Genomic DNA, 57,671 nt, shown 5'->3' on the forward strand with positions numbered 1-57,671 from the left:
CTCCGGCTTCCTTCAGATTCCACCTCACGGTGGACACCCTTGCCCTTGGCTAACGGTAGGCGCTCGCCAGCCCCCGTTCGGGACTTTCACCCTAAAGATGACGCCCATGCTGGGCGTACCATAAAAAAAGAGCCTCCGAAATTTCGGATGGCTCTTCCATACCTAGCCCATTAAACGCAGAATTCACGCCATTTAAGGAGTTTCTAACGTAAAACGTCCAAGCTTACCTGCCCGTAGCTCATGCAACAAGGCCCGCGAGGCTTTTTCCAGATCTACGCGTCCACCGCTAATCAGACAACCGCGTTTACGACCCACGGCTTCCATAACAGCTACGATCTCATCTGGATTCTCCAGATCCTCAGGAAGCTTCTCAATGCCAAAGCGTTCTTGAAATCTAGATCCGTAGTCCTTCACCAAATATTTCACTGCATAAAAGCCGATGTCCTCAACATTCAGGATTTCTTCCTTTATTGCACCCGTTACCGCTAGGCGATAACCAACTTCTTGGTCCTCAAACTTCGGCCATAGAATACCTGGAGTATCCAGAAGCTCCAAATTACCGGCTGTCTTAATCCACTGTTGACCCTTGGTTACCCCTGGGCGGTCACCAGTAGCAGCGATACTCTTACCAGCCATCCGGTTAATAAGTGTTGATTTACCGACGTTAGGAATACCAACGATCAATGCACGCATCGCTCGCGGATTCATTCCTCTTGCAATCTGCCGGTCAATCTTCTCTTTTAGCAGCAGCTTGACTTGCTCTGGAATATCCTTTACACCTGTTCCAGTAGATGCATCAACAGGATAAGCAACATGCCCTTGTGCCTTGAAGTACGCCAGCCACTTCCGTGTAATTTCCGGATCTGCCAGATCCGCTTTGTTCAAAATAATCAATCTTGGCTTGTCCCGCAAAATATCGTCAATCATCGGATTGCGGCTGGAAAGCGGCAGACGGGAATCGAGCAATTCTATTGCAACATCAATCAGCTTCAGCTTATCCTCGATTTGCCGCCTAGCCTTCGTCATATGACCAGGAAACCATTGAATGGCCATTGCCGTCACCTCCTTTGACTTCTGTCAACTTAATGGTTAATCAGTGAAATATCCTTTATCGGCCAGAAGATTAAATCTGCACGGCCCACAATATCCCCCAGAGGTACATAACCGATCATTCGGCTATCCGTACTATCCGAGCGATTATCCCCCATAGCGAACACATGTCCTTCAGGTACAGTACCATCCGGGAACTCTTCATTAGGGAAATCTTTATTATTATACAGAGCGTTGATACTATGCTTTGCATCAATTGCATCTTGGATATAAGTCTCATTAACAACTTCACCGTTAACTGTAACTACATCCCCTTCTACTTTCACAGTATCTCCAGCCACACCGATTACACGTTTAATAAAATCTCTACCCTCAGATGGCACGTGGAATACTATAACCTCGCCCCGCTGCGGAGATCTAATATCGTACAAAATCTCATTTACGATAACACGTTCACCAGTATGGAAATTAGGCTTCATGGAAGGTCCATCTACAATAAAAGGCTTGAATAAAAGCCAGCGAATCAGAAAAACCAACACTAAAGCAATCGCAATGGCCTTGACCCATTCCAAGACTTCATTTTTAGGTTTACGTGGGTTCTGCGCGCTTGATTCCAAAGTTTCACTTTGTTCCTGCTGCATAGTTTCACCGTCCTCTCTTAATACTACTCTTACTATACAACACAAAAAAGCTCCTGCCAAAAACCCCTCCACAGATACTCCTTCAGGAGGCCTTTTCGGAGAAGCTGATCCCCAAGCGTATATGTCGCACGCATTGTATGCAAGCTAAAACGCCCTCAGCGTCCTTTAAGGCGGGTAAGCGTTTATATGAGAAATATAAGAATAATGTATAACGTGAAACTTATGCTTTCTTATATTTTCAAAAAATAATAAAATGAAAGGGGCTTGAATTCAAGCCCCTTTCCTTTGTCACTATTCTAGCGACGAATTTCTTTAATTCTCGCTGCTTTACCACGTAGTTCACGAAGGTAATAAAGTTTAGCACGACGCACTTTACCACGACGAGCCACTTCGATTTTCTCGATTTTAGGCGAGTTGATTGGGAATGTTCTTTCCACACCAACACCGTAAGAAATTTTACGAACCGTAAAAGTCTCACTGATTCCACCGCCACGACGTTTGATTACAACGCCTTCGAACAACTGGATACGCTCACGAGTTCCCTCGATAACTTTTACATGCACCTTCAAAGTGTCACCCGGGCGAAAACTTGGGATATCTTTACGAAGTTGCTCTTGCGTAATAGCTTGTAGGATATTCATTAAGGACTTCCTCCTTCCGTACAGGTGTTCTTGCCTCTTCCGGAGAGAACTATGCTCTCCCTCATTATCCGCAGCGGACCACCGTATTCCACACAACAGAGATAATAATACCATAAAGGACGGGCTAATACAACTTATTTTTTCTATTTAAAGCGGTAGCATATCTCTTTTTTTCGCCTTCGACTGGCAATCCTTACACAGACCAACTACAGTTCCATTGTCTTGTGCATAGAAGATTAGCTTTCCATTCTTCTTCTTACAAGAAGAGCAAGGCTGCTCCCCTGGACTCTGTTTTGCTTTACGATGACTATCCATTGAGATTACATTACTCCGAGTGGTACGTGGATAATTTCTTGTGATATTTATTTTCCGTTTCCAGACTAAAAAATATACGCCTGTCAAAACTACTAAGGCAAGCAAAATGGCTACATATTTCATTTGGCTCCCTCCACCCTTCAGGTTTTATTAAAGAAAGAAAGTAAAAAGACCGCCCTGTTCTGCAAGTGAGGTAACGGTCTATATCTGTATACAATGTAGCCTTAGCACATCTATGCACTTCTATCCGAAAAAAGCAATTTCCAGTAGCTGCTGAAGGTTCAATATGAGGATTTCCGCGCCCTTTTAAATATGTACCCATACCGTATTTATACAATGAGTGATCTTTCATTTATTTTAGCACAATTAAAAATCGAAGTGTAGTGAACACTTTTGTGACCTAGTCTTTGGTCCAGTATAATAACCCGCCTCCAGCCGTTTTTACAGATAAATTCCATAAGCTATACTTACAGAAGTACATAACGAAGTCACATATGTAAGATCACATACACCCATATATGAGGAGGAGTTCGTTCAATGAGGAAAAGGAATAATAATAGTGTATTAGCAGCAGTAGCCGTATTATCTATCGTACTTTTGGCAGGTTGCACTGAATTACCAGGCAGACAATCTGCCAAAAATGAGGTTGAAAAGAGTATTTCTGAGGATGTGCACCAGAACATTGGTGAAGTTGTCAAGCAAGAGCTAGGAAAAGCAGCTGCAACTGTACAGCAAGCCGTTGAGGAAACAGCTACCAAGGTAGTTGACGAAGTTAAAGCAGACAGCATTAGCAAAGAACTCTCCGTATCGCAAGCGATCGGTTCAGCATCCGTACTCAGCATGGACAATGCAGTAGGAGAAATAGAAGTTACAGCTGTTACAGGAGATCTGATCCACGTAAATGCAACGATCTCATCCCACAACAGCTCTCTCCATGCGTCTGACCGTCAAAAGATTATGGATGATGCTGAAGTTTTAGTAGAGGTCAGTGGTGATACTTTAAAGGTGTCCACGCATTCCAAATCAAGTCCTAAGAAGGACTTATGGACATGGGCGCAAGACAAATATGGATATTCAGATTTTAGCATAAGCTATAATATAGAACTCCCCGCCAGCATGAATAAATATAAAATTACAAATAACGTAGGTCAGATTCATCTTCGTAATCTAAAGGGCAATTATCATATCGTCAGCAACGTCGGAGCGATCAATATTGAAGGGGCTAAAATCACTGGAAAATCCACTGTAGAATCCGATACTGGTAGTATACGTATGGATATAGCAGGGATGAAGGATGATAGCAACCTAAAAGCCAAAACAGAGGTTGGCAGCCTCAGTGCTGTCCTAGCCGATGGTATGAATTGCAGCTTGGAAGCCAATAGTGATCTCGGGCAAATCAAAGGTGTAGAAGGTGGAAAAACCGATATTAACGGAGGCGGACCCTTGTTGTCCCTAAACTCAAATATTGGTGCAATTACAGTGCAGTAATCAGCAATAAACAGACCGTCCGGGATAATCGGGCGGTCTGTTTTTGATTCCTAGAGATTAAATTAATGCGATAGCCAGCAAGGTGAACAGACTCAAAGTTAAAATCTGATTTGAGGCAAAAGAATTTCCCCAAAAAGCAGAAGTATGCGCAGAACCATTGTCAGTTCTTAAGTAAACATTGTATCTGTCTACATCTGTTATAACGCCTTCGTGCTGTCTACCGTCTCTAGTCAGAATCCGCACCCTTCTATCCTTACAGCGCAAACAGTTATAATAAGCTTCCACTAGTGTACTCCTCCTTGTTCGTAATGATATAATCTATGTGTAGGAGTACAGGTCGGTAACGGCGAACTTACATAGGTCGGACTTTGGGTCAATATTTACTTTTTTCGATCCTTGTATCTTTCGTATTCCTCAAGGCTATAGATAATGTAAGACCTATCTTCGGCTTGCGGTCCGCAATATCCCATCCATTCGAGGAGGCCAATCTCATGAATGTAGAAAGAAAACAGTTCATTAAAGAAGGCGTACTGCGTATCACCATTTTCGTTATTTTAGCTTCACTTACTTACACCGTTCGCAACTATGCATGGGCTGTTACTGTTCTCGTATGTGTTGCGCTGTACTCACTCCTTACAGGAGTACACAAAATCTTACGCAAAGAATAACATGTGCCTCCACGAACTTTTATAGCAAGCTAAAACGCCTTAGGCGTCCTTTTAAGGACGGTAAGCGTTTGTGCGAGAATTATAAGGATAAAGTATATCGTGAATCGTATACTTTCTTATAATTTCAAAAAATAACCACTTTTCGCTGAGATGCTAGATCTCATTGAAAAGTGGTTATTTACCTTCCAAAAGAATAAAACCATTAGCGACAGCGAACACAAAATTCACTGTATCTAATGGTTTTATTCAGCCCAACAATCAATCCCTAACATTCAATCTTATATGTTCACTCTTTAAATGGCGAATGGGAATTGCGATTTGTATAAAAATCGATAATATCATTCACGGTGCGGAGCGGCTCCGCTTCCTTGTGGATTGTGTCCACGTTAGGCTTGAATTCTTCATGCGTCTTCGTAGTCACTTCAGTTCATTCCCTTCAATAGTTAAACTTGCTGCGTTATCAGCTGCATATATTTAGTACGGCACCTCTATTCATTACCCTAAAAAGAAGCTTTTAACGCATCAACTCATATTATTTTGAAAACTATTATTTTATTTGTTCTCAGGTACACATAACAAAAACGCCTCCTCAACGTAAGATACGTTAAAAAGACGTCGAATATACCTGTTTCATTAAATTATCACTCCGGTTTGTCCACATTTCTTAGACGTTCCAGTGTCTTCTTGTCTTTCAACGTAAGTTCTGCAGTCTCAAATAGGTCCGGTCTGCGTTCCAATGTGCGCAGCAGTGCCTGTTCTCTCCGCCATATGTCGATGTTAGCATGATGACCACTCAGCAAAATATCTGGTACCTTCCAGCCGCGAAACTCGGCGGGACGTGTGTAGTGTGGATATTCTAGTAGTCCCGTGCTGAACGAGTCAGTAATCGCAGAGGTTTCATTTCCAAGTGCTCCCGGCTGAAGCCGGACTATGGAATCTATAACCGTCAACGCAGGCAACTCTCCACCTGTTAGCACGTAATCACCCATTGAAAGTTCATCTGTTACCAGATGCTCACGAATCCGCTCATCATATCCCTCATAATGCCCACATATGAAGATAAGGTGCTGCTCTTGCGCCAGTTCCTCTGCAATCTTCTGATTGTAAGTTTTCCCTTGCGGGCACATAAGGATGATACGTGGTTTCACAGAAACCTCTTCATCAGATCGATTGTGTTCTTCCTCGTTCGCTGTAATACCAAGCACATGCTCGACTGCATTAAAAATCGGATCAGGCTTGAGCACCATGCCCCCGCCACCGCCATACGGTGTATCATCCACACTATTATGCTTATTTCCCGAGAAATCACGGAAGTTCACAGCATTTAAGGAGACGATTCCTTTTTCACGTGCTTTACCAAGAATACTTGTGCTGAATACGCCTTCGCACATTTCTGGAAAGAGCGTAAGCACATCAATTCTCATCATGGCAATAACCCTTCCATCAAATGAACAGTAATTCGTTTGGTTTCTATGTCCACATTCAGGACTACATCGTTGATTACAGGAATTAGGATGTCTTGTCCTTTTGCAGGCTTAACAACCCATACGTCATTTGCACCAGGCTGTAAGATTTCTGTAATCGTACCGAGTGGTTTGTTTTCATCTTCATCCGTGTAAACCTCACAACCGACGATTTGGTGGAAGTAGTATTCATTCTCAGGAAGATCAACCAGATCATTACTCGGAACCTTCAGGAGGCTACCTTTATATTTTTCCACTTCATTGATGTTCGTATACCCTTTGAGCTTAACGATGAACATACCCTTGTGCTCACGAGCGGATTCTACAGTTACTTCGAATTTAGCACTGCCATCTGCAGGGATCACCTGCAGCTTCTTACCTGCAGCAAAACGAACATCAGGGAAATCGGTATGGGATAGCACTTTAATCTCCCCGCGAATACCATGCGTATTCACAAGTCTGCCTACGGTTAACTCTTCTGACATACAACCCTCTCCTTTACAAGCTTCATCTAATCTATTTTTGAACAAAAAGGAGCCGGGATATACTATCCCTAGCCCCTCATTGTACGCATCATTTAAGATAAAATATCTACAGTTACGCGTTTATCGCTCTTGACTGCTGCAGATGTGACTACTGTACGGAGCGCCTTAGCGATCCTTCCTTGTTTGCCAATGACCTTTCCTACATCATCAGGATGTACGGACAGTTCATAGACAATTAGGTGATCCTTCTCCACCGCTCGTACCGTCACATCTTCTGGATGATCCACTAAAGCCTTAGCAATTACTCCAACTAATTCTTCCATAGAGGACCCTCGCAATCAGTCATTATTTCTGTTGCTTAAGCTCATGAAACTTCTTCATTACGCCTGCTTTGGAAAGCAAGTTGCGTACTGTATCAGATGCTTGCGCACCTGTTTGAAGCCATTTAAGAGCTTTTTCCTCATCGATCTTAACTACTGCCGGTTGTTCAATCGGATTATAATAACCGATTTCCTCGATAAAACGACCGTCACGAGGGGACCGGGAATCGGAAACCACTACACGATAGAAAGGCGCTTTATGCGCTCCCATTCTTTTCAGACGAATACGTACTGCCACGAAAAATCACCTCCTTATAATAGTTTCGAGATATTAGAACAGCAAGATCATTTAAAAGGGAACTTCATACCTTTTCCACCTAGACCTTTAAGCTGCTTCATAGCATTCTTCTTGGAGGCCTTACCGCCTCCGCCCATCATGCCTGAGAATTGCTTCATCATCTTACGCATCTCATCAAATTGCTTAATGAGGCGGTTGACCTCGGCAACCGAAGTTCCGCTACCAGCAGCAATACGCTTGCGGCGGTTATGGTTGATGATCTCGGGCTGACGCTTTTCCGTCTTAGTCATAGAATGAACTATGGCTTCAACGCGGCCCATTTGCTTGTCGTCAACCTTCAAATCCTTAATGCCCTTGGCTTTGTTCATACCAGGCAGCATATCAAGAATTTGATCGATCGGGCCAAGCTTCTTCACCTGATCCATTTGCTCAAGGAAATCATCAAACGTAAATTCTGCATTACGCATCTTACGTTCCATTTCCTTTGCTTTATCAGTGTCGATATTCGCTTGAGCTTTCTCAATCAGCGACAACATGTCGCCCATACCCAAAATCCGCGAAGCCATACGTTCCGGATGGAACGGCTCCAATGCGTCGATCTTCTCACCTAGCGCAGCGAACTTGATCGGGCAACCAGTAACGGCCTTGACGGATAGTGCAGCACCACCGCGGCTATCGCCGTCGAGCTTCGTCAATACAACCCCTGTAAGCTCAAGCTGCTTATTAAAGCTCTCGGCTACATTCACGGCGTCTTGACCGGTCATTGCATCTACTACTAACAGAACTTCATCAGGATTTACAACGTTGTGAATCTGCTTCAGTTCTTCCATCAATTCTTCATCAATGTGCAGGCGGCCTGCAGTATCGATAATTACATAGTCGAGTCCGTTATCCTTCGCATGTTGTACAGCTTGTCTGGCAATCTCTACCGGACTAGTCTGATCGCCTAGCGAGAATACTGGAACTTTAATTTGTTCTCCAAGTACTTGAAGCTGTTTGATCGCAGCAGGGCGATAAATATCTGCCGCAACGAGCAATGGACGATGATTGCCCTTCTGTAACAGCTTGGCCAGCTTACCCGAAGTGGTTGTCTTACCCGCCCCTTGTAAACCCGCCATCATAATGACAGTTGGCGGTTTATTCGACTTGGCCAGCTTCGCTTGGCTTCCGCCCATCAGCTCCGTTAGTTCCTTGTTAACGATGTCGATAATGACCATCCCAGGTGTAAAGCTGTCCATCACTTCTGTACCAATAGACTTTTCTTTCACCTTAGCCACGAATTCTTTAACTACCTTGAAGTTAACGTCGGCTTCCAGAAGGGCCAGCCGTACTTCGCGCATAGCTTCGTTTACGTCATCTTCGGATACTTTACCTTTACCGCGTAGCTTGCTGAACACATTCTGCAATCTTCCGGTTAAACCTTCAAACGCCATATGCAGTTTCTCCCTTCATGCTACTCTAACCTCTGCAAGCGATCCACGATCTCCGCGAACCGAAGTTTATATTGCTCAGGCAGCATCCCATTCTCCGGCAGTCTGCGCAGTTCTTCTAAATATTTGGTACGACTCTCATGCTTCACTAATAATCCAAGTTTTTCTTCATAATTTTCTAGGACTTGCTCCGCCCGTTTAATATGTTCATAAACGGCTTGGCGGCTGATTCCAAATTCAGCGGCAATCTCTCCCAAGGAAAAATCATCGTGAAAATAATATTTAAGAAACGTTTGCTGCTTATCTGTAAGCAGTCGTTCATAGAAGGCAAAAAGCAGATTGATACGATTCGTTTTCTCGAGCCTATTCTCCTGACTCATTAAGGGCACTCCCTTCGTCAAGGAAAAACACTTTACACCTTCACAACGTCCCTTATGATACCTAAAAGAAAGAGAGATGTCAAGCATTTTTGCTTGTCATCTCTTTTTCTATTGAAAATCCCTTATTCCCGTAAAAAATCCGCTTGAAATTATTGGATCGGCAGTACATAAATCAATACGGCGAAGAAGTGTGTGACACTACCCGCAAGGACAAATACATGCCAAATCGCATGATGGTATGGGAACCCTCTCCATACATAAAAAACAGTACCTAATGTATAGAGTATACCACCGGCCATCAGCAGGATCATTCCACCGTCTGCTACAACAGCCGAAAGAGGATTCCAAGCGACTACAATCAGCCAGCCCATTGCAATGTAGAATATGGTGGACATGAACAGAAACTTTTTAACAAAAAACGCCTTGAAGAAAACGCCGAACACTGCGATTCCCCAAATAACGCCGAACAAACTCCATCCAAGCGTTCCCCGAATGGCGACTAACAAAAAGGGGGTATACGTGCCGGCAATAAACAGATAAATAGCGGAATGATCGAAAAATTCGAACAAATCCTTCGCCTTACCCTCTTTGAGACTATGCACTAGTGTTGAATTTAGATACAGAAGCAGCATTGTCGTTCCATAGATGGAGAAGCTGACCACATGCCATGTCGTTCCTTTCAGACTTGCAAAAACAACAAGCAGAACAAGTGCAGCCACGCTTAATACCGTTCCAATCCCGTGCGTAATCGCATTCGCGACTTCTTCTCTCCGGCTGTAGGTGTGAGTATTTGCCATATCCATATCCTTCCGTCTAAACTTTCTTTCTATTATACCACGCGTACCCTACTTGATTACAGTTTGTAGATCTCCGTATACTTCGCTTCTAAATAATCAGCTAAATAATCTGGACTCAGTGGTTCCCCCGTTACTTGTTCAATAATTTGTGAAGGCGTTAAGCTATTGCCGAAACGATAGATCTTATCGGTAAGCCACTCTTTAATAGGTAGCAGGTTCCCTGCAGCAATTAACTCATCAAACTCCGGTAACTCTTTACGTAGTGTATTCAAAATTTGTGCAGCGTACATATTGCCTAAGGAGTAGGAAGCAAAATATCCGAAATCCCCGCCAGACCAATGGACATCTTGCAGCACACCAAGTGCGTTAGAAGGCGGAGTAATACCCAGATACTCTTGATACTTAGTATTCCATACTTGAGGCAAGTCTTTTACAGAAAGTCCTTCATTAAAAATAAGCTTTTCGATCTCATAACGCACAATAATGTGCAGATTGTATGTAAGCTCATCTGCTTCGATCCGGATAAATGAGTTCTCCACGCTGTTGATCGCCCGGTAGAAATCTTCCAACTCCACATTTGCAAGCTGCTCCGGGAATTGCTGCTCCAGATCGCCGTAATAACGTTGCCAGAAAGCCCGGCTGCGTCCGATCATGTTCTCCCATAGTCTCGACTGAGACTCATGAATCCCCATCGATGCACCTTGTGCCAATGGTGTTCCAACAAAGTCCTTGCTGATATTTTGCTCATAAAGCGCATGTCCACCTTCATGTAGTGAGCTGAATATGGCACTAGTCACATTATCAAGCAGGTAAGCGGTCGTAATACGAACGTCGCCTGGATTTAATCCTGTAGCAAAAGGATGCACACTCTCATCTAAACGACCTGCGTCAAAATCGTAGCCCATTTGCTCTAAAATAAAGTTGCCGAACTTTTCCTGCTGTTCTTTAGGGAAGATCTGCTGTAAGAAGCTTGTGTCCGGTTTATTGGGCGAAGCAGCGATAGCTTCTACTAATGGTACCAAACGGCTGCGCAGGCGGCTGAATACTTCATCCACTTTCTCTACCGTAAGATCAGGCTCATACATATCAAGAAGCGTATCGTAACGCGTTCCTTTTACACCCCAATAATCGATAAATTCTTGCTTTAGAGCAACTATCTTGCTTAAGTAAGGCTCAAAAGTGGCAAAATCATTGTTCTCCTTGGCTTCTTCCCAAATGGTTTGGGAATGTGCGGACAGGACAGCGTACTCCTCAAATCTTTTGGAAGGGATGCTCTTGCTGCGCTCATATTCTTTACGGCAATCGGTAACAATCTTCTTCTGATCATGTGATAGCTGGGTAATCACTTCAGGACGGGTAAAAAATTCTGTAAAATCTCCCATCTCCTCCGAAATCCCGAGTCTGAACAGTTCTCCACTAAGCATCCCTATCGTACCCGAACGAACCTCTACTCCCTTACGTGGCGCACCGGTGCGTAAATCCCAGTGAAGTAATTCTATGGCCTCTGAATATCCACTTATTTTTGATAATAACTCGCTAAATTTCCCCCACTGTTCCTTCACTTGCTGTTCCATTTTATTACACCTGCTTTCTCTGTTTTCCCGACTCCTCTTGATGATACTTTTTTGAATGAGTATAATCAACTTCAGAGATTACATCTCTAATTTAAAATATTCAATGGGTTACATAAGAAGCAGACCTTGCTTCGCACAAAATTCAAAGGAGCGTGAACAGGCTATGATGATTCAAGTTACACCTCTCGCAGAAAGGAAGTTGAAGGAAAGGCTTGAAGATCGGCCAGGATTTTTCAAGCTCTTTTATGATACGGAAGGCTGCGGGTGTGACGGAATTAATGTATTACTGATTGTTTCAGAAGTAGAGGACGGCGATTCCAGGATTGAAAGTAATTCCCTTCCCTTTATCGTAAGCCGCCAGCAGGAAATCTTTTATGAGGACAAGATGCGTCTGGATGCCGAGGAAAGATTCTCTTCCTTTAAGCTAGACAGTGATTCACAGATTTATGGAAAAAATATCCTGGTAAGAGATATGCGTAATGTAAGTACATTTTAGTGATTTTAGGGAGGAAGAACAGCCATGAGCCATGTATCCGATATTATTAACTTCAATAAGAGTTTTGTAGAGAATAAAGAGTATGAAACGTATTTAACAAGCCGCTATCCAGATAAGAAAATGTTGATTATCACCTGTATGGATACCCGTCTGGTTGAACTATTACCAAAAGCTATGAACTTTAAGAACGGTGATGTTAAAATCATCAAAAATGCCGGAGCGGTTATTTCTCAGCCTTTTGGTAGTGTTATGCGTAGTGTCATGGTTGCGTTATATGAACTTGACGCGGAGGAAGTTATCGTTGTTGGGCACTATGAATGCGGTATGGCTTCCCTCAACGCAGAACATATGATCAATTCCATTAAAGAACGTGGAGTATCCGAAGAGGTGCTGAATACGCTTGAGAATTCCGGGATTAAGCTTACCAAATGGCTACGTGGGTTTGACAATATCCAAGAAGGGGTATCTCAAACTGTGAATCTAATCAATAAGCATCCATTACTACCCCCAAATGTACCTGTGCATGGCATGATCATCGATCCGGCTACCGGAGCGCTTGAGCTTGTCGTTGATGGGTATAAATGATTTAAGTAACTAACTTCTGTCTGCTAATTGCGTGGATCCTAGATCCATGCTTTTTTTGTGAATAAAACAGTATAAATTATGACAAGCATAAACACCTTCAGCGTCCTTAAAAGGACGATAAGTGTTTAAGCGAGAAATATAAGGATAGTATAGTTACACAGCCAAATACTTTCTTATATTTTAAATAAAAATTGAAACCTAGTGGGACTTGCTGCGTATTAACGAACATGCACACAAATTCATACTCACAGGAGGGTTTTCGTACTAAATGAAACCAATGAAACGCGTAATGATGATTGTAATGGCCTTCACTCTATTTTTCGCCGTAGCTACCCCGAACTTTGTGGATGCGAAGCGAGGTGGTGGCGGATTTAAATCCGGCACTCGTAGTTACTCAACAACTCCAAAAAAATCAACAACCGATAACGTTAGGAAAAGCGATAGCACTAAAAGCTCCACAGCAGGATCTACTGCGAATACGAAACGAGGATTCTTCAGCGGTGGCGGCTTAATGAAAGGTATGATGATCGGTGGTTTGGCTGGGTTACTGTTCGGTGGAATGTTCGCCGGTATGGGTGCCTTCGGTAACATTCTAGGATTCGCCATTAATATGCTTGCTATCTATGTGCTCGTAATGCTCGTGATGTCCTTCTTCCGTCGCAGAAAAGAACGTCGTCGCTTAGAAGATCAAGGTGGGCGTTACTAATGTCAACAATGGTTCTAAGCATGGATGAGATCATCAATGCCCTATGTCTACACATGGCTGAACGTAAAGCGGTTCGCCCTGAAGATGTTCAGGTAGAACTGAGCTGGGAAGAAGACACCGGATACTCTGCTGAGGTTTGGGTACAGGGACGTAGTCAATATTTAGTTGAGTCCAACATGATCGAGGCGATCCTACGTTACATGCTTAGCGAATATGGCATTCGTGCATATCGCGAAGATGTAAGGCTAGACCTGGATGAGGAAATTACCGCAATTGTGACTACACAGAACTAAGCGTTTAAGCAAGAAGCATAAGACATGAAGTATAGTGTGAAACATTTTATAGAAAAGGGACAACCCAAATGGTTGTCCCTTTTCTGTATGCATTTATTCATAGAAAAATTGCTTTACCGTTCCTACTCCGTCCGTCACATCAACTTCAGCGTACGCACCGTTAATCAGCGTAATTTGCGGTGGAATATGGCCACAATCGATATCATACACAATAGGTACCTGGAGTTCCTCAGAAAGCTCTGCGTAGATGTCTTCGGCCGTGTAGTTCTCTACTGGTCGATTAGCAGGACTTCTGCCAAACATAATGCCAGAACAATTCTCAAACCAACCTGCAAGCTTCATCTGAACTAATGACCTGCGTACATCAACCGTATTCAGTTCGCAGTTTTCCAAATACCATAGGATCGGTTCATTGTTAATCATTTGTTCTTGGAAATGCCGCAGATTGCCAAATGGTGTGCCAATCAGATGCCTAATTACATCTATGCAGCCCCCTAGCAGACGCCCTTTCATAGTTACAGGACCAGAGGATACTGTCTTCCAACGGGTATCTTCTGTCAAGTGAAATACATAAGGCGTAGGAGGAGCATCATGTTGCCATTCCCCCTGATATTTACGTGATGAATGTTGGACGATAGAATCCTCTGCTTTCGTCTCTAGAACCGCTTCCCACATGGCTGTGGTATCATCTGAATACTCTCCTCTTAAATCAACAAGGTTAGTCCCGTGGGCCGTGGCAATCCCCGTTCTTAACGTAACTGCAAGCAACAGCACGCTAATATCTGAATAGCCTAAGATCCACTTGTCCTTCATAGTATCAAAATCAATAAATTCAAGAACCTCAATTAACAACTCTCCGCCCCAAGGCGGAATAAGGATATCAATATGTTCACTGCCCATCATCTCGTTAAACTCCTGAGCACGAACTTTGGCCGGTGCGGATTTAGCTTTCTCTTGCGTCCATACCGTATCCCCACAAATCATATTAAATCCTTTAGACTCCAAACGGCTTGAAGTAAGCTTAATTAACTCTGCATTTTGAGCCCCTACTCCAGATGAAGGTGCAGTTACCCCAACTGTCGCATTTTTGTTCAAAATCGGATATCTAATCATATGACACCTCCCAGTTTACAGCCATTATATCAAGAGCAACCTTCATTTACACACAAAAAAAAGAACATGGCTAGACGCGTCATCGTACGACCGCGAATTCAGCACATGTCCTTATTCAATAGAATGCAAGCTTTAGAGTAAAGAAATAGCAAGTAGCTCGAACAACACAAGCGGCAAGATCACATTATTATTAGGAGGACCTGGGTAAGGACCTGGATATGGACCAGGACCCGGATGCGGATGATAAGGTTGATATGGATTATAATATCCGCGTGACATTTGCCCATTTACCGCAACGTTCAAATATAAATGTTTATTATCTACTCCGGCAATAGTGCCTTCATGCACTAAGCCATCTAAAGTCTGTACATTCACCCTATGGTTTAGGTAGGGCTTGCAAGATTGATGCAAGGAATCACGGACACCGTGCAGGTGCCGGATCACCGCAGGATCGGCCTGATAAATCACATTCTGCTCTTGCCCAGTGTAATATGTCGACATGGATGCTCTGACCTCCGTAAATAGATTTGCTCCATTCTATGCAGAAGCCTATAAGACGGTGCCTATTTGAGAGATATCCTTATACTGGAAGGGCTACCTTCTCAACTTTCACATTTACTGAAACAAGGGACAAGCCCATCATATTCTCCACAGCATTACGTACATTTTTTTGCAGCATATAACAGACCTCTTGAATCACACATCCGTAATTAACAATAACCCGCAGGTCTATGGCAACGTCTTCTTCCTTCACTTCTACAGACAATCCTTTTTTCACATTTTTACCGCCCAAACGTTTGGCCCAGTTGTCCGAAATATTACTTCCTGACATCCCAGCAATACCTGGCGTTTCCAGAACCACCTGTCCAACGATCGATGTGACTACATCATCTGAGATATGAATTAATCCTTGCTCCGTTCCTTCATTCATAAAACAACCTCCATATTTGATAATTTAAGAGATATTAAAGGCTCTCCTCTACCTCTACCCTGTGGTTCTTAACAAACAAATTAAACACTTTGGTCAGGAGGATTTTCACAATCATATACAGTGGAATAATGAGCAATATCGCAATAATCCCACCTATATCTCCACCGACCAACACTAAGATGATCGTTGTCAGCGGATGAATATCAAGCTTTTTCCCAAAAATGTAGGGAGCGATCAGATTATCCTGAATTTGCTGAGCTACAAGAACGATGATGATGGACCATACTGCAATGGACGGCGATTGGATGAATCCGATAATAAAAATTGGGATACTGGAGAGAATTGCACCAATAAATGGTACAAAATTCATCACAACAGCAATCACTGTCAACAACAATGCATACTGTAGCCCAATAATAAGGAAACCAATATACATCAGAACACCAAGCGCCAGATTGACTAATACCCGACCAACAATGAATCCACTTAATGCACTGTCAATTTCACTCATCATTGTAGTCCCTTCTCCACGATACTTCTTTGGAAAGAAACTTACAATCTTACGACCAAATTTCCCACCTTCCTTAAGCATGTAAAACAACATAATAGGAAAGGTAAATAAAATAATCGCGAAATTTGAAACAAAGGAGAATAGACCCGTTACGTAATTCGAAATCAGATTAAATCCTTTATTCAAATATTCAGTCAATTGGGAAGCAAGATCCATATCCGCCGGGATAACAGAAGCCAAAAATCCACTGTCCTCGAGCCTCAATAGCTGCTGATTCACGGCTGCGATCAGATTTGGCATATTATCGACAAAATTAATTAGCTGTGTTCGAAGTGAAGGCCATACTCCAATGCTAAAACCAAACAAGAGCAATGCAATGACCACATATACGATGATGATCGCAACAGAGCGATTTAGTTTATATCTCTCCAAAGTATTGATTAGAGGTCGGAGTAAATAATAGAAAAATCCGGCCAACATTAAGGGCACGATAATAACATTGAACAAAGACAAGATTGGACTGAAAATAAAATTAACTTGTGAGCCTAAATATACGATGCCTAACACCAAAAGGATTGCTATACAAACTCGAATGAATGTGTTCAGTTTAGCCATAGTTCTCTCCCATCTTCTATTTTCGGGTGTCTTTCATCTCGCTATTTGGGAATACGTATGGTGAATACCGTTGGTTCCTTCTTTCCGCGACTGAGATGAAGCGTGCCACCCATTTTCTCTGTATTTTTCATAGCAATGGATAAACCAAGACCCGTTCCACCTGTAGTTGACCGCGCTTTATCTCCTCGAACAAACGGATCAAAAAGCGTTGACCAAAGCTCTTCAGGAATGCCTACTCCGGTATCTGCAATTTCAATAGTAACCTCGCTCTCCGAGGGTATAACCTCCACTCGCAGATGTGTGCCTAGCGGATTATAGGTCAAAGCATTGGAGATCAAATTATGAACTACACTCGAGAGTAGCTCCGCATCGAAGTTTGCGAACACTTCCTGTTCAGGAACATTCAACTGCAGGATGAAGTTCTTTTGTTCAATCTCACCATAGGAGTCTGCAACGATTTCACGAATAAACTCGCCCAATTCATGACGCTCCATTCGTAGTAAAAAATCTGGGGAATCTATTTTAAGTAGCTCCACCATATTTTGAATCAGCTTGGTCACTTGCGAGGATTTATTATAGATATAGGTTAAATACCGTTTCTGGCGTTCTTCGTCCTCACCACGACCTTCAACCAACGCCTGTGCAAACCCCTGTATACTCGTAATGGGTGTCTTCAGATCATGAGAAAGATCAACCATCATGCGTTTCTTACTTTCTTCTGCTTGACGTTTTTCTTTCGTTGTCTTCTCAATTACGTCCGCCATATAATTAAAAGTCTCCCCAATTTGCGAAAATTCTTTCTCTGCATATAGCGAGATACGAGTATCATAATTCCCTTCAATCATCTGCTTCAAACCAAGCGTAATAATACGCAGCGGCTTCCTGATTCTTCGTGCTACCCAATAGCTGTACACGATAATAAGTAAGAGAACCATTCCAACTCCTAAAAAAACATAGTATGAAAGCGAGTGGTTGAAGTATTCAACTAATGGATCACTATTAATTGAAATGTCGATGACTTCTCTAGGGATTTTCAAAAGCAGCCACTCTGATTCATTCTCATTATTGCGTGTAGCCAACGAGTAGAAGTACGCCTGATCTTCTCCGTTTTCCAGATTACTTAAGAGCTGGTTGTCGGTATATTGTGTTGCATCGTCTTTTTTCTCTCCAACAACCTCGATGACCTTCTTGTCTTGACCCAAGATCTCAATCCACCCACCGCTACGCAGAAGCCGTTTGGTTTCTATCCCATGCTCCGGATTATCTCGATAGGCACTCGCTTCAACCTTCAAATCAGGATCAGCGATTTTATTTTTTTCGAACATATGGGTCACATCAAGATTAATAAACAAATAATAAACAATCACAAGAAAAAACAAAATGCAGATGAATAACAAAAAATCCAGCGTCAGCGATGATTGTAAAGGTCGTTGATCTCTATTGCTCCATAGGCGCTTCAATTTTGTATCCCAGCCCTCTAATAGTCTTTAAATAAACCGGCTTTTTGGAATCTTCCTCGATCTTTTCCCGGATATTACTGATATGTACCATGATACTATTATCTTCGTACACATAGAAATCTTCCCATACCGCCTCATATATTTTTTTTCGTGTAAAGACCCGACCCGGTTGTTTCATCATTAATTCCAGAATTTTGTACTCAGTAGAGGTAAGGATGACGGCTTCACCTGAACGATAGAGCAGACACTGGCTTTGATCCAGCCTCAATTCTCCCAACACAATCTGTTCATCTGCTTTTTCTTCAATTATCTGTGCGTCAAAATGATGTACCCGCCGCAGCAAAGCTCCCGCACGCGCTACAATTTCTAATGGATTAAACGGTTTGGAAATATAATCGTCGGCACCGAGTTCAAGCCCCAAGATTTTGTCATAATGTTCACTTTTTGCAGATAAAAACAACACCGGAAAATGATGAGACTCACGAATCTTCTTCAATAATTGCAGTCCATCTAGACCAGGCATCATAATATCAAGAATCGCTAAATCAATTTTATGGTTCTGCACTTGCAATAACGCTTCAGTCCCACTGTTCGCCTCCACAATATTGTACTCTTTCTCTAAATATAATCTCAATAATTCCACAATTTCTGCTTCATCATCTGCGATTAGAATTGTATACACAGTAATCACCCCATCTAACTATAATCTTCGATTATTAAACTCACCTAAACCCAATCTAAAGAATAGCTAAATTATTACATCCTTCAAATTCTTATATTTAAATAAAAATCGCACACAGGAACTCGTCCCATGTACGATCGTAAAATTCCAGAAATCTGAACACCAGCTGGCAAGTATAAACGCCCTCGGAATCCTATTAAAAAGCAACCCCAATTCCACCTTCACCCGCATAGGTTCCCATTACAGGTCCCATACTTGAGAGTAAAACTTCTTTGAATGGGTGCTTTTGTAAGATGCGTTCTTTAATCTCAAGTGCAAGCTTCTCACAATTACTGTGTACTATAGCGATAACAGCCTTCTCGTAGTCATGCTGCTTCTCATCCAAATGCGCAAGCAGCCGGTTTAATGCCTTAGGAAGACCCCGGGTCTTCTCCACTACCTCAACAGTACCCTCTTCGCTGATTTTGAGCAGTAGTTTGATATTTAGCACGGAAGCAACCGCTCCTGATATCCGGCTTAGACGTCCGCCCTTCATCACATTCTCAAGCGTATCCAGTGTAAAATATGCGCGAACTTCATCCATTTGCTGAAGCACCTTGTCCTTCAGTTCTTGCAGACTTGAACAAGTCTGTGACCACTTCGCCGCAAGGCCCACAATCAGCGACAACCCGCCAGAAAAGGTCTTGGAATCTATAACCTCTATCGCATTGGTGTGTCCTTCTTCTTGGTACATTTCCATAGCGATCATAGCCGTCTGATAGGTGCTACTAATATTAGAGGACATACAAATGACCATAATGTCAGTACCTTCCTCTACTTGCCTGAATGTCTCAAGGAATTGGTTTGGACTTGGACTTGCTGTAGTAGGTAGCTCCTTGGATTCACTCATTTTAGCATAAAAGGTTTTCGTATCCGTATCCGCAGGCATTAACTCATGCCCAAAATGAACCGGTAGATGGACTACGGAAACATTATACTTCTCCATGTAGTCAAGGGGTAGGTCAGAACCGCTGTCTGTTATGATCTTGATTGCCATAATATAAGTACTCTCCTTTCAATATCAGTACTATTATAGCTATCGCCAAATGAAATCTCCAGTAACCAATATAACTTGAAAAATCCTTTGATTTGTGCTTATGTCTTTCTTCCTTAACTTGTCCTAATATGATATGGTTTATGAATAAGCGTATAGAAATGGAGTGTATGTATGAGTAAGGGAAGAGTATGGAACCGAGGCAAGCATGATGGAACAGGACTATCAAGGAAAAAAAGCGTGGATCAAGAAGTAACAACATCTACTGAAACGGAAGCCACTGCTGCTTCAAATGAACCGTCAAATGCCAGAATTGATACAGTTAAACCGATGAATCGTACGAACTGGGTAACTCGTCCTGCACGGGTTATCAATAAAGATTCCAAAAACAAACAATAACGATGACAAATAGGGTTTCAGAACTTGTTCCTGAGTTCTGAAACCCTATTTTTATATGTTCTTAAACGAAGGCAGTTTACATGTTTACATCCGGACGCTTATTCAAAACAAGTATGGCCGCTGTTATAAGGATCATCCCCATAAATGCGGGTGCGGCATGGCCTAATGATACATAAATCTGACCTCCAATAATAGGACCAATCATTCTAGCTAAAGCCTGAATAGATTGGCTGCCTCCTTGAATCCTACCTTGTTCACTAGAATCGACAGACTTGGAAAGCATCCCATTGAATGAAGGTCCAAAGATCGAATCCCCAAAGCCAAATATAAACATTCCAGCGATAAAAAGAGGATAGAATGAGAACAAAGCAGATAACGCAATAAAACTGTAACCGATAATTTCCGAAGCCATTCCAAGAATTGCTATACGTTTATCACTAAGTTTCTTTAAAAGCTTTGGCATGATCAAACCTTGTGAAATGATGTCTTGGAGACCCATAATCGAAAACATAAGTCCGATTAGTGCAGGCTTCCAGCTGAAAGTATCCATCGTAAATTGAGAAAATACTGCCTGTAAAGATCCGTTAGGAATCCAGAGTAAAAACGCTGAGACTAGCAGCCTATTTAAGTTTTTCATGGAAAGTAAGTTTGCAAGCTGTGAAAATGGATTCAGTCTTACAAAGGTAATCTCCTTCAGTCTATTCTTCTTGGCAAGGCTCTCTGGCATAAAAAAGAATCCATAAACAACATTCAATAAAGTTATGATTGCTCCAAAATACAAGGGAACAGAATAACCAAACCTAGCAAGTAATCCGCCTATCGTTGGGCCAATGACGGTGCCTACACCTACAACCGCACTCACCCATCCGAAGTATTTGGTCCTCTGCTGCGAAGGAATGATGTCTGCAAAATATGCAAAGATCGTGCTTATGCTCCCGCCTGTTATACCTTCGATTATACGTCCAGCAAATAGTACCCATAGAGCCCCTCCTATGCCAAAAACCAAGTACCCGATAGCGGAACCCAACAGGCATATTAAGAGTAATGGACGCCGGCCATATTTGTCGCTCAAAGCTCCAAGTATGGGGGCTGCAAAAAATACACAGACTGCATAAACCGAGGTAAGCATCGTAACAACTATTGCTTGTTCTCCCGAACTGCTTGTATAAGGCTGCACTAAGAATGGGACGACAGGCATTATGATACTAAAGCCTATTCCGCAAAGAAACACTGAGATAAGACCGAATATTAATGCGTGTTTATCCACGAATTGTCCTGAGTTCTGTTCATTGTGTGATTTAAATTTGGACAATTATGTTGACTCCTTAAGGTTAAAATTTGATTCCTAGGAAACATGTTTATCGTACGATTATTTTGTTTCCTTGTCAACAAAAAAATAACAATGAAAATGCAGCCGTTCTCCATAGAGCCCGACTGCATGTGGTTTCATTTTCATTATTCAAATTTTATTCCGATTTAATATCTTTACCCTGTTTCTTTATTTCCGCATCCAAATGACTACTATACTTTTCCACGAAACTAAGCATACTATCAAATTGTTCCTCAGTTATCTGCGCAAAGACGGCTTTATCCCGATCTTGAAACTCTTTGTGAAGGTTCTCATGGATTTTATAAATTACTTTTCCTTGCTCAGTAAGCCTAAAATAGATTTCTTTTCTGTTATCCGACTTCTGGTAGCTTTCGATCAGGCCTTTTTCTATGAGTTTCTTAGTTAATTTACTTATAGCACCGCGAGTCATAAAAAAGGACTCCGCAAGTTTTGTAACGTTGGAATCTACATTTTTTTCAATGTATTCAATACAATGTACTTCGGAAGATGTATAACCCTTAAGACTGGCTTCCATCTTATCTTTGTTAAGCCAAACCATCTTATTATATAGGTCCCTGACACCCGTTAGGATCTGATCTTCTTTGTTCATGACCTGTCCTCCCACCCACTCTTGCAATAACAATAGTATATCACATTATTTTTTGATTCTATTTCAACAATATTTAAATAATTAATTCAGGATTTGAGCGAACAGCAAATAGGGTTTCGAAACGGAAATCATTCGTTTCAAAACCCTATTGGTCTATAGTCTGAAGCTACCTACAAAAGCAGCCTTTGCTAATCCTAACATTATGCACGAGTGGAGAGAATGAATCTCTCTAGCGCTGCTGTATCCGTAATCCTATGATTACATTCTTGGCTCTCTATGCAAATATATTGGCCAATGGAGGAATAATCATCCGGCGAAGATTTTGCAAGCCTGGTCTTAACCGTAAAGAAGGCAAGCTGTTGCTGCCGATTACAGAACAGGCAATACCCATTCTTGTTCATTGGTGTCACTCTACCCTCAATACCGATAAACTGCCCTTCAAACGGATATACAATAAATAATTTATTGGTAGCAATATCTATCCAGCTCAAATATGTCATATATCGAAAGTCGATCGCTGATAAATCAGGTACCTTCAGCTTCTTATTCTTAGGGAACAGCTTCTGAATCTGTTTCGGTGTAATCTGTGGAAAAGGTTCTAAATAAGGCTCTAATCCACTAAGATACTTCTGAAAATCGTATGCAGTCTCAAAGGCAGATATTTGTTGCAGCAACTGCTGTTGATTCTCACCGAGTGTTGGGAATGCTTCGATAACATTCAACGATGAACGATATCTTACTGTCTCCAAGACTCTTCTATCCGCAACAGCTCGCAGTGTATTTAGAAGGAAATCCGTTTGTTTCTTAATATAATTATATTGATGGTTTCTAATAAATGGTGTATTCATTGCTCTTCAGCCCCTTATTTGTTTTGAACAATCCATAAGGTGCAAAGCCCACTATTAGAAACGATAATATTTAGTTTGGGCGATCATCCATCCTATCGCACCTCACGCAAAGTATCGCCCTAATTTAGGCTTTGCGTGAGGAACTTCTAGCTAATGGGCAAACCAGCATTAGCACAGTACCACCTCCGATTACATTCACGAAAAAAGTATAACAGGAATGTTTGGAATCGGCTAGACCATGTTGCCAACCTCTGCTTCATCTCTGGAAGGTGCTTCACCAATGAGCTGCTTCAAAAGCAACGCGTGGTCTATATGACGGATCAGGAAATGGCAGATGAACTTCTATTAAGCATCTCCTCCGTCTCGCGGTTCTGGAAAGCAGCTGGATTCAAACATGCCAAAGATTTCAAAAACCGGCTTCGTTTCCGCTGCTGGACAATTGCATACGTCATCTGCAAGAAACACGCCGCTATTTGAGCAACGAGGCGCTGCAACATGCGGTAGAAGCACTATCTACAGCTCAAATTGTCTATGTATATAGCCCCATGTGCTGGACTGGCGGAGTTGATGATTTATCGTATGGCGCGTTTTGGACTACAGATGAAAAAAATGGCCCCCAGCCGACACGAGCTGTTAGAGACCTTAATGCATGCTGATCAACAAGCTGTATTACTTGTCTTTGGATTTGTTCAACTGTTACCTGAAATCGAAGTGATTTTGGACCATGCACGTGAAGCTAATTACCAGGTGATCCTGATCACTGACAGACTTGTCTATCCTCGATCCCAAGATGCAGATATTGTACTCTATGCTGGTAGAGGTGAGGTTTGGGAGTTTCACTCCATGGTCGGTCCCACGTATATTATCGAGAATCTGATTCTTGGTAATTAGCAAATAGAGATAGTAGTCTGAACAAGCTAGACAAATTGCAGCAGCTAAGAGCGCAGTATGGAGGGAAGCTTCCGAGGAGCTAGGTTACGCCATGGAGAAACGGAGTGATCGCTAAAATAAGCGCCTACTGAAAAAAATGTGAATGAATGACCATGGAACTCATGAATAATTTACCTCCTTTTACAAACACTACGAAACAAAAGGAGGCTGATGTTTCATGTGTCAACGTTTTTCTCTGGCGGCCGAACTACAGGACATTAGGGAGCATTTTGAAATCAAACGGGTGATGTACTACTATAAAGACCGCTATAATATTAGTCCCACACAGGATATGCCGGTCGTATTACAGCAGGATGGTGAGCGAATCCTAGATGAGTTCCGCTGGGGATTCGTCCCTTATTGGGGAAAAGATGCGGTCAATGCAGATCTCCGAAATGTGCATCAGAATCCAACCTACCGCAAGATGGTGGACAAGCATCGTTGTATTATCCCGTGCAATGGATTTTATTATTGGAAAAAAGAAGGTAAGAAGACTTATCCAGTTCGGGTAGTCATGAATAATCGCAGTATGTTTGGAGTGGCTGGTCTATACGAAATTTGGCGTGATACGCGCGGAGAGCCTCTTCGCACCTGCTCTTTGGTTATGACAGAAGCTAACCCACTAATTAGTGAATTTGAGAGCCGGATGCCGGCTATTTTGTCCCCAGAGGATATCACTCGATGGCTAGATGAGGAGACAAATGATCTGGAAGCACTGAATCCGATTCTCCGGCCTTATTCAGCAGATGAAATGCAGGTGTACCCGGTTACACCAATGATTAACGACAACAGGAACGACTCGGCCGATTGTATTCGGGAAATGGATCTGAAGGGCTCCTGGGTAAAACCTTGAGATAATAGAAGAATTGGACTAAGCACCCTTAAAAATAAGCAGCGGTACTAGGGCTGGCGACTAAAGCCTTAGTACCGCTGCTTTTTATTATTAACGGTTGAATGCCGAAAAAAATAGCTTTTCAAAAACACCATCCACCCATTCTTCGTCATCCCATAACTTAAGGATTATTAAACTTTCTCCTTTTGTAAAACTAAAGATTTATGCGTGAACAGTAAAAAGCCCATTAGCGCAATATGCGTTAATGGGTCATCCCGCTCTTGATTTATCCAAGCATTGCGGCTTGGCGTTTGTACTGATCCTCCAGCACTAAACAGGCCATAGCCTCTACAACAGGGACGATTCTCGGACAAATACATGGATCATGTCTGCCTTCGGTGCGTATCTCTTGTTCTTCCCCTTTGATGTTAGTCGTTTGCTGTGGCACAGAGATGGACGAAGTAGGCTTTACACTGATCCGAAATACGATTTCTTGTCCTGTGCTAATCCCCCCGATGATTCCTCCGGAATGATTAGTAAGAAAACCATCGCTATTCATCGCGTCATTATGCTCACTCCCCAGCATCGTTGCCGCTTCGAAGCCAGCTCCAAATTCTATCCCTTTAACAGCGCCAATGGACAGCATAGCTTTCGCCAGTTCTGCATCCAATTTATCAAACACCGGTTCTCCAAGACCCGGAATCACGCCACGAATACGGCATTCCACAATGCCACCACAGCTATCCCCAATCTCGGCTAACCCCTCAATTTTTTTAATCATTTTGTCAGCTGCAATTGGATCACAGGCGCGGACAGCATTTTGTTCAATCACACCCTCATCGAAGGATTCACACTTTATGCCTCCGATTTCTTGTGTGTATGCTACTACCTGTACACCTCTTCTCTCTAACAACTTACGGGCTATCGCACCTCCAGCCACTCTTGCCGCAGTTTCTCTACCTGAAGCACGTCCACTACCACGATGATCCCGAATACCGTATTTCTCTAAATAAGTAAAATCGGCATGCCCCGGCCGAAAAGCGTCCTGGATCTCGCTGTACGCTTCTGGTCTCATATCGTGGTTTTGAAGAACTACAAAGAGCGGAGTTCCTGTTGTTTTCCCCTCAAATATTCCTGATTCTATGTGGACAACATCATATTCTTTACGAGGTGTAGTCACTGAAGATTGGCCCGGCTTTCTCCGATCCATCTGTTTCTGTATATACGCTTCGTTAATCTCGACGCCAGGTGTTACACCATCCACAATGACCCCTACCGAAACACCATGGGACTCACCGAAGGTTGTAATTTTGAACACTTCACCGAATGTATTTCCTGCCATTATATATGCACTCCTTATTTAGTATTGGACCTGTACGCCTAACGCTGACAAACGGTCAAAATAATCTGGACAGGTCTTGGAGACACAACCAGGGTCGATAATCTGAATATTCTCAATCTTCAAGCCGATTAAAGAAAGCGCCATAGCTATGCGATGATCGTCATGGGAGTCTAACAAGGTAGGGATCGGCTGACCCGGATATACCTTTAGACCATCCTCAAACTCTTCTACATGTATTCCGAGCTTACTTATTTCTTCACATATCGCGGATATCCGATCACATTCATGATGTCTGATATGTGCGGCATCCTTTAGAGTGATTGGACCATCTGCAAAAATAGCCATAGCAGCCATTGTTAGTGTTTGATCCGACCACTTCTTCATACTCACTGTGAATCCACCCTTCATCCGTGGGACACCTTGCACTTCAACAAAGTTCTCCCCGCGAAGAACGGTACAGCCCATTAACTCCAGAACGTCTAAGAACTCGATATCAGGTTGACTTGTATTGCTAGCATTAATCCCTACAATTCGTACACGGCCTGCCGTAAGCGCAGCTACCGCCCAAAAGTAACAGCATGTGGATACATCAGGCTCTAAAGTGATCGCTTGTCCCTGATACTTTCCTGTAGGAACCGTTATCGATTGACCGCCCTGAGACGCTTCTGGTGTTACACTAAAAGAGGACATCATGGCAAGGGTCATCTCGACATAATCTCTTTGCACAACTTCTCCATCAATATACACGGTTACCGGTTCTTTGGCATACGGTGCGGCTAGCAGTAATCCACTAATAAATTGACTTGAAGTGGAGCCAGGCAGCGTTGCCTTTCCTCCTTGCAGGCCATTTGCCTCTAATGTAAAAGGTAAACAACGCTCGGCTTGTTTATACTCAAATTGTGCACCAAGGGTCGTTATTGCGTCGAGTAATGGAGCAAGTGGCCGCTCGCAGAGCCGTTTACTTCCATTCATTGTCCAAGTACCAGTCCCTGCCGCGAGTGCAGCGGGTAAGAATCTGGCAACCGTACCTGCCGCTCCTACATATAGCTCCCCAGTCGAATTCGGCCAGTTGCCGCCACATCCATCCACAACAGCTGTCTCTTCTTCTATCACAACGGGAATCCCCAGTTTCTTTAATGATTCAATGCACCAGTAAGAGTCATCACTTCTTAATATTCCTTTTATTTCTGAACGTCCTTCAGCTAAAGCAGCAATCACCAAGGCCCGATTCGTCAGACTTTTGCTTCCTGATATGGTTATCGTCCCATTGATTACCGCTTTAGCTGGGCTAATCTTCACTATGTGTTTATCGCTATTCGTTGACCATGGAGAACGTGCTTCTAAGTCCGGTTGATTGGATTCCATTTCATCCACCCCTTTGAATTATTCCTCTAGCCTGATTATAATGAATGAAATGAAATAAATGAAATCGGATTTTTACTATAATGATATAGAGGTGATCTATACCACATGTTCAACTTGGAATGGTATCGTATTTTCTGGCAAACGGCACGTCATCGAAATTTAACAAAAGCTGCAGGGGAACTACATATTACACAGCCTTCTGTGAGTTATGCCATTAAACAAATGGAAGAAGCCTTAGGACTGAAGCTGTTTCACAGGCTGTCCAAAGGTGTAGAGCTTACAGAAGAAGGACGAGCACTATTTGAATATGTGGATCAATCCTTTTCCATGTTAGATTCTGCACAGAAGCATCTGGAGAGCTTGAAGCAGTTAAATGAGGGAGAAATACGAATCGGAGCCAGTGATTATCTGATCAAGCACCTTTTGTTGCCGCAGTTGAATACCTTTCATAGCACATACCCAGGTATACGAATTCGTCTCTCTCATGGGAAGACGCCAGACATCACTAAGCGTTTAAAAGATGGTGAGATCGACTGCGCCTTTGTCCATATGCCTCTTCACGATCCGCCGCTAAATATACAGACGCTGGTTGTATTAGAGGATTGTTTTGTAGTAGGTGAAGCCTATCAAGAATTAGCGAGTCGTTCACTAACCATGAGAGAAGTATCAGAGCTGCCTTTAATCCTATTTTCTCAAGGGAGCAGCACTAGAGTATTTGTTGAGCAATGGTTTGCGGCTAAGGGATTATCGGTAACACCAGATATTGAATTGGGGAGTATAGAACTGCTGGCAGAGTTCGCCAGATTAGGGTATGGGGCAGCTTTTGTCAGCCGTTCTTTCGTGCAAGAGGATCTTCACAGTGGAAAGCTTTATGAGTTGAAGTTAGACGATCCGCTGTTACCTCGCAGTATAGGCTTTGCAGTACGACGGGATCGAAAGCTGTCTGTTGCGGCTGAGCAATTTGTTCAGATGATTGGTGCACGGCTATCAGAGGGTTTATAATTCTTTGACTAAAAAAAGCAAAAACACCGGGAATCCCGATGTTTAATTCATTCCTAAAGCTTCTTTCATTTGTGGGATAGATAAACCGTTTGTTTTCATCTCTTTGATCCAAAGAATGCGTGCGACGGTTTCCTCTCTTTTATATCTGCGTGTTAAATTCTCCTCGGCCTGTTCAAAGGGAAGCATACCTTCTTCTGTGTAATGTTTGAGTGTACTATAACGAGAATTTGTGATTCTTACCAATTCACCTATAGATACATACTCTGAAGCCAAAATATTCTCCATGGAACGTTGTCTAGACATTGATAACCAACTCCTTTACAGCGGGCGCTTCGGAACAAGACGCACACCTTGAATTGGCACTTTCATCATTACAAAATGCGGGATTGCATCGTATAACAAATTATCAATTTTAAGGGTCGCAATTGATCCTCTCTCCATCACCTTAACTTCATGTCCATAGGACACTAATCTTGTAATAACTGCGTCTAGTCTTTGATTAGAATTATCAAACCAAGACTCTGTTTCTATAAAGACAGCTCGTGATCGCTCTAGGGCAGGGAATAAAAGATTGATACTACTACCGATAAAAGTCTTCGCAAACTTTGTCTTCAATTCTAAAAAGCGTTTGATGCCCAACTCAATTCCATGGCGAATTTGTATTGGAAACAATGCCTTTGCCCATAAATTACTTTGGTATAGATCATGTAGTTTGATATTTACCTTTTCTATTTCATTCAGCGAGAAGAAGTCATGCATGCATCCACATTCACGAAGTAGCCACAGCATACAAATGACCTCATCTGTTACTGAACCCTCTTCCAAAATCTCTGCGCGAATGTTCTCTGTAATGCTTGAGTACGCCTCCATATTACTGCGATATGCTCTAACTTCAACTTCGGCAGTATCAAAATACATATCGCTCCCTAACAGACTTGGGATATCTTCAAGCAAATCCATTGCTTTAAGATAATCTGAAATCGCAGTCTCGAACTTTTTTAATTGTTTGTTAGACAGCATAGAGGCCTTTTTTATCCACCAATTAAGATCATCCTTCACTTCAGCATGTTTATGAAGCAAGGGCTGTAGAACCGTTTCTCTATAAAGTGTTGAATGAGCTTGATCAAATCCTGCCTTGGGCAAAGTTAACTTGTTCTCTGATTGCGTAAAACATCCCTCTAAGTAAAGCTCCAATATAACCGCTGCTGCCATACAGCGTAAAGACACTTTCTTGACAGTAGTCATATGAAGACTTCTCTGTGCATTAAGCGCGATCACTGAAAAACTTGGTGCTAATTTTAAATCCATCATAACCATCCACCCCTATCCATAAATTCGTATTTACTGGATGATATTTATTCCATATGGTGAGCGTTTTGATTTACTTACTACTTACTACTTATCACTTACAATACTCTACATTTACATTATTTTCAAGTGTACTTGAATAAATTAAATAAAACCCCAACTTGTAATCGGAGACTACTAAAAGAACGGACAATCATATCCTTTCGGCAAAAAAAGCCAGATCGTTAAGCAATTACGTACATTGCTCACCAATCTGGCATTAAAAACAAAAATAAACCAAAGTTTTCTTTTTATGTATGTCCTTAAGTCAGTATTATTCAACACTGCGGTACAAAGTTATTTTTTTTTCATATTATAAAATAAGAACCGCAGTGAAAGGAATTAAAACTCATGGAATATTTGAATATGCTTGCTAAATTAGGTGTTGGAAATGCTCATCCTGGAGGGTTTACTGCAACTTTAAAGCAATTTGAACAATATCCTCTACCAACTGCCTCCCGAATCCTTGAAGTTGGTTGTGGCACTGGTAGAACATCTTGTTATTTAGCTGCGCAAGGTCATGATGTAACAGGTATAGATATCCAACCAGATATGATCTCAAAAGCAAAAATACGGGCTGAAAAAGAGAATTGTTCCATTCAATTCTTAGTCGGAGACGCAAGTTCGCTTCCTTTTCCTAACGAGTCATTTGATGTGATTCTTGTTGAGTCTGTATCCATTTTCACTGATACAGAAAAGGCATTGTCGGAATATTATAGGGTTTTGCGGACTGGAGGCAAGCTTTTTGACAGAGAAATGATTCAATATAAACCTATGTCTACAGAAATTAATCAAGTGATTACTACATTTTATCATGTTGAGAATCTATGGGACTTTAATGATTGGTCAGCATTAGTTAACACTATGGGATTTTATCATTCACAGATAGATGGTCCCTTCTTGTTTCCTAAATCAAGTGAGGATCTTACAGAGCATCCAGACCATTATCAACAAATGGATGCTGATTCCTTTCTTGACCATACTATTTGGGAATTGATCAGTAAGTACAACAGTATAATGGAACGTTATTATGAATACATCGGATTTATTCTCGTTATTGGAACGAAATAAAGGATCAGCTTGCCCGTCAACATTTGCGAAGAAAGAACAATAACCTTGCAACAGTGGCTATTGTTCTTTCTGATGGCCTACTATTATACAAAGAAACAAGCAGATAATACAATTACTAATAAGATATAAAGAACCAAAATTTCTCCAGTAGATGTAAATCTGCCTCCAACTCCACAGCTCATTGCTTATCCCCTCCTTTTACTTCTTAAAATATAATATGCGCTGCTATTCTAAATGAATGGATTATAACCTAATTAACATGAGCTGACCGATTTTTATATCCCGCATCGAAAAAATTGAAAAGATTCTTAGTGAGTAGAATAAACGGCGAAATTGCAACAGTTACCCCAGTAAAGGCCCATCCGATAAGATATGATAGACCTTTGTTATATCCTCCATTAACTTCTGTTATGCGGTAAAAACAACTTATTTTGGTATTGAGCGAAAAAAACAGCACAAAATATCATGCACTGCTTCCCTTTCCACCTTAAACTGTAGAAAAAAGGAGGGAACAGGATGTTAACGATTTCCGTTCATACACTGGATTTGAAAGGAACAAGCTATGAAATTGGGTATAAGCTAGGCAATATTATATCAGAAAATACAGCACACAAGAGTGCTTACACTCGTAAACTCGAAGGCTTTGGTCTAACAGAATATAAAGACGCTGTCAAACTATTCGATGAGTGGTGCCCAGGCATTTCAGAAGAAATTGTTGGCTTTGCCGATGCATTAAAGGTTAATACCGAGCAAATCGCTTACTACGCCATGACGTATCTGCTGCCGCGATGCAGTCAGATTGCCTTGCTGCCAAATATGACAGCACAGAACAAGCCATTGTTAGCTCGCAACTATGAATTCAATCATCAGATCGAGGATTTTGTGTTAGTCAGAACCTCAGTAACAGGTAAGTATACGCACATGGGCACAAGTACAATGAGCTTTGGGAGAGACGACGGTTTTAATGAGCACGGACTTGCTGTTACAATGAGTGCTTGCGGCTTTCCTGTCGGGGCTGTGCCCTTTTTGCGTGCACCTAAAGTAAAAGGATTACATTTCTGGGCGGCCATTCGGGCGTTACTGGAAAATTGTAAAAATGTCGAAGAATCACTTTATTATTTGAAAGAGATGCCTATCGCCTGCAATGTAAATTTGATGCTGCTAGATAAAAAAGGGAATGCCGCCTTGTTTGAAACGATGAACGGCATGCAAGCAACGAAGCAAATTAGTCCAGCTTCACAAGAGCAGTTCCTCTGGGCTACCAATCATCCAGTTCTTCCACCATTAGTTCGTTATGAGCCCCAGGCTGCCATTCATTCTTTGCGGCGAGGGGAGTGGATCGCTTCCCAACTGAAAGGAGCAACAGCTATGACGAATGAACATCTAAAGGAGATGCTGTTGTCCAAATACCCGAATGGGCTGTGCAGTCATTATTATGAGGATTACTTCGGTACAACCAAAAGCATGGTGTTCTCCCCCGCAGACGGTATAATTGAGCTATGTTGGGGCGGCAGAGTGGAAAATGGCTGGCAGACTTATGATTTAAAACAAGCTATACCAGACTCCACAACAAATATCCAGATTTGTATGGAGAGAGCGGACAAAGCTATGTTCGATTATCAATCTTTGAACAGTTGACCGATGGAGGGATTCAAAATGGACTATCGACTGGCGTTAGAGCAAGCGATAATCTATATTGAAGACATGCTTGGCGAAGCGATTAAAGTAGAGGATGTTGCTCGGGCAGCAGGGTATTCCTACTATCATTTGAACCGCCAATTCACCGCTATATTAGGGGAAAGCATTGGCAGCTATATTAAGAAACGTCGACTGGCCAATGCTGCAAAAGCTTTGCTTTACACAAACAAAAGAATTATAGATGTTGCGCTAGACAACGGCTTTGAGTCCGCCGAGTCTTTTAGTCGCGCGTTTAAATTCATATATAAGGTCAGCCCGCAGGAATACCGTATCAATCGACTGGACACCTTCATTGCTTCCAAGACTAAACTGCACGCTAATTTATTGGAGCATCTAACTTGCAATGTTACCGTACATCCTACCACTGTAAAACTCCCAGAGACGAAGGTCGCCGGAATACGTGGAGAAACAACGCTCAAGGATAACAAACTAGCCGAACTGTGGCAGAAATTCAACAAAATTTCTACTCGAATTCCCCATCGTTCACTTAATGGACGAGGATTTGGCATCTGCGAGGCCTGTCATGAAAACAGCCTATACTCCATGAGTGATGAGGTGCTATTTACGGAGGTCGCTGGCATCGAAGTGGATTCTTTTGAAGGACTTCCTGCAAAATTTGTGCAAAAGGTAATTCCAGAGGGGCGTTACGCCGTATTCACTCACACTGGTACACTGCGCAAGCTTCCCCAAACGTTCCATTATATTTGGGGAACGTGGTTCCTTAACACGAAAGAGGAAATGGACGAGCGGGAGGATTTTGAGCTATACGATCAACGATATTTAGGATATGATCATCCTGATTCCAAAGTAGACCTGTACATTCCGATCAAATAAAAAATCATGACCCCCTAGAGAAGTATTGGGTGATAGCGCGGCTTAGAGCGAATTGCAAAAGCCCAAGCGTTGAACACGCCTGGGCTTCTATTTATAGGTAAATGTGGCCTTCAGACTCTACTATTTGCTTTACCACCATGCGCAACACGCATCTCCATAACTGTTCTAACGGCGATTTTTTTCAAATCCTCTTTTCATTTCAATAAATGCCTCAGCTTATCTGGGTTCCTAACAAAGTATAAGTTGCGAATCGAATTTCTTTCGACATGCATTAGCGCAACAGTTACGATGCCATCTCCTGAACGGACAACGAGTCCTGTTTGGCCATTTATATCCCTCATTTCTACATGCACGCCTCCTTCGTAATGAGGAGCCTTACGAATTAAGCCGAGAAGGAAACGGGCGACGAGATCGCGCGATTCAATAGGATGGACGGCGGCGAAGGCTTTACCCCCTCCATCTGAGACCAACACGACATCTTTGGCGAGCATGGATACAACCCTATCCACGTTACCCTGTTCGAGAGCCGCTAGGAGTCGACGGACCCACTCTTCGCTTGCAGCTTCGGGATTGACTGGTTCATCGGGGGTAATCCCCATTTTTCCTCTCGCACGGCTGAGCAGCTTGCGGCAATTCGCTTCACTTTTGCCAACGAGCTCAGCAATATTAGCATATTCAAAGCCGAGCGCCTCACGAAGCACGAACACTGCCCGTTCCGTAAGGGACAGCCTTTCAAGCAATACGAGCATAGCATAAGACAGCAGCTCGCCTTGAACAACCGATTCAAACGATTCATCATTCGGAGTAAGAAGGGGCTCAGGAAGCCATTGCCCAAAATACTGTTCCCGCCGCTTACGCGCCGAATTGAATAAATCCCGACAGCGATTAGTTACCATTTTGCACAAATATGCTTTAGGTTCAACCAATCGATCAAGCTTTACATCATACAACTTCAGGAATACGTCCTGCACAGCGTCCTCCGCATCGGAGACCGAACCAGTCAGTTGGTAGGCAAGCGTAAATAGCAGCCCTTTATAATGCTCATATAACTCTTGCATCTTAAAATTCCACCCTTTTCCACTAACCCTCTGTTTACATTATTTTAACAGACTTGCCGAATCCCATGTGAATTTCCTTATTTGCCAACCCAGCTTTCCTGTAAAAATAATATCTAACCCCCATTGATGTGTCCATACCATTCCCTGCTCCGGACCTAAGGAAAAACAAAAAAAGTCAATAAATTCCTTATGTGTGGGTGCCGGACGCCCTGCAATATCCGCCGATATAATCTTTCCAAGCCTTGCTGCTTGGGCGGTCGCTTCCTTACACGTCTTCCCGTCCACCCGTCCGCTAGCAGGGTCTACGATTCGCGCGCAGTCGCCGATACTGTATACACCCTGGGCCCCTTGAACCCGATAACTTGCATCTACGATCACGTATCCTTCCGGAGTGATCGGCAACGCGATGTTTTGCAGCATTGGGTTGGGTAACAGCCCCAGCGTCCAGACACATAGGCCAGCGGACATCGTCTCGCCGTTAGATAAGGTTAGCACTCCCTCTTTCTCCTGTAATACCTTACTTCCATGTAAGGTAGTTACTCCGCAAGCGTCAAGTGAACGTTCCAGTTTAAGCCCTACTTTTGCCGGGCCTTCTGGGAAAAGCCTCTTATTCGCGTTAAACAATTTTATCCTTACAGCACTCGGGTCAAGTCCCAATAATACCGCATCTTCACGAAAAAAATAAGCTAGTTCGGCAGATGTCTCGATGCCGCTTATGCCCGCTCCAACAACGGCAATGGTCATTAATCTCTGACGTTCTTTCGCGCTTTTTTCCTTTGCAGCTTTCTTTATATTCGCGCGCCATGTCTCTCGGATCTTCCACGCAGCGTCTAAACTCGCTAATGCCATACCTCCTTGATCAGGGTCGGGTTGCCGCACGACGCTGCCCACCGCCAAAACGAGGAAGTCATATTTTATCGAAGTCTTATTTCCTACAGCATCCTGACAAAGTAGCCTTCTTTCCCCTGATTCGATTTTCGTTACAGTAGCCTGAACGAATTCAACCCCCTCGGGAAATAACCTAGTCAGAGGGATAGTAATCTCTTCATCTCCGACCGCGGGCTTAAAAAGCAATACTTTGCGAAAGTGATAAGGGTTCTTATCGATTAAAATAAGTCGAAGTGTTCGTTTACTTGCTTGCCCCTTAAATGTTTTCCGAATCGCTTTAACTGCATTAATACCTGCATATCCTCCGCCAATAACGATGCATGTCAATTCTTTCATTGCAACCACTCCTTATTCCGTTTGCATATAAAACGAGATAAGGAGTCATTTTGTGACAACAACGATATTTCGATAACTACCGATTATCTGTACTTGAAAAAGTTATCATGTCCTACTTAGCAAACTATCAATTATATCTAATTACAATTTATCAGACGTCCCCCTAAAACCCATTCCCATCAATTCCCCATTGATTTCACAATGAACTCACGCACAAAATCCAAAGGTTTAATGGTATTATCAAGCGTGCTTGTAAAGACGACTACAGTCTGTAAACTCGGAATAACGATTATAAATTGCCCGTTTAGTCCCATCGCAAAAAACATTTTGTTATTCAAAGTAAAATCATCATGATTAGGATCTATTTTAGCAACCCACCAATGAAAAGCGTAGTGACCAATATAATCATAGGTTAATAGATAGGGCTCTGTTGACCTTCTGATCCATTCTGCAGATATAATTTCCTTTTCTTTCCAAATACCTTCCTGCAAAAACAACTGACCGAATTTGGCCATATCATAGGGAAGTAACCGAAGACCATCAGACCCATAATTAATACCATTTGCATCCTCAAACCAATGGTAATCCTTATCAATCCCTAACGGTTCAAACAAATATTTATCAGCAAATACAGAGGTTTTCATACCTGTGGCTTTCTTTAAAATGGCCGACAGTACATGAGAACAACCTGAGTTGTAGTTCATCCGTGTCCCTGGCTCATCAACTAATGGCCGATCGAATACAAACTTAACTACATCACGGGTACACATAGGGGGCATATGGTTCCATTCTCCAAACTCCGGCCAGTCTAAACCAACACTCATCGTCAGCAAATGTTCAATAGATATAGCTTTCTTACGAGAATCTTCTAGGCTGTTCATAATATCGGGAAAGTAATGCTCCATCGTCATATCAACAGAAGGGATAAATCCTTTTTCTATTGCGATCCCAATCAAAATGGATACTATACTTTTGGTACATGAATTAATCCTTTGAAGGTTATCTCTTATTTTATTACTTTTATAATATTGAAAGATTAATCTTCCTTCCTTTAGTATCAGGCAGCTCTTAACTTTCGATTTCCTCACTGCATACCCAAGGCTTTCAATCTGCGCTTGATCCACATTCAGCTTATCCGGTGTGGAATTGGGCCATGTATTTTTATTCTGCATCCTCTATGTATCCCTTCAAAATATAATTAAAAGTATGTAAAAAATAATTTTCAAGCCCTTTCGTATCATGGTTATCGTACCATAAAATGGAATTGTATCTGGTTTACAAATTGATTAAAACAAAAAAATCCCATCACCACAGGTACGTATGAAGAGCTATTCAGGTTAAATCAATGGATAGCAAAAAGACTTGCTCGAGGTATCGATACCTTCAAGCAAGTCTTTTGCCTTAAATTATAAAGATACTAATCCGTTATAGGCTCCTAAATCACGCCCAGCTACCAAAACCTGTCCTTCTGTGGGTCTTTCTAAATAATTGACTAAACGAATTAATGTACTTTTCCCCGCGCCACTATAGCCGATAACCCCAAAGATATCGCCTTTATCGACCTTTAAATCGATCCCTTTAACAGCATCAATAGTGATCCCTTTCCGAGTGAACGTTTTGGAAACCTGCTTTAGTTCAATCATATACATTCCTCTCAATCATCTTTAGGATTTAGGTCTAGGAGCTTAATTAAGCTTTGACTTGTAGCTTGACCAGCGCTTGTTCTGCCAATAAAGCGAAGTACTTCGCAGCGGGTAAAATCGCAGCCTCATCCACATCGAACCGAGGGTGATGTAAAGCATAGGCTGGGCCTGATCCTATATTTACAAAAGCACCCGGGATCTGTTGTAAATAAAAAGAGAAATCTTCTCCTCCCATTTGCGGAGGGATGTCATGTACTATATATCCGGCATCTGAAGCGACCTCTTTGGTAAAGTCAGCCCATTCGTCATGATTAATCGTTGCTGGTGGTCCTGGATACCAATGTAGCTTAGCCTCTGCCCCAGCTGCAGCAGCAATCCCTTCGATGATTCGAGTCATTTGGATTGGAATCTGGCCACGAATCTCTTCATTGTAAGTTCGCACCGTACCTTCTAATTCCACTTTTTCTGGCAAGACATTCCATGTAAAGCCCCCATTAATTCGAGTAACACTTAACACAACCGGCTCAGTGGTACTGTTTTGGCGGCTTACGATGGTTTGTAGTGCAGTAATGATTTGAGCCGCAGTTACAATGCTATCTACACCTTTTTCCGGAGTAGCTGCATGAGCGCCGACACCTTTTATCGTGATTTCAAACCGATCAACACCTGCTGTTAAAGCTCCTGTTCTTGTTCCAAAAGCTCCTGTAGGCAGGTCTGGTGAATTATGTAGACCAAATATAGCGTCTACACCCTTGAGTCCTCCTGATGCTAAGACGCTCTCCGCCCCATGCCCTGTTTCTTCTGCTGGTTGGAACAATACTCTAACCTTGCCAGGCAATTCACTTTCACGTGCCTTTAACAATAAGGCAGCTCCTAGAATCGTAGCCGTGTGAAAATCGTGCCCACAGGCATGCATTTTTCCAGGGATCTCAGAAGCAAAAGGTAATCCAGTCTGTTCCTCTATCGGAAGTGCATCAATATCACAACGAATAGCTACAACAGGTCCATTACCTTGTCCGATCTCTGCAATGAGTCCGGTTTGTAAAGGTACGTCTAGAATATGAATACTGGCATGGGTCAGCCATTCTCGTAATTTCGCAGTGGTTTTAAACTCTTCATATGCTAATTCAGGCTCTCTATGTAGGTTTCTTCGGACATCTATTAATTGATTCGCTAAAGCTTGATCAACCTCATTCAGTGTTTTCATAGGTAAAGTGCCCCCTTCCTTTATGCTTCCAACTTTTCTTCAATGCCTTTAATCCGGTCAAGTGCAGTAGCTAGACTGCTTAAAATATGATCTCGCATTGCTTTTTCAGCGCCATCTTCATTGTGGTCAGCGATCATTTGCAAGATAAGATCATGTTCTTCATCCGCCTGTGTATTCCAATCTCCATGCATGGAGACGAATCGACAATAGCGAAGGGAATGATCTCTTAATTGATTCAGAACTTTCTCGAATGTTTTTAGTTCACTGATTTCTGATAAATAATCATGAAACTCAAATCCATAGGTTACAAAATTCTGATTGTCGCCAAGCTGGAAGGAGTGTTTCATTTTTGTAATCATCGTCGTTAAATTAACAATATCGTTCTCTGTAGCATGCTTAGCTGCATTTCTTGCGATATAGCCTTCAAGCATGCTGCGAATTTGGAATATTTCTTCAACCTCTTTGAGTGTCACAGAAGCCACCCGCAGTCTTCCATTTGGCTGTCGAATGAGAAAATCCTCGTTCTCCAATCTCTGTATGGCCTCTCTTAATGGAGTACGACTAACCCCTAGTAATGCCGCCAAATTTTCTTCATGTACAGGTTGATTCGGCTCTAATTCACTATCAATAATTTTTTGTTTTAATGCATCATAGGTATTATCCTTTGACAACCTCCGTGATCGTATCGCCATATTTATGTAGCTCCTCATCGATAAACTATCGGGCAAGTGCCTCAACAATATATTTGTATAATTGTATACAATTATTAGTTTGAAATAGATTTTGACCTTTGCAACACTCCAATTAAATTGTCCAAAAATACAATCTCTTCCATACCGTTCAAGCTTTTTTATACTATATTCCAATTATTCCACCTAGTCAAGTAGGAATTAAAAATTAGAATCACTCCCTCTTTCCAGCACAAAAAAACTCCACAACTACTCGGGGAGGCCGCTGAGGAAAAGGCGAATTTCCATTCAACAATGAATGAGAATTCGCCTTCTTTGCTTCATTTTCTCTTTTTCCAATGCAATTTCCACTAAAATTAACCATGGTTTATTAGATGGGCAATTTCCTTCACTCGCTCTACAGAAATTCCTTCTCTTTGTTCAACTGCTAGTGGATGATTCGTTTGTTCTAATTCGATTAATGGAACCGCACCAACTTCTTGTGTATGTACCATTGTCTTTAGAGACAGCGTAGTTAATGGATATATTGCAAGCTCGGTCGATAACCATCCAAAATAAGGTTCCTCGTCTTCCCTACCTTCAACAAATAATAATTCATTAGATTTCAAAAAGTTCTCTGCACTCAGGGACACCCAAACACTCCAAATAAACTTTTCATTACTATCAATTATAGGTATTTCAATATGTCCCCTAATAAAGAAATGCTGTTCATCAATTACACAAAAATCTTCTGTTAATTCTGTTCTTTTCTCTTCTGGCACTGTGTAAAAGTAATGCGGTGCTTCAATTCCGTAACATAATGGAAGTTCACTCCATTCGTTATTACAGTGAGGACATTTCATGTCTCTGACTCCTTTTTATAAACTGTTCCTATCACTTATATTCTTATTATACTATTAATTAGAGGGACATGAAAAAGCATCAGGCCGCTTGACAAGTGAACAGATCTAATTCTGTAATTTTCAATCGGCCCGGTAGACATCCACGTTCTGACCGCTCCATTAAACACAAGATTGTTCTTAGCGGCCGCGTCAATTATAAGAACTTATCCATTATACAGAATCTTGCATATTCATAATACTATTAGGGATTTTCAGACTTCTATGCGTTCATAGTCTTCGAAAAAAAGAGATTGCCTAATCTCACCCATATGAGATATAGTATTTTGATTATTGCAAAATGTAAGGATGGTAACGATGATAAAAAAATTAGCTAACGATTTATTTTACTTAGTACTTGGAGCATTTCTGTTTGCCTTAGCAGTCAACGTATTCGTCATTCCCAATGAACTCGGTGAGGGTGGAGTTACTGGGGTCTCCATTATTTTTTATTATTTATTTCAATGGTCTCCCAGTCTAGTCAACTTAATAGTGAATGCTTTATTGCTGATTTTCGGCTATCGATTCCTGGATAAAAAGATGATCATATATACAATTATCGCTGTGTTGCTCAATTCCGCATTTCTGCACCTTACCCACGATTGGAATATTCATTCCAATGAATTAGTTGTGAATGCGGTATTTGGAGGCATACTAGTTGGAACAGGCATTGGGCTGATTATTCGGGTTGGCGGCAGTACTGCAGGTACAACCATTCTCGCAAAAATAGCCAACAAATATCTCCATTGGAATATTAGTTACGCCCTCTTATTTTTTGATTTGATCGTTGTGTTTTCCTCTTTCTTCATTATTGGGGCAGAGAAGCTTATGGTAACCATCATTATGCTCTATGTCGGTACAAAAGTGATGGACTTTATCATTGAAGGACTGAATCCTAAAAAAGCAGTCACTATTATCTCCATGCAGCAGGACAAAATCGCCGATCAGGTCAACTTGATCATGGACAGAGGCGTGACCGTTCTGCAAGGAAAAGGTTACTATAGTCAAGAGCCCAAAGAAGTGCTATACATTGTTATTAGCAAACAGGAAGTGCCCACACTCAAGAAAATCGTTGAAAATGCGGATAGAGATGCCTTCCTCACCATTCATGATATAAGAGATGTGTTTGGAGAAGGTTTTGTAGAGTTATCAATGTAAGGGCCGGCACATCAAAATCTACCACGACTATGGATACGGCAAGTCCTGTAACTGCCTGCCTATCAAATGAAAAATAAAGGCGAATTCTCATTCATCGTTGAATGGAAATTCGCCTTTAGCTATTTAAGCTTCTTTTAATTTTAGAAAGAAAGAATCCCCGAAGTATGAAGCAACACCAAGAACACCAAAATCGGCGCAACATACCGGAGCATAAACAACCAAACGCGGAACCAACCTGCCTTAAGCCCAGCCGCTTCAGCTGCCCCTTTCCAGAAATAACCCGCAAAGATGGTAACCAACAGACCGCCTAGTGGCAACATAATGTTAGAAGTTACAAAATCTACCCAATCGAACAACGCTTTGCCGCCAAACGATAGCTCAGGGAACATTCCCAGAGACATCGCCGAAGGAATACTGAGGAGGAAGCATACTAATGACAAAATCCAAACTGAACGTTTCCGGCTCCAATTCCAGCGCTCCATCGCGAAAGATACAGGTACCTCAAGCAGAGATACGGCAGAAGTTAAAGCGGCAATCGCCAGCAAGATAAAGAACAAACCACCAAAGAATGCACCAAATGGCATTGCTGAGAAAGCTGCTGGCAAAGCAATGAAAATTAGCGAAGGACCTTGATCAGGAGCAATGCCAAATGAGAATGTCGTCGGAAAAATAATCAATCCTGCGATAAACGCATATAACAAATCTCCCGCTCCGACTGCGAGTGCAGCAGTTCCTAGCGATTGTTTTTTATCCACATAAGAGCCGTAAGTCAGGAGAATCCCCATCCCAAGCGAAAGTGAAAAGAAGGCATGTCCCAATGCGACCAGCGCAGATTCTGCCGTCAGCACCGAAAAGTCTGGTTTTAGGAAAAAGGCTACTCCTTCATTAGCACCCGGTAAGGTTACTGCGCGAATCATCAATACAAAAAGGAGAACAACCAGACCAGGAATTAATACTTTATTAAATTTCTCAATCCCGCCTGATACTCCAAGAATAACAACACCCGCCGTTATAAGGATTGCTATCCCCTGCCAAACCATTGGCATAGGACCAGATATAAAGGAGCTGAATTCACCTGCATAATTACTGGAACTGAACAATTGTCCACTGAAGGCAATCATTGCGTAGTTCAACGTCCATCCTGCAACAATGATATAAAAGGAAAGAATTAAAAATGGTGCAAGGACTTGCAGAAATCCGACTGCCATCCAGTTCTTCCCGCCTCCGGCTCGTACAAATGCAGTAGCCGCGCTTCCACGTCCGCTACGACCGATGGCCAACTCTGCCAACAATACGGGTAAACCAATCAACACTAAACATACAATGAAGAGAAGGAAGAAAGCCGCTCCCCCATTTTCCCCAGTGATATACGGAAATTTCCACATGTTCCCCAATCCTACTGAACTCCCGATAGCTGCGAAAATAAAGCCGGCGGAAGAGAAACGCTCCTTCTTCTCTGAGAGAAGATTTTTTTCACCTTTAAATTGATTCATTCTTTTGCCCCGTTTTCTTTTTTCTTTTTTAGACCTCATTATAGCCTATGTTAGCATGATCGTCATATGAAAATTTTCTGAATATTTTTATTGTTTTCAATAATTATCCAATTTAGCCATGAAATTCATCGCAATAAAAAAAGAGCTACATGTTCTAGTCTTGGACTAGAACCGTAGCTCCTTCTTCAAACTCTTTTTCTAAAAAGAGATTATTCTTTTACAGCACCTACTACAATCCCAGTTACAAAGAAACGTTGCAGGAAAGGATAAACCAATAGAATTGGCAAAGCACTTATGAAAATCTGCGAGGCCCGGATGGTTCGTTGTGATAAATTAGCAACGGCTGCCGGATCAAGCTTAGACATATCTGCCTGAACAATAATCGTTTGCATAAACGTCGCTAGCGGAAGCTTGTCTGCATCTCTAATATAAATAATACCGTCAAAGTATGCGTTCCAGTGTCCTACCATAAGGAATAGAGAAACAGTTGCAATAACAGGTAAGGAGACCGGTAAATATATTTTTATAAAGGTCTGAAAGTGCCCTGCCCCATCAATAAAAGCTGCTTCCTCAAGATCTTTTGGTACGGTACGGAAGAAATTCAGAAGCAAAATGATGTTAAATACAGCAACTAATCCAGGAAGAATAAGCGCCATCAATGAATTCATAAGACCAAGCTTCAGAATTAGAATGTAACCCGGTATCAGACCACCGCTGAACAGCATGGTGACAACAAAATACCAAAGATAGACGTTTCTTGCACGAAAGACTCTTGTTTCCTTAGACAGCGCATAAGCTGCAACCGTATTTACCACCAGCGCAAGTCCTGTTCCGAGTACTGTCCGTTCCACAGACACCCACAAGGAGTTAAGGAAATTGACATTATTAAACGTCTTTGCATAGGCTTCAAAGGTAAAGCCAATCGGCCAGAATGTGACTAATCCAGCATTAGCAGGTGCGGATGCACTAAGAGATACCATGAGTAAGTGGTACAAAGGTAGCAGGCAGAGCACGGAAATGATAGTCAAGCATATATTATTGATTATACTGAATATTCGATATGGAATTGTTTTATGGTACATCAGTTGTCATCCTTTCTAGAAAATTCTGTACCCTGCAAATCTATAAGCAAGTCGGTAAGAGACTACAATTAAGACTAAGCTAATTACCGATTTAAATAGATTAACTGCGGTTGCGAAACTGAACTGTCCGCTTAGTAGACCTTCTCTATACACGAAGGTATCAATGATATCTCCCTGCTGATAGATCAATGGACTGTACAAGTTAAAGATCTGGTCAAAGTTTGCGTTGAGCACATTACCCAGTGCCAAGGTGGCGATTACGATAGCGATTGGGATTAACGCAGGAATTGTGATATACATCGTTTGTTTCCAACGCCCCGCCCCATCCACTTCAGCAGCTTCATAAAGTGATGGATTGATACCCGAAAGTGCCGCTAAAAAGATAATCGTATTGAAACCAAACTCTTTCCAAACATCACTAGTAATGATAGTGAACCTGAACCAGTTGCCGTCTCCTAGGAAGAAAATCGGCTTGATGCCGAATACAGATGTGAGGAATTGATTGACAATACCTGTCTGAGCAAGGATATCAATGAGAATCCCTGAAAGTGTAACCCAAGACAGAAAGTGCGGAAGATAAACGAGTGTTTGAATCGTTCTTTTAAGGCCCATTCTTCTTACCTCATTAAGCAATAAGGCGAAGATAAACGGAATAATCAAGTTCAAAACAATCTTGGAGCAAGCAAAAAATAACGTATTCCACGTAATGGACAGGAAATAATCATTCTCCCACATGTACCTGAAATGCTTAAGTCCGACCCACTCGGAATCAAAAAAACCTAGTGCAGGTTTATAGTCTTGAAATGCCATAAGAATTCCGGACATCGGAATATAAGAAAAAATAAAAACCATGATTGCCGCTGGCAACACCATAAAATGGAGAATCCATGGTTGATTAAAGCCTTTTTTTCTTTTTTTACTCGGCTGACTTTCTAGGCTCGCCTGTGGTATCGAGTTAACCTCCATATTAGCCTCCATAGCTCTCTCCTGTTCCCAAAAAAAATATTTTGTGTGTGATGGGGATCTCTGCTATAAATAGTATCAGGCGTTTCTCAGGTTTGACTATATAACATTGTTAGGCTTGATAGGGTTTTATTAGGACAACATCTGGAGGGGCATTTATGAATTTATGGAAGCGCTTTACAATACTTAGAGGAAACTTACAATCTCGATTTAGTCTGTTTGCCAAAATAAACAGCTTGATCATAATCCTATTCATTCCCATCATTATCATGTATACCTTTTCAAATAACGTCACCTTCGAGGTTGTAGGCAAAGAGTTGCAGACGTCCAATACGAAACAACTCACCTTTTTATCTAATCAGATTGATTCGCGAATTAATCAGATGATGGACTTTACCCTTATTCTTTCAAGAGATCCCAATGTCAGGGCATTCAATGGATTAAATGTTTGGGAAGATCGATATGATCAGATGCAGACAAGATATATTATCCAGGAAAAGATGGTGCTTCAAGCTGGGGTTACAGATATTTGGCCTACCAGATATGCCGTTCATTCACAGCAGAATAAAGATGTCATCGCCAATTACGACAGACCCACCGGGTATGATGAGGATTATTTAAAAGCAAATATGAGTGGAAGATGGACGTATGGTGATCATGGCGCGGAATCACAAGGCGATCTAAAATCCTTTTACTGGTTCTTAACGGATTCCTTAGCTCAGCCGGGGACGTTAACGGGAAGTAGCCTAGTTATTGAAGCCAGCTTCAGTTATACGAACATTCAGAACATGCTTGATTCGTATAAAGCAGGTGGGCAAGGCGATCCGTTCTTCTATCACAAAGGGGAGAAACCGATCCTTAACCGTAGCGCGGACAAGCAGCTATCCGACGAACTAGTTCGTTACCTGGATAATCACTCTCCGGAGAATACAACTCAGGATGTAGTGAAACTAAATGGGAAGAAATATTTGGTTAGTTCTGTGAAGTCAGCCTCTTTGGATTGGCATTTAGTAGATGTTGTCCCCCTTTATCAAATTCTCAAACCGATTTCTCTTAGTCGAGATTTATTCTATATCACAATGATTCTGCTGTTTGTTGTGGGAGTATCCTCTTCCATTCTGCTCTATAGAAATGTTCAATATCCGATTAAAAAACTAGTCAGAGGTTTACAGCGCGTACAGCAAGGAGATTACTCCGTACGGCTTCATAGCAATGAGCAAAATGAGTTCTCGTTTCTGTTCCGACGTTTCAATGATATGTCCCATCAAATTCAAGATCTGATAGAAAATGTATTTAATGAAAAGATCCGTGCTCGAGAAGCTACCCTGAAGCAGCTTCAAGCTCAAATCAATCCACATTTTCTCTATAACTGTCTTGGATATATTATCAATATGGCCCAGATGAAAGATGAGGACGCTGTCGTCTCAATGGCTTATAATCTAAGTGCTTACTATCGTTATACCACCCGTATGGAACGGGAGACGGCTTCTTTGGAGGAAGAAATCAAGCTCTTGGTCAACTATTTAGATATCCAGAAACTACGCAATGGCAGAATTGATTATCATATTGATATTCCTGAGGATATGCTTAGCCAATCTGTACCTCGCCTAATGCTCCAACCTATGGTGGAGAACTCTGTGATTCATGGAGTAGCGAAGTCCTATTCATCAGGCGAGATCAAGATTAGTGGTGAGAAGTCAAACGGTTTCTGTAGAATTTATATCGATGACGATGGTCCTGGCCTGAATCCGGATCAGCTAGAAGCATTAAACCGTAAAATGCAGGAGCCTTTGCAGGAGGAAATGGGTTGTGGTCTTTGGAATACGAATCAGCGGATCATTCACCTGTTTGGCAATCATTCAAGTCTTACCTTCAAACCATCCCCTCTCGGTGGATTCCGAACAGAAATTATCTGGGAAATCTCCACTGAGGATGATAGTTATAAATTAAAGGAACATCAAGGAGACTAACAACATGCAGATGATTATAGTAGACGACGAAGCACACTGGGTAGATAATCTTTCCATGACTAAACCCTGGCATACGCTGGGAATTGAACATGTGCATAAAGCTTATTCAGCACGTGAAGCACTACAAATTATCGATACACATCCCATTGATATAGTAATCTCAGATATTCAAATGCCAGAAATGACGGGAATCGAATTGATAGAGCGGATAAGAAAACACAACAAAAAAATTAAATGTATTATATTATCCGGCCATTCAGAATTCGATTATGCCAAAAAAGCACTCCAGAACAAGACCGTAGATTACTTGCTTAAACCACCGACTGACGATGAATTGCTCGGAGCAGTCAGAAATGCGATCAATCAATTGAACGCAGAATGGGAGCTTATAAGTTCTCTTAAACGAACCCAGTTTACCCTCCGGGAGAATCTCCCTGTTTTGCGTGGGCGATTGCTACTGGATGCCTTACAAGGTCATCGTTTTCAAGCCGGTGAATGGGAACGGAAGCTCGTGAGTTACGATCTGCCCTTCCAATCCGGAGAATCCGCATTGATGCTGGTACGAATGGAAGAAGAATTCGGAGAGTTTGATAATACCGATCAAACCTTGATTGAATATGCGATTATTAATATGGCTGAAGAGATTATGGGAGAATTTATGGAGGTCTGGGGCGTTAAAGAGGAACATGGATATCTTGTGTTTCTGCTCCAGCTTAAAGAACAAGGAACTGACCTTGGAAAAGAATCCATATTAGAGAAGCTTTCTTTACAACTTCAATATAAGGTTAAGCAATTTCTGAAAGGCTCACTATCCATTGTAATCACGGAGTGGTTTAAGTTTCCTGAGCAGCTGTCGAATCGTTTCCATCAGGCCTCCTCCTCTTTCCGCCAAATTGTCGGAGATGAGCGAGAATTCATTATGCGGGTCAGTGACTTGGAGCTTCCCTCAGCACAAGGGCCTTTAGACGCTCTTTATACCCCTCCCTCTTTGATTCATCTACTGGAGAGTGGACATTGGGATGCGGCCGAAGAGAAATTGCTTGCCGTTTGTGCCGAACTGGATGAGAAATGGTCTGAATCCTGGGAGCATTGCATGGAGGCTGGCTTTTTAATTACTGCTTCTTTCACGAATCTTGCACATCGCAATGGTCATACACTGGCAAACTTAATGGGGACCGATATAGAAGCGTTGCAGAGTGGGGATGCTTTTACCAGCATTAGTAAACTAAGAAAATGGTCGCTAAGTGTTCTAGCCAATCTAAAAGAAGGCACATCCAACGAAATCAAAGACATACGTTCCGAGTATGTAAAGAAAATTCAAGATTATACGGATAAGAACTTGCATGATGATGTATCATTACGTGTTCTGGCTGATCATGTAAATCTTCATCCGACCCATTTATCAAAAATTTATAAGATTGAAACAGGTGAAGGTATTAGCGATTATATCTCGCGCTTGCGGATGGATCGTGCCTGTCATAAACTGAAGACCACCAATAAAAAAGTCTATGAAATCAGCATGGAGATTGGATATATGGACCCTGCTTATTTTATCAAAGTATTCAAACGGCAGTTTGGGGTAACGCCGCAGGAATATAGAGATACTAACAAATAGCATGATAGAGTCCTATCGAAACTAAAAATCTCATATAGATGACATCCCCGACAAGTTGTTAAAGTTACACTTGTAAAGATCATACACAGTAGGGGGAATTGAAGAATGATCAAGTTCAAGAAAATGTGGTCGCTTCTCACGGTCACAGCACTTATCACTCTCACAGCATGTGGCAGTAGCGGCACATCTAATGAGAACGCCAAAAATGGTAACGCTACCGAAAATACCCAATCCGAAGCAGATGCTGCTTTCGCAAAAGGTAAATACGATCCACCGATCGAGTTCAGTGCCGTATTGATGCCTAAGAAGTATGTTCAAGGTGATACCAAAGAAAACAACGTTCACGATCGCTGGATGCTTGAAACATTGGGTATGAAGCATAAAGATACTTGGTATCCTGCAAATGACGATCAATACAGACAAAAGCTTCAACTTGCCATTGCTTCCGGCGAAAAGCTTCCTGATTTCGTTTTTGCACCAACTAACGCAGTATTGACCAATCAGCTTATTGATTCCGGTCAGTTCATCGCTATCGATGAGTTGTTTGATAAATACGCAAACAAAATTCTGAAAGATCACGTTGCAGCACATCCAGAACTTTGGTACCCATTCACTAAAGACGGTAAGAAATATAATCTGCCGATCCTTGAATATACCGACAATGATGATACGCTCTTGTGGTTACGTGAAGATTGGATGGAAAAGCTGAAGCTGGAAGCGCCTAAGACCATCGCCGATCTTGAGAACATCATGGACAAATTTAAGAACGAGAACCCTGATGGCTTAGCGCCTAAAGATGTGTACCCGCTTGCAATTTCTTTGAAAAACAACACAAATACCTGGATGGGTCAACTAGACTGGTTATTCGGGGCATACGGTACCATTGAGGAACAATGGAACAAAGATAAAGATGGCAATCTTGAATATGGTTCCATTAACCCAGGTGCTAAGCAAGCACTCGCAAAGCTTAGCGAATGGATGGATAAAGGATATATCCACACGGACTCCGCCCTTTGGGATGAAGGTAAATCCGCTGAGAGCTTCACGAAAGGTGCAGCTGGTATTCTGCCAGGCGCCAACTGGGTTCCAGACTGGCCTGCTCCCGATCTTATGAAGAACGTACCTGGAGCGAAGATTAAAGGTTATCCGGTTCCAGCAGGACCAGATGGTTTGATTGGAACCAAATGGCAGAATTCTGGTGTAAATGCTAGTATCATGATTAACAAGGATGCTAAGCATCCAGAAGCGATTTTCTTGTATTATAACTACTTGCTTGATAACCTAGCTAACCCTGCTGCAGGCAGTCAATATGAGCATGGCTTTGCTAAAGGTTACGACTGGGATATGATTGATGGACAACCAACAAGTGATAAAGCCAAGATTAAAGACTTCTCCAATGAATTCCCATTCTTAACAGGTCCGGCCCGTATTCCTGATCTGTTTATGAAGACTTTGGTTAAACTTGCTGATGGCGAGACACCTGTTACACCTTATGAAAAACAAATGGCAGAGTTCCGTAAACCAGAAAACTGGGCGGCAGGAAAAGTTGTTATGTCACAACTAGACGTCCGTAAACAAAACTACTTTACCGGTGCTGCTACACCAACGATGGTTTCCAAATGGAACCTGCTTCGTCAGTCCGAAATGGAAACTTTCAACAAAATTATTTATGGCAAACTGCCAGTAGACTCCTTTGATCAATTCGTTGCCAATTGGAAATCCAATGGCGGTGACCAAATCACCAAAGAAGTTAACGAATGGTTCAAGTCTGTATCCGCGAAATAAGCTTTAACAATCATAGAAACAAGCCGGAGCGTGATTCATTCGCTCCGGCTTGTTTTTGTATAAACCGTATTAACTTTCAATCTCTAATCTACATTTCTATTTCTTCAGTATAATCTTCTAATCCCAGAATCATTTTGGCAATGTTGTTATTATTCCTCAAGCCGCTAAGTTTGGCCTTCCTAGTAATTTGTATCCTTTACGTGGTCACCGATCTGATCGATGGACCTATTGCTAAAATGACAAACACAACAAGTTAGGAATTGCACTCCGCAGATTCAAAACATACGCAAGCATTCACACCTACGGCAATAAACTGACCGGACTCCTCTTATTTAAAAGGAATATTTATCAAAAATTGATTCATTAGAAGCGACTTTCTTGCTTCGATGCCGATAAAGTTAAATAGTCAAACTTCACTAAGCAGCCTTCACCCTGCGGGGATTGCGCGACAACACCTGCTACGCATTCAGCACCTTCATTCATTCCAAAATATCGGATCAGTGTCCAATTCGTTCCGTCCTCCGAATAGGAGAAGGTGATACAATGGTTTTGCTTGGTTATACGTAAATAAGGATTGTCTACAGCAACTTGTACGGAGTTACAATCATCTGACATCCCTTCTCTTGTCACCACAGACACGATTATGGGATACTGTCCGTTAAATTCAAAACAAATCTTTGCCCAGTTATGATTGTCCATCATAAACATGAGGCATCCTGAATCATATTTATGGCGCATATCGACACTTATTCTGGTTGTCATTTCAAAGGAAGCTCCAACAGGTACGGATAAGAATGGCGCTGAGCTTACGATATGCTTTCCTGCCGGGTCTTGGAAAAAATCCGATTTAGGAGGTGCAATTATTGTAAGCTCATCTAAGTCTGTAAACTCCCAACGCTCGGGGCGATTCATCCAGCTCAGTATTTCTCTTGTCTCGTTTACAAATAAGTTATTAGTCATCATTCTTATTCTCCTATCGTGAATGATTTTTTGATTACAAATTTTCCTTTCTTTGTAATAATGGCAGGTAGCTTTTATTTTTACAATCAATGATGCAACAATAGTGAAATATTCACATAATTTCCTAAAGAAAACACCAAAAAGGGATAACTCCAAAGAGTTACCCCATGATCATAATCAATCCTTATCAGGAATGATAAATGACACCGTAGTTCCCAAACCAGGGATACTTTGAATTTGCAGGCCACGTCCATATAGTTGTATCAATCTTCTATCCGTATTAAGTAGCCCAATACCTTGATTCTTATAGCCTTTTGGATTTAGCAGCTTGCTGACTTGAGCTTCGTCCATTCCCAACCCTGTGTCTACAATGTTAAAATGGACAGCATCCGCACGTGTCTCAATGTGAATACGCAGTGTTCCGCCTTTAGCCCGACTTAAAACGCCATGTCGAACAGCATTCTCAACAAGAGGTTGAATCGTAAGCGGAGGCATCAACATTTCAAGATTCGCATCTACTTCCCATTCCACATGGAGTCTCTCCTCAAAACGTTGCTGCTGGATATATATATAATTCTCCACCAATTCAAGCTCCTGTGACAGCGTAACGAGCTTGCCTGCATTTAAGAAGTCAAAACTAATGCGTAGATAAGTTGTGAACGCATCTGATAGCTCTCTCATTTTTGCAGTATCAAAGTCACTTAAGGACATGATCGAATTCAGTGTATTGAAGAGAAAGTGTGGATGGATCTGCGCTTGTAAATAAGCACCCTCCATCCTCAACCGGTCATTGACTGCTCGCTTCATAGATGAAAGGGATAAGGCACGATACTTCAACTCCATTGCATCTACCGGCTTGGTAACATAGTCGTTTGCTCCAGCCAAGAAGCCTGCATAGACATCTTCCCGCTCACTGCGTGCAGTCAGTAGAATAATAGGCAATTCATACATCGTAAACCGCTCGCGGATTAATCTTGTCATTTCATAACCAGACATCCCCGGCATCATCACATCAGCGATGATCAGATCGAATCGATCATGGTTTAACTTATCCAGGGCTTCACGTGCAGAAGTCGTAGTCACCATCTGATAGGTTCCATCTGACAAAATATTTTGCAAAACTTTTAAATTGACCGAATCATCGTCAACCGCCAGAACACGAATAATATCAGCGTCTGTATCAAGCTTCGTGAGTGGCTCTACTTCCTTCGTGGAATATGTGGCGGCCACCATAGTAGAGGCCTCAGCGGTGATCCATGAGCTAAATGGTGACAATGCTTCTGTATTCTTTTCTAGTTGGGCATCAGAAATGGAAGACTGTAAACTCTCATTGACTTCAGGTAATTTGAAGCTAAACTTACTTCCCTTGCCCGGTTGCGATTGCAATAATAATTCACCACCGTGCAGCTCAACCAACTCTTTACAAATACTAAGACCCAGACCGATACCACCTTCACCGTAAGCTCCTTGTTCATAACGCATAAATACACGCTTTCTCAGTGCCTCATCCATACCAATTCCTGTATCCGTGACATGGATCCATACCTGCCCATCCACTTGTTCTGCTGACAGTACAACACTTCCCTGTTCGGTGAACTTAAGCGCATTATGAACTAGATTAATCAGAATCTGTACCAATCGCTCCTCATCAGCATATACACGCGGCAAATCCTCATTAATGTCCATGCGAAGCTCCACCTTAGTCCCACCGGTCAGGAAGCGTAACATATCCAGCACGCCCTCAGCCAAGGACCTTACTTGCACCATCTTGATGTTCATCACAATCCGTTTATCCTGCAATCTCACTACATCTAGCAAATCATTCAGCATGAGCGACATCCGCCGACTGACCATGATTAGCAGTTCCATGTCACGTTGACTCTCTTCATCCAGTACATGTTTCTTTCTTGTTAACACACTCTGAGCAATATTCATAATCCCATGCAAGGGAGTCCGTAGTTCATGAGATGTATTGGCCAGAAAACGATCCTTTAATTTGTTGGCTTCAGCCAATTGGGCATTCAGTAACACATTTTGATGGGAATGATAAAAATATCTCCTAAACCAATAGGTAGAAAAAGCGGCAAGTGCAGCAATTAAATCTACTGGATAAAACATAAATTGTGAGGTTCCTGCGTAATAGACAGACGCCCACATTATGTTATTAATCACAGCTAGTACTGAACATAATAAAAATAGAGCTCCCTCAGCTTGAATAAATACCATTTTCATAAAATAATAAGCCGTCCAAAATACTGGAATGTAATACAGGATCATATAGACCCCTTTTTCGATCGAAAACAGCACTGTCTCTTCTGGACCAAAGATTATAAATAGAGTAAAACCGAGGAGTGAAAGGATATAACTATAAAAAGCCTTACCTTTCTGCAGGTTCCCAAAGAGCTCTCTTCCCATCAGGAACAAGAACAAGCAAAACCCTATATATGAAAGAACCTTTAGCTTCAATGTCCAGGCAAAATCAACTTGAAGAAACTGGAACAATAGTCCATTATGTTCAACCCCAATAGATACAGCTGCTGCGACCATCAACGAAAAGAAAATAATCAACTCTGTTTTTCGCACATCCATCAAATAAATAATCAGTAAATAGAGCCCGTGAATCAAAAGCAATACCCCTACAATTAGCTGCAAGCCAATGGAATTCCAGTAGACTGAATCTATCTCATGTTGAATGCCAAACTCTACAGACCTAACAATGCCTCCTTTTAACGGAGACCCGAAATTTGACGTTCGAACAAATAGATCCATTTGGTTCTGATCTGTCGGTAAATAACTGATCAGGAATGACTTCGCGGCAGAAATATGACCTTTTTTCTCTTCAGATAACTTACCGAATCGTGAGAGGACTGTTCCATTAATCTCCACTTCAGAAGCAGTATAGACCGATTGGAACCAAAAGCTAAGCGGCTCAGACAAGGGTTGATTCAGCAGAATACGCAAATGATAAGTTCCGTATCCATATGCCTTCTCTTGATCTGCTGGATTGAATTTAGAAGTCCAGTTACCCGGCACCTGAAGCCTCTGCCCTTTCGTAGCGTTGTCAATATTGGTAGCATTCACCCATTGTTCAGGATAGAATTCCCATTCACCATCCAGCGGAAAGGAGCTTAGTGATTCAATATCCACTCCACGTAAATCTAACACACCTTGCTTCACAGCAGGTGGATTGGACAACGAAAAATGATTATGCCAGCCCCATCGCACAACAATCAACAGACCGATAAATACTACTATGTATAATAAATGACTTAACTTAATCTTATTCTCCGAAGTCCTCATGCACGCCTCATTCTTCGATAAATTTAATAGTGCTATATTCCCATCTTCCACTATTGAATATTATAGTCTGATTATACTATATTACGAGGTCTGTGGAGTTAAGTAATCCTGTATTTAAAGGACAAAGAAAAGGAAACTCCAAATTGATCGGAGTTTCCTTTTCTTACAATTATAACGACTCACTACGTTTATTCATTAGCATCTCAACCATTTCTTGATAACCCCTATTTTGTGCATGCTGTAAGGGGCTAATTCCATTAGAATCCGCAAGTTGAATGTCAGCACCATGCTGAATTAACAATTCCACTATAGTCTGATGTGCCTTCCCGCCATCGCCCAGTATGATCGCTTCAAGTAATGCAGTCCAACCCAGATTATTGACATGATCAATATTGACATCAGAACTTGTAAGAAGCTCTTCCACAATGTCTACATGACCGCGGTCAGCAGCAGGGATAAGGGCGGTTCCCCCAAACCTGTTCAGAATGGATGTATCAGCGCCTGCAGCAACAGATATCTTTACAAAATCAAGCATACCTTCAGCCCCAGCGTAGAGAAGCGGATTATCCGAGCGATTGTCACGAATATTAATGTCGGCGCCTTTTTCAAGCAATAATTTGAATATATCCAATTGATTCGTGTGTACAGCGATCATAGCGGACGTCCTACCATCATTGTCTGTAGCATCAATATCTGCACCATCTGCTAATAGTTTTGTTATATGCTCCTTATCTCCTTGACGTGCAGCAGTTAACAGTCTTGGTTCAATTTGTCCATTTCATTGCTCACCTCCTGAGTTGATTGCTGCCCTTGGTTGTCTAACACCTTGAAATCATCTGTCTGACATCCTGATATAAAGAGAAGGAGTGTCAAGACGAGAAAGCGCATGACTTTCAACACCTTTCATGTAGACTCACCTTATTTCGAAGTGAATGTGGCTTGAGAAGTTGCCCATGCGCCTAGTGGTGTTACAGTATACACTGTCCCAGCAGCCAATTTACCGCTATTCGTAATATCGAATACACCTACGGCACCTTTACGACTGGAGAATTTATAGGTTGCAACCCATTTGTCTCCGTTTGGAGCGGTTAGTTGTACACTACGACCCGAAATCAATTCATCGCCAGGGTCTTGAGCCAAGGATACATTGATGGATGTATCGCTAACAGCTTCCGCACCAGAGATTTGCAGTGGAGTTATTTCTTTTGCTTCGAATGATGGATTTGCAATATTAGCCCAGTCCGACGTTATAGTATATTTCACGCCCGGTTTCAAGACTTGTCCTTCAGGAAGTCGGAATTTCGGCTCAATCTTACCATCTGTTGATTGTGTAAATGGAACATACTTGGCAACGATGGATGCCCCACCTTCTGGTGTAATTGTTACTTGTCTACCTTGCATGGAAGGAATGATTTGATACGTAATGCCATTTGTTCTGTTGTTCTCATCCAAAACAAATGCGTTAGCACCACGACCACCACTGTATGCAGAGATGACATATCCATAGTCAATGACCCCATTTGTTTTCAGTGCTTCAATCTCAAAGGTATCGTTGGTTACCTGAGTGGTTGTTGTCATATCCACCTTGGCTGCGTTTCCTGCAAATGATCCTGCATTCTTACCTTTGTACGATAAGTTATAGGTTGTTCCAGCTTTTTGCACCGATGTAGGAACAATGTACGTTGCAACAGAACCCGATTTCAGCCGCGGCATATTCGTCAAGGTTAGACCGTCATTGAATACAAAATCTTCTTTTGCTTTAGCAAACACCTCATTCTCAGCTGTCAAAGAAGCATCCAAGGTTACGATTAATGTAATTTCATTGATCGATTTCACACTTGTAATTTGAGCTTTATCGGAAGGCATTGCTTTACGTGCTGTATTCAGTAAGGCCGCTACTTCTCCACGTGTTGCGGGTTCAGCAGTAGAATTCAATTGATTAACCCAGTACTTAACCGATAAGACGTCACGCTTTAGCGCCTTCGATACTACTTGCACAAGCTCTTCATCCGTTACCGTTTCATTAGGGTTAAATTTACCATCTACCGTTTCCATTATCCCTAAACCAACAAGTACTGACGCATATTTGTAATACCATACGTTCGAATTCACATCGGTGAATGGAGCAATGTTCTCCTCGGCGCCTTGTAATTTAAAGGTCAGTACTACCATTTTCACTAATTCTGCACGATTGATTGGATGGTGTACACCCATCGAATGATCTGCATAACCCTGTAACACACCTAGTCCCGCAAGCACTTCAACGGCTTCTTGAATTTCTTTATCTGATAACTTAGATGCTGCTGCGGATATCCCCTTATGGCTTGATGCAGGTGCTGCTTGTACATTTAACACCCCAAAAGGTAAATAGGTTGCACCTAGTGTTGCTGCGACCATGAATGCTGCTGCTTTTTTAGCTACGATTTTCACTATATTTCCCCCTAAGATCATTAAGTTATTTGTTGTTCATGTTTATAACTAAATGATAATGGAAAGAAATAAACTCCCCAGAAACGATTTATTAATAAAGTATTAACCAGAGCTTAAAATTATCGAAAATCTTCAAGAAAAACGCCATTACACCGTAAACCGGTATCCCGCACCCCACACCGTTTCAATATATTGTGGATTCGAGGGGTCCGCTTCCAGTTTCTCCCGTATTTTGCGAATATGAACCGTAACCGTTGCGATATCCCCGCTGGAGTCCATCCCCCAGATCCGTTCGAATAGATCATCTTTGCTGAATACCCGATTCGGATGACTCGCTAAAAAGACCAGTACATCGAACTCCCGCGCGGTAAACAAAACCTCATGATTACGTACAAACACCCTGCGGGAATTTTTATCGATATGAACTCCACGGATTTGGATCTCATGCTTCTCCATAGGTTCTAGCTTACTAAGCATGCGTTCATATCTAGTTAGATGCGCCTTCGCTCTTGCTACTAATTCACTTGGACTAAAGGGCTTCGTAATATAATCATCCGCTCCAAGATTAAACGCCCGAAGCTTATCGATCTCCTCTTTCTTCGCAGATACGATAAAGATCGGTACTTCCTTCGC

Annotated in this window: 61 protein-coding genes and 1 pseudogene (1 of these 62 running past the window's edge); 18 read left to right on the forward strand and 44 right to left on the reverse strand. The window is 42.0% G+C overall.

What is annotated here, in order from left to right; all coding sequences use genetic code 11:
- Positions 1-192 precede the first annotated feature (192 nt).
- The 4 genes from ylqF to L1028_RS24145 all read right to left on the reverse strand — a co-directional run bounded on the left by ylqF (position 193) and on the right by L1028_RS24145 (position 2,770).
- Positions 193-1,053 carry a ribosome biogenesis GTPase YlqF gene (gene ylqF, locus L1028_RS24130; RefSeq protein WP_234540391.1) on the reverse strand — a complete coding sequence of 287 codons (861 nt, stop codon included), beginning with the start codon at positions 1,051-1,053 and terminating at the stop codon, positions 193-195.
- Positions 1,054-1,082: 29 nt separating this feature from the next.
- Positions 1,083-1,691 carry a signal peptidase I gene (gene lepB / locus L1028_RS24135; protein ID WP_234540394.1) on the reverse strand — a complete coding sequence of 203 codons (609 nt, stop codon included), beginning with the start codon at positions 1,689-1,691 and terminating at the stop codon, positions 1,083-1,085.
- Between the two features lie 296 nt (positions 1,692-1,987).
- Positions 1,988-2,332, reverse strand: a complete 345-nt coding sequence (gene rplS / locus L1028_RS24140) for a 50S ribosomal protein L19 (RefSeq protein WP_042128973.1) — start codon at positions 2,330-2,332, stop codon at positions 1,988-1,990.
- 147 nt (positions 2,333-2,479) lie between these two features.
- Complete coding sequence (locus tag L1028_RS24145; protein ID WP_234540396.1) at positions 2,480-2,770, reverse strand: hypothetical protein; 291 nt, start codon at positions 2,768-2,770, stop codon at positions 2,480-2,482.
- Between the two features lie 414 nt (positions 2,771-3,184).
- Here L1028_RS24145 and L1028_RS24150 point away from each other — a divergent pair, with 414 nt between their 5' ends.
- Positions 3,185-4,135, forward strand: a complete 951-nt coding sequence (locus L1028_RS24150; protein WP_234540400.1) for a hypothetical protein — start codon at positions 3,185-3,187, stop codon at positions 4,133-4,135.
- A gap of 57 nt (positions 4,136-4,192) precedes the next feature.
- On the opposite strand, the gene L1028_RS24155 is transcribed toward L1028_RS24150, so the two are convergent.
- Positions 4,193-4,420 carry an LSm family protein gene (locus tag L1028_RS24155; protein ID WP_234540404.1) on the reverse strand — a complete coding sequence of 76 codons (228 nt, stop codon included), beginning with the start codon at positions 4,418-4,420 and terminating at the stop codon, positions 4,193-4,195.
- Positions 4,421-4,626: 206 nt separating this feature from the next.
- Between L1028_RS24155 and L1028_RS24160 the strand changes: the two genes are divergently transcribed.
- Positions 4,627-4,803, forward strand: a complete 177-nt coding sequence (locus L1028_RS24160; RefSeq protein ID WP_156113147.1) for a hypothetical protein — start codon at positions 4,627-4,629, stop codon at positions 4,801-4,803.
- Between the two features lie 286 nt (positions 4,804-5,089).
- On the opposite strand, the gene L1028_RS31380 is transcribed toward L1028_RS24160, so the two are convergent.
- The 9 genes from L1028_RS31380 to L1028_RS24200 all read right to left on the reverse strand — a co-directional run bounded on the left by L1028_RS31380 (position 5,090) and on the right by L1028_RS24200 (position 11,550).
- A complete protein-coding gene (locus L1028_RS31380; protein ID WP_279306913.1) occupies positions 5,090-5,224 on the reverse strand; it encodes a hypothetical protein in 135 nt (44 codons plus the stop codon).
- Between the two features lie 220 nt (positions 5,225-5,444).
- Positions 5,445-6,227 carry a tRNA (guanosine(37)-N1)-methyltransferase TrmD gene (gene trmD, locus L1028_RS24165; RefSeq protein ID WP_234540503.1) on the reverse strand — a complete coding sequence of 261 codons (783 nt, stop codon included), beginning with the start codon at positions 6,225-6,227 and terminating at the stop codon, positions 5,445-5,447.
- The gene (gene rimM, locus L1028_RS24170; RefSeq protein WP_234540409.1) at positions 6,227-6,751 is read right to left on the reverse strand and encodes a ribosome maturation factor RimM; all 525 of its coding nucleotides are present in this window, start codon (positions 6,749-6,751) and stop codon (positions 6,227-6,229) included. The genes trmD and rimM overlap by 1 nt, the downstream gene beginning before the upstream one ends.
- 92 nt (positions 6,752-6,843) lie before the next feature.
- Positions 6,844-7,074 carry a KH domain-containing protein gene (locus tag L1028_RS24175; RefSeq protein ID WP_042128982.1) on the reverse strand — a complete coding sequence of 77 codons (231 nt, stop codon included), beginning with the start codon at positions 7,072-7,074 and terminating at the stop codon, positions 6,844-6,846.
- A 22-nt stretch (positions 7,075-7,096) separates the two neighbouring features.
- Positions 7,097-7,369 (reverse strand): 30S ribosomal protein S16, encoded by a 273-nt coding sequence (rpsP, locus tag L1028_RS24180; protein WP_036688604.1) that lies wholly within the window; start codon positions 7,367-7,369, stop codon positions 7,097-7,099.
- Positions 7,370-7,416: 47 nt separating this feature from the next.
- A complete protein-coding gene (gene ffh, locus L1028_RS24185) occupies positions 7,417-8,802 on the reverse strand; it encodes a signal recognition particle protein (protein ID WP_234540413.1) in 1,386 nt (461 codons plus the stop codon).
- Between the two features lie 20 nt (positions 8,803-8,822).
- On the reverse strand, positions 8,823-9,179 hold the full coding sequence (gene ylxM / locus L1028_RS24190) for a YlxM family DNA-binding protein (RefSeq protein ID WP_234540416.1): 357 nt from the start codon (positions 9,177-9,179) through the stop codon (positions 8,823-8,825).
- A 149-nt stretch (positions 9,180-9,328) separates the two neighbouring features.
- Complete coding sequence (gene trhA, locus L1028_RS24195; RefSeq protein WP_234540419.1) at positions 9,329-9,976, reverse strand: PAQR family membrane homeostasis protein TrhA; 648 nt, start codon at positions 9,974-9,976, stop codon at positions 9,329-9,331.
- Positions 9,977-10,032: 56 nt separating this feature from the next.
- Positions 10,033-11,550, reverse strand: a complete 1,518-nt coding sequence (locus L1028_RS24200) for a carboxypeptidase M32 (protein WP_234540423.1) — start codon at positions 11,548-11,550, stop codon at positions 10,033-10,035.
- Positions 11,551-11,713: 163 nt separating this feature from the next.
- Here L1028_RS24200 and L1028_RS24205 point away from each other — a divergent pair, with 163 nt between their 5' ends.
- From L1028_RS24205 to L1028_RS24220, 4 genes are all read left to right on the forward strand, one after another.
- Positions 11,714-12,046, forward strand: a complete 333-nt coding sequence (locus L1028_RS24205) for an iron-sulfur cluster biosynthesis family protein (RefSeq protein WP_234540425.1) — start codon at positions 11,714-11,716, stop codon at positions 12,044-12,046.
- Positions 12,047-12,070: 24 nt separating this feature from the next.
- The gene (locus L1028_RS24210; protein WP_234540428.1) at positions 12,071-12,631 is read left to right on the forward strand and encodes a beta-class carbonic anhydrase; all 561 of its coding nucleotides are present in this window, start codon (positions 12,071-12,073) and stop codon (positions 12,629-12,631) included.
- A gap of 277 nt (positions 12,632-12,908) precedes the next feature.
- The gene (locus L1028_RS24215; RefSeq protein ID WP_423803084.1) at positions 12,909-13,337 is read left to right on the forward strand and encodes a hypothetical protein; all 429 of its coding nucleotides are present in this window, start codon (positions 12,909-12,911) and stop codon (positions 13,335-13,337) included.
- A gap of 8 nt (positions 13,338-13,345) precedes the next feature.
- On the forward strand, positions 13,346-13,630 hold the full coding sequence (locus L1028_RS24220) for a YxcD family protein (RefSeq protein WP_042132285.1): 285 nt from the start codon (positions 13,346-13,348) through the stop codon (positions 13,628-13,630).
- Positions 13,631-13,723: 93 nt separating this feature from the next.
- On the opposite strand, the gene L1028_RS24225 is transcribed toward L1028_RS24220, so the two are convergent.
- From L1028_RS24225 to L1028_RS24255, 7 genes are all read right to left on the reverse strand, one after another.
- Complete coding sequence (locus L1028_RS24225; protein WP_234540436.1) at positions 13,724-14,743, reverse strand: S66 family peptidase; 1,020 nt, start codon at positions 14,741-14,743, stop codon at positions 13,724-13,726.
- 132 nt (positions 14,744-14,875) lie between these two features.
- Positions 14,876-15,244: a hypothetical protein gene (locus L1028_RS24230; protein WP_234540438.1), complete on the reverse strand. Its 369-nt coding sequence runs from the start codon at positions 15,242-15,244 to the stop codon at positions 14,876-14,878.
- A gap of 79 nt (positions 15,245-15,323) precedes the next feature.
- Complete coding sequence (locus L1028_RS24235) at positions 15,324-15,674, reverse strand: Asp23/Gls24 family envelope stress response protein (protein ID WP_234540443.1); 351 nt, start codon at positions 15,672-15,674, stop codon at positions 15,324-15,326.
- Between the two features lie 34 nt (positions 15,675-15,708).
- On the reverse strand, positions 15,709-16,800 hold the full coding sequence (locus tag L1028_RS24240) for an AI-2E family transporter (RefSeq protein ID WP_234540445.1): 1,092 nt from the start codon (positions 16,798-16,800) through the stop codon (positions 15,709-15,711).
- A gap of 41 nt (positions 16,801-16,841) precedes the next feature.
- Positions 16,842-18,260 (reverse strand): sensor histidine kinase, encoded by a 1,419-nt coding sequence (locus tag L1028_RS24245; protein WP_234540447.1) that lies wholly within the window; start codon positions 18,258-18,260, stop codon positions 16,842-16,844.
- Positions 18,238-18,942 carry a response regulator transcription factor gene (locus tag L1028_RS24250; protein ID WP_234540449.1) on the reverse strand — a complete coding sequence of 235 codons (705 nt, stop codon included), beginning with the start codon at positions 18,940-18,942 and terminating at the stop codon, positions 18,238-18,240. Before L1028_RS24250 ends, L1028_RS24245 begins: the two co-directional genes overlap by 23 nt.
- Positions 18,943-19,138: 196 nt before the next feature.
- Positions 19,139-19,978: a DegV family protein gene (locus tag L1028_RS24255; RefSeq protein ID WP_042189493.1), complete on the reverse strand. Its 840-nt coding sequence runs from the start codon at positions 19,976-19,978 to the stop codon at positions 19,139-19,141.
- Positions 19,979-20,149: 171 nt separating this feature from the next.
- Between L1028_RS24255 and L1028_RS24260 the strand changes: the two genes are divergently transcribed.
- A complete protein-coding gene (locus L1028_RS24260; protein WP_234540452.1) occupies positions 20,150-20,374 on the forward strand; it encodes a hypothetical protein in 225 nt (74 codons plus the stop codon).
- A 76-nt stretch (positions 20,375-20,450) separates the two neighbouring features.
- Here the strand turns inward: L1028_RS24260 and L1028_RS24265 are convergent, their stop codons facing one another.
- The 3 genes from L1028_RS24265 to L1028_RS24275 form a co-directional block, all read right to left on the reverse strand.
- Positions 20,451-21,686 (reverse strand): MFS transporter, encoded by a 1,236-nt coding sequence (locus L1028_RS24265; protein WP_234540455.1) that lies wholly within the window; start codon positions 21,684-21,686, stop codon positions 20,451-20,453.
- A gap of 154 nt (positions 21,687-21,840) precedes the next feature.
- Positions 21,841-22,314, reverse strand: a complete 474-nt coding sequence (locus L1028_RS24270) for a MarR family transcriptional regulator (RefSeq protein ID WP_234540457.1) — start codon at positions 22,312-22,314, stop codon at positions 21,841-21,843.
- 200 nt (positions 22,315-22,514) lie between these two features.
- Positions 22,515-23,162 carry a FusB/FusC family EF-G-binding protein gene (locus L1028_RS24275; protein WP_234540458.1) on the reverse strand — a complete coding sequence of 216 codons (648 nt, stop codon included), beginning with the start codon at positions 23,160-23,162 and terminating at the stop codon, positions 22,515-22,517.
- Between the two features lie 312 nt (positions 23,163-23,474).
- On the opposite strand from L1028_RS24275, the gene L1028_RS24280 reads away from it, so the two are divergent.
- The 3 genes from L1028_RS24280 to L1028_RS24290 all read left to right on the forward strand — a co-directional run bounded on the left by L1028_RS24280 (position 23,475) and on the right by L1028_RS24290 (position 24,945).
- Positions 23,475-23,639: a hypothetical protein gene (locus tag L1028_RS24280; RefSeq protein WP_234540460.1), complete on the forward strand. Its 165-nt coding sequence runs from the start codon at positions 23,475-23,477 to the stop codon at positions 23,637-23,639.
- Between the two features lie 48 nt (positions 23,640-23,687).
- The gene (locus L1028_RS24285; RefSeq protein ID WP_234540463.1) at positions 23,688-24,053 is read left to right on the forward strand and encodes a MurR/RpiR family transcriptional regulator; all 366 of its coding nucleotides are present in this window, start codon (positions 23,688-23,690) and stop codon (positions 24,051-24,053) included.
- A gap of 217 nt (positions 24,054-24,270) precedes the next feature.
- Positions 24,271-24,945 (forward strand): SOS response-associated peptidase, encoded by a 675-nt coding sequence (locus tag L1028_RS24290; protein WP_234540464.1) that lies wholly within the window; start codon positions 24,271-24,273, stop codon positions 24,943-24,945.
- 265 nt (positions 24,946-25,210) lie between these two features.
- Here the strand turns inward: L1028_RS24290 and aroC are convergent, their stop codons facing one another.
- Together aroC and aroA are read right to left on the reverse strand one after the other, a co-directional pair.
- Complete coding sequence (gene aroC / locus L1028_RS24295; RefSeq protein ID WP_234540467.1) at positions 25,211-26,266, reverse strand: chorismate synthase; 1,056 nt, start codon at positions 26,264-26,266, stop codon at positions 25,211-25,213.
- 18 nt (positions 26,267-26,284) lie between these two features.
- Positions 26,285-27,631 (reverse strand): 3-phosphoshikimate 1-carboxyvinyltransferase, encoded by a 1,347-nt coding sequence (gene aroA, locus L1028_RS24300; protein ID WP_234540469.1) that lies wholly within the window; start codon positions 27,629-27,631, stop codon positions 26,285-26,287.
- A gap of 105 nt (positions 27,632-27,736) precedes the next feature.
- Here aroA and L1028_RS24305 point away from each other — a divergent pair, with 105 nt between their 5' ends.
- Positions 27,737-28,633 carry a LysR family transcriptional regulator gene (locus L1028_RS24305; protein ID WP_234540471.1) on the forward strand — a complete coding sequence of 299 codons (897 nt, stop codon included), beginning with the start codon at positions 27,737-27,739 and terminating at the stop codon, positions 28,631-28,633.
- A gap of 42 nt (positions 28,634-28,675) precedes the next feature.
- Here L1028_RS24305 and L1028_RS24310 read toward each other — a convergent pair whose 3' ends face one another.
- The gene (locus L1028_RS24310; RefSeq protein ID WP_234540473.1) at positions 28,676-28,936 is read right to left on the reverse strand and encodes a helix-turn-helix domain-containing protein; all 261 of its coding nucleotides are present in this window, start codon (positions 28,934-28,936) and stop codon (positions 28,676-28,678) included.
- Positions 28,937-28,951: 15 nt separating this feature from the next.
- Positions 28,952-29,944 (reverse strand): hypothetical protein, encoded by a 993-nt coding sequence (locus tag L1028_RS24315; protein ID WP_234540475.1) that lies wholly within the window; start codon positions 29,942-29,944, stop codon positions 28,952-28,954.
- Positions 29,945-30,331: 387 nt separating this feature from the next.
- On the opposite strand from L1028_RS24315, the gene L1028_RS24320 reads away from it, so the two are divergent.
- The gene (locus L1028_RS24320; protein ID WP_234540478.1) at positions 30,332-31,051 is read left to right on the forward strand and encodes a class I SAM-dependent methyltransferase; all 720 of its coding nucleotides are present in this window, start codon (positions 30,332-30,334) and stop codon (positions 31,049-31,051) included.
- A gap of 83 nt (positions 31,052-31,134) precedes the next feature.
- On the opposite strand, the gene L1028_RS24325 is transcribed toward L1028_RS24320, so the two are convergent.
- Positions 31,135-31,233, reverse strand: a complete 99-nt coding sequence (locus L1028_RS24325) for a sporulation protein YjcZ (protein ID WP_082651031.1) — start codon at positions 31,231-31,233, stop codon at positions 31,135-31,137.
- 334 nt (positions 31,234-31,567) lie between these two features.
- Here L1028_RS24325 and L1028_RS24330 point away from each other — a divergent pair, with 334 nt between their 5' ends.
- A complete protein-coding gene (locus L1028_RS24330) occupies positions 31,568-32,689 on the forward strand; it encodes a C45 family autoproteolytic acyltransferase/hydrolase (protein ID WP_234540481.1) in 1,122 nt (373 codons plus the stop codon).
- Between the two features lie 18 nt (positions 32,690-32,707).
- Complete coding sequence (locus tag L1028_RS24335) at positions 32,708-33,583, forward strand: AraC family transcriptional regulator (protein ID WP_234540483.1); 876 nt, start codon at positions 32,708-32,710, stop codon at positions 33,581-33,583.
- Positions 33,584-33,777: 194 nt separating this feature from the next.
- On the opposite strand, the gene sigJ is transcribed toward L1028_RS24335, so the two are convergent.
- From sigJ to L1028_RS24370, 7 genes and pseudogenes are all read right to left on the reverse strand, one after another.
- On the reverse strand, positions 33,778-34,641 hold the full coding sequence (gene sigJ, locus L1028_RS24340) for an RNA polymerase sigma factor SigJ (protein WP_234540485.1): 864 nt from the start codon (positions 34,639-34,641) through the stop codon (positions 33,778-33,780).
- 39 nt (positions 34,642-34,680) lie between these two features.
- Positions 34,681-35,865 (reverse strand): NAD(P)/FAD-dependent oxidoreductase, encoded by a 1,185-nt coding sequence (locus tag L1028_RS24345; protein ID WP_234540488.1) that lies wholly within the window; start codon positions 35,863-35,865, stop codon positions 34,681-34,683.
- 179 nt (positions 35,866-36,044) lie between these two features.
- Positions 36,045-36,989, reverse strand: coding sequence for a serine hydrolase domain-containing protein (locus L1028_RS24350; RefSeq protein WP_234540490.1), 945 nt, complete (start codon positions 36,987-36,989; stop codon positions 36,045-36,047).
- 300 nt (positions 36,990-37,289) lie between these two features.
- Positions 37,290-37,508: pseudogene (locus tag L1028_RS24355) on the reverse strand (ATP-binding cassette domain-containing protein); the annotation flags it as partial.
- Between the two features lie 46 nt (positions 37,509-37,554).
- Positions 37,555-38,706 (reverse strand): amidohydrolase, encoded by a 1,152-nt coding sequence (locus tag L1028_RS24360; protein ID WP_423803085.1) that lies wholly within the window; start codon positions 38,704-38,706, stop codon positions 37,555-37,557.
- Between the two features lie 29 nt (positions 38,707-38,735).
- Positions 38,736-39,407, reverse strand: a complete 672-nt coding sequence (locus L1028_RS24365; protein WP_042189543.1) for a GntR family transcriptional regulator — start codon at positions 39,405-39,407, stop codon at positions 38,736-38,738.
- Between the two features lie 353 nt (positions 39,408-39,760).
- Positions 39,761-40,246 carry a DUF2199 domain-containing protein gene (locus L1028_RS24370; protein WP_234540494.1) on the reverse strand — a complete coding sequence of 162 codons (486 nt, stop codon included), beginning with the start codon at positions 40,244-40,246 and terminating at the stop codon, positions 39,761-39,763.
- A 354-nt stretch (positions 40,247-40,600) separates the two neighbouring features.
- On the opposite strand from L1028_RS24370, the gene L1028_RS24375 reads away from it, so the two are divergent.
- Positions 40,601-41,440 carry a YitT family protein gene (locus tag L1028_RS24375; RefSeq protein WP_423803082.1) on the forward strand — a complete coding sequence of 280 codons (840 nt, stop codon included), beginning with the start codon at positions 40,601-40,603 and terminating at the stop codon, positions 41,438-41,440.
- A 140-nt stretch (positions 41,441-41,580) separates the two neighbouring features.
- Here the strand turns inward: L1028_RS24375 and L1028_RS24380 are convergent, their stop codons facing one another.
- The 3 genes from L1028_RS24380 to L1028_RS24390 form a co-directional block, all read right to left on the reverse strand.
- Complete coding sequence (locus L1028_RS24380; protein ID WP_234540495.1) at positions 41,581-42,933, reverse strand: sodium-dependent transporter; 1,353 nt, start codon at positions 42,931-42,933, stop codon at positions 41,581-41,583.
- Positions 42,934-43,142: 209 nt separating this feature from the next.
- The gene (locus L1028_RS24385) at positions 43,143-44,015 is read right to left on the reverse strand and encodes a carbohydrate ABC transporter permease (RefSeq protein WP_234540496.1); all 873 of its coding nucleotides are present in this window, start codon (positions 44,013-44,015) and stop codon (positions 43,143-43,145) included.
- 15 nt (positions 44,016-44,030) lie between these two features.
- Complete coding sequence (locus L1028_RS24390; RefSeq protein ID WP_234540505.1) at positions 44,031-44,981, reverse strand: ABC transporter permease; 951 nt, start codon at positions 44,979-44,981, stop codon at positions 44,031-44,033.
- 155 nt (positions 44,982-45,136) lie between these two features.
- Here L1028_RS24390 and L1028_RS24395 point away from each other — a divergent pair, with 155 nt between their 5' ends.
- The 3 genes from L1028_RS24395 (at position 45,137) to L1028_RS24405 (ending at position 50,348) form a co-directional block, all read left to right on the forward strand.
- The gene (locus tag L1028_RS24395) at positions 45,137-46,948 is read left to right on the forward strand and encodes a sensor histidine kinase (protein ID WP_234540497.1); all 1,812 of its coding nucleotides are present in this window, start codon (positions 45,137-45,139) and stop codon (positions 46,946-46,948) included.
- A 4-nt stretch (positions 46,949-46,952) separates the two neighbouring features.
- Positions 46,953-48,563 (forward strand): response regulator transcription factor, encoded by a 1,611-nt coding sequence (locus L1028_RS24400; RefSeq protein WP_234540498.1) that lies wholly within the window; start codon positions 46,953-46,955, stop codon positions 48,561-48,563.
- A 105-nt stretch (positions 48,564-48,668) separates the two neighbouring features.
- Positions 48,669-50,348: a type 2 periplasmic-binding domain-containing protein gene (locus L1028_RS24405; RefSeq protein ID WP_234540499.1), complete on the forward strand. Its 1,680-nt coding sequence runs from the start codon at positions 48,669-48,671 to the stop codon at positions 50,346-50,348.
- Positions 50,349-50,711: 363 nt separating this feature from the next.
- On the opposite strand, the gene L1028_RS24410 is transcribed toward L1028_RS24405, so the two are convergent.
- The 5 genes from L1028_RS24410 to L1028_RS24430 all read right to left on the reverse strand — a co-directional run.
- Positions 50,712-51,308, reverse strand: a complete 597-nt coding sequence (locus L1028_RS24410; RefSeq protein ID WP_234540506.1) for a DUF1349 domain-containing protein — start codon at positions 51,306-51,308, stop codon at positions 50,712-50,714.
- A gap of 177 nt (positions 51,309-51,485) precedes the next feature.
- A complete protein-coding gene (locus L1028_RS24415) occupies positions 51,486-54,608 on the reverse strand; it encodes an ATP-binding protein (protein WP_234540500.1) in 3,123 nt (1,040 codons plus the stop codon).
- Positions 54,609-54,777: 169 nt separating this feature from the next.
- A complete protein-coding gene (locus tag L1028_RS24420) occupies positions 54,778-55,377 on the reverse strand; it encodes an ankyrin repeat domain-containing protein (protein ID WP_234540507.1) in 600 nt (199 codons plus the stop codon).
- 149 nt (positions 55,378-55,526) lie between these two features.
- Positions 55,527-57,038, reverse strand: coding sequence for an S-layer homology domain-containing protein (locus L1028_RS24425; protein ID WP_423803083.1), 1,512 nt, complete (start codon positions 57,036-57,038; stop codon positions 55,527-55,529).
- Positions 57,039-57,185: 147 nt separating this feature from the next.
- A protein-coding gene (locus L1028_RS24430) for a response regulator transcription factor (protein WP_234540502.1) crosses the window boundary here: on the reverse strand, positions 57,186-57,671 show its 3' portion. It continues 207 nt past the right edge of the window; only the last 486 of its 693 coding nucleotides appear in the window; its start codon lies beyond the right edge, outside the window; it ends in the stop codon at positions 57,186-57,188.

It is taken from the genome of Paenibacillus pseudetheri, assembly GCF_924513355.1.
In the GTDB taxonomy this organism is placed as follows: Bacteria; Bacillota; Bacilli; order Paenibacillales; family Paenibacillaceae; genus Paenibacillus_AQ; species Paenibacillus_AQ pseudetheri.

What these genes read in the sequence shown, in the direction of transcription:
- L1028_RS24235 (WP_234540443.1), bottom strand. Translation starts at nt 15,674, where the DNA reads ATGAATGAAGGAACGGAGCAAGGATTAATTCATATCTCAGATGATGTA.
- L1028_RS24395 (WP_234540497.1), top strand. Translation starts at nt 45,137, where the DNA reads ATGAATTTATGGAAGCGCTTTACAATACTTAGAGGAAACTTACAATCT.
- L1028_RS24320 (WP_234540478.1), top strand. Translation starts at nt 30,332, where the DNA reads ATGGAATATTTGAATATGCTTGCTAAATTAGGTGTTGGAAATGCTCAT.
- L1028_RS24365 (WP_042189543.1), bottom strand. Translation starts at nt 39,407, where the DNA reads ATGGCGATACGATCACGGAGGTTGTCAAAGGATAATACCTATGATGCA.
- L1028_RS24325 (WP_082651031.1), bottom strand. Translation starts at nt 31,233, where the DNA reads ATGAGCTGTGGAGTTGGAGGCAGATTTACATCTACTGGAGAAATTTTG.
- L1028_RS24150 (WP_234540400.1), top strand. Translation starts at nt 3,185, where the DNA reads ATGAGGAAAAGGAATAATAATAGTGTATTAGCAGCAGTAGCCGTATTA.
- L1028_RS24290 (WP_234540464.1), top strand. Translation starts at nt 24,271, where the DNA reads ATGTGTCAACGTTTTTCTCTGGCGGCCGAACTACAGGACATTAGGGAG.
- L1028_RS24260 (WP_234540452.1), top strand. Translation starts at nt 20,150, where the DNA reads ATGAGTAAGGGAAGAGTATGGAACCGAGGCAAGCATGATGGAACAGGA.
- rplS (WP_042128973.1), bottom strand. Translation starts at nt 2,332, where the DNA reads ATGAATATCCTACAAGCTATTACGCAAGAGCAACTTCGTAAAGATATC.
- sigJ (WP_234540485.1), bottom strand. Translation starts at nt 34,641, where the DNA reads ATGCAAGAGTTATATGAGCATTATAAAGGGCTGCTATTTACGCTTGCC.
- L1028_RS24400 (WP_234540498.1), top strand. Translation starts at nt 46,953, where the DNA reads ATGCAGATGATTATAGTAGACGACGAAGCACACTGGGTAGATAATCTT.
- L1028_RS24225 (WP_234540436.1), bottom strand. Translation starts at nt 14,743, where the DNA reads ATGATTAGATATCCGATTTTGAACAAAAATGCGACAGTTGGGGTAACT.
- L1028_RS24310 (WP_234540473.1), bottom strand. Translation starts at nt 28,936, where the DNA reads ATGTCTAGACAACGTTCCATGGAGAATATTTTGGCTTCAGAGTATGTA.
- L1028_RS24415 (WP_234540500.1), bottom strand. Translation starts at nt 54,608, where the DNA reads ATGAGGACTTCGGAGAATAAGATTAAGTTAAGTCATTTATTATACATA.
- rimM (WP_234540409.1), bottom strand. Translation starts at nt 6,751, where the DNA reads ATGTCAGAAGAGTTAACCGTAGGCAGACTTGTGAATACGCATGGTATT.
- L1028_RS24335 (WP_234540483.1), top strand. Translation starts at nt 32,708, where the DNA reads ATGGACTATCGACTGGCGTTAGAGCAAGCGATAATCTATATTGAAGAC.
- L1028_RS24270 (WP_234540457.1), bottom strand. Translation starts at nt 22,314, where the DNA reads ATGAACAAAGAAGATCAGATCCTAACGGGTGTCAGGGACCTATATAAT.
- ffh (WP_234540413.1), bottom strand. Translation starts at nt 8,802, where the DNA reads ATGGCGTTTGAAGGTTTAACCGGAAGATTGCAGAATGTGTTCAGCAAG.
- L1028_RS24330 (WP_234540481.1), top strand. Translation starts at nt 31,568, where the DNA reads ATGTTAACGATTTCCGTTCATACACTGGATTTGAAAGGAACAAGCTAT.
- L1028_RS24205 (WP_234540425.1), top strand. Translation starts at nt 11,714, where the DNA reads ATGATGATTCAAGTTACACCTCTCGCAGAAAGGAAGTTGAAGGAAAGG.
- L1028_RS24305 (WP_234540471.1), top strand. Translation starts at nt 27,737, where the DNA reads ATGTTCAACTTGGAATGGTATCGTATTTTCTGGCAAACGGCACGTCAT.
- L1028_RS24255 (WP_042189493.1), bottom strand. Translation starts at nt 19,978, where the DNA reads ATGGCAATCAAGATCATAACAGACAGCGGTTCTGACCTACCCCTTGAC.
- L1028_RS24220 (WP_042132285.1), top strand. Translation starts at nt 13,346, where the DNA reads ATGGTTCTAAGCATGGATGAGATCATCAATGCCCTATGTCTACACATG.
- ylqF (WP_234540391.1), bottom strand. Translation starts at nt 1,053, where the DNA reads ATGGCCATTCAATGGTTTCCTGGTCATATGACGAAGGCTAGGCGGCAA.
- L1028_RS24215 (WP_423803084.1), top strand. Translation starts at nt 12,909, where the DNA reads ATGAAACGCGTAATGATGATTGTAATGGCCTTCACTCTATTTTTCGCC.
- L1028_RS24345 (WP_234540488.1), bottom strand. Translation starts at nt 35,865, where the DNA reads ATGAAAGAATTGACATGCATCGTTATTGGCGGAGGATATGCAGGTATT.
- L1028_RS24200 (WP_234540423.1), bottom strand. Translation starts at nt 11,550, where the DNA reads ATGGAACAGCAAGTGAAGGAACAGTGGGGGAAATTTAGCGAGTTATTA.
- L1028_RS24375 (WP_423803082.1), top strand. Translation starts at nt 40,601, where the DNA reads ATGATAAAAAAATTAGCTAACGATTTATTTTACTTAGTACTTGGAGCA.
- L1028_RS24370 (WP_234540494.1), bottom strand. Translation starts at nt 40,246, where the DNA reads ATGAAATGTCCTCACTGTAATAACGAATGGAGTGAACTTCCATTATGT.
- L1028_RS24315 (WP_234540475.1), bottom strand. Translation starts at nt 29,944, where the DNA reads ATGATGGATTTAAAATTAGCACCAAGTTTTTCAGTGATCGCGCTTAAT.
- L1028_RS24280 (WP_234540460.1), top strand. Translation starts at nt 23,475, where the DNA reads ATGACGGATCAGGAAATGGCAGATGAACTTCTATTAAGCATCTCCTCC.
- ylxM (WP_234540416.1), bottom strand. Translation starts at nt 9,179, where the DNA reads ATGAGTCAGGAGAATAGGCTCGAGAAAACGAATCGTATCAATCTGCTT.
- L1028_RS24275 (WP_234540458.1), bottom strand. Translation starts at nt 23,162, where the DNA reads ATGAATACACCATTTATTAGAAACCATCAATATAATTATATTAAGAAA.
- L1028_RS24405 (WP_234540499.1), top strand. Translation starts at nt 48,669, where the DNA reads ATGATCAAGTTCAAGAAAATGTGGTCGCTTCTCACGGTCACAGCACTT.
- trhA (WP_234540419.1), bottom strand. Translation starts at nt 9,976, where the DNA reads ATGGCAAATACTCACACCTACAGCCGGAGAGAAGAAGTCGCGAATGCG.
- L1028_RS24380 (WP_234540495.1), bottom strand. Translation starts at nt 42,933, where the DNA reads ATGAATCAATTTAAAGGTGAAAAAAATCTTCTCTCAGAGAAGAAGGAG.
- L1028_RS24240 (WP_234540445.1), bottom strand. Translation starts at nt 16,800, where the DNA reads ATGGCTAAACTGAACACATTCATTCGAGTTTGTATAGCAATCCTTTTG.
- L1028_RS24160 (WP_156113147.1), top strand. Translation starts at nt 4,627, where the DNA reads ATGAATGTAGAAAGAAAACAGTTCATTAAAGAAGGCGTACTGCGTATC.
- trmD (WP_234540503.1), bottom strand. Translation starts at nt 6,227, where the DNA reads ATGAGAATTGATGTGCTTACGCTCTTTCCAGAAATGTGCGAAGGCGTA.
- L1028_RS24230 (WP_234540438.1), bottom strand. Translation starts at nt 15,244, where the DNA reads ATGTCGACATATTACACTGGGCAAGAGCAGAATGTGATTTATCAGGCC.
- aroA (WP_234540469.1), bottom strand. Translation starts at nt 27,631, where the DNA reads ATGGAATCCAATCAACCGGACTTAGAAGCACGTTCTCCATGGTCAACG.
- aroC (WP_234540467.1), bottom strand. Translation starts at nt 26,266, where the DNA reads ATGGCAGGAAATACATTCGGTGAAGTGTTCAAAATTACAACCTTCGGT.
- L1028_RS24210 (WP_234540428.1), top strand. Translation starts at nt 12,071, where the DNA reads ATGAGCCATGTATCCGATATTATTAACTTCAATAAGAGTTTTGTAGAG.
- L1028_RS24385 (WP_234540496.1), bottom strand. Translation starts at nt 44,015, where the DNA reads ATGTACCATAAAACAATTCCATATCGAATATTCAGTATAATCAATAAT.
- L1028_RS24390 (WP_234540505.1), bottom strand. Translation starts at nt 44,981, where the DNA reads ATGGAGGTTAACTCGATACCACAGGCGAGCCTAGAAAGTCAGCCGAGT.
- L1028_RS24145 (WP_234540396.1), bottom strand. Translation starts at nt 2,770, where the DNA reads ATGAAATATGTAGCCATTTTGCTTGCCTTAGTAGTTTTGACAGGCGTA.
- lepB (WP_234540394.1), bottom strand. Translation starts at nt 1,691, where the DNA reads ATGCAGCAGGAACAAAGTGAAACTTTGGAATCAAGCGCGCAGAACCCA.
- L1028_RS24410 (WP_234540506.1), bottom strand. Translation starts at nt 51,308, where the DNA reads ATGACTAATAACTTATTTGTAAACGAGACAAGAGAAATACTGAGCTGG.
- L1028_RS24175 (WP_042128982.1), bottom strand. Translation starts at nt 7,074, where the DNA reads ATGGAAGAATTAGTTGGAGTAATTGCTAAGGCTTTAGTGGATCATCCA.